Source organism: Micromonospora sp. NPDC048871 (assembly GCF_043198155.1).
GTDB lineage: Bacteria > Actinomycetota > Actinomycetes > Mycobacteriales > Micromonosporaceae > Micromonospora.
Genome location: NZ_JBICUM010000007.1, coordinates 167,114 through 224,784, shown reverse-complemented (window position 1 = coordinate 224,784; position 57,671 = coordinate 167,114). Strand labels below are relative to the sequence as shown.

The 57,671-nt window shown below is 70.1% G+C and carries 48 protein-coding genes, 1 tRNA gene and 2 pseudogenes (2 of these 51 running past the window's edge); 28 read left to right on the top strand and 23 right to left on the bottom strand.

The window, feature by feature from the left end:
* The 4 genes in view from hisC to hppD are tightly spaced (at most 22 nt apart) and all read right to left on the bottom strand, a layout consistent with a single transcriptional unit that may run on beyond the window.
* Window positions 1-66, bottom strand: the beginning of a protein-coding gene (hisC, locus tag ACGFIK_RS18280; protein ID WP_327023806.1) for a histidinol-phosphate transaminase. 1,035 nt of this gene lie to the left of the window's left edge; the window shows 66 of its 1,101 coding nt (coding positions 1-66); it begins with the start codon at window positions 64-66; its stop codon lies off the left edge, out of view.
* On the bottom strand, window positions 63-980 hold the full coding sequence (locus ACGFIK_RS18275) for an RDD family protein (RefSeq protein WP_393340319.1): 918 nt from the start codon (window positions 978-980) through the stop codon (window positions 63-65). The genes hisC and ACGFIK_RS18275 overlap by 4 nt, the downstream gene beginning before the upstream one ends.
* A 22-nt stretch (window positions 981-1,002) precedes the next feature.
* Window positions 1,003-1,761, bottom strand: coding sequence for an RDD family protein (locus tag ACGFIK_RS18270; protein WP_327023808.1), 759 nt, complete (start codon window positions 1,759-1,761; stop codon window positions 1,003-1,005).
* An 11-nt stretch (window positions 1,762-1,772) separates the two neighbouring features.
* The gene (gene hppD / locus ACGFIK_RS18265; protein ID WP_393340316.1) at window positions 1,773-2,978 is read right to left on the bottom strand and encodes a 4-hydroxyphenylpyruvate dioxygenase; all 1,206 of its coding nucleotides are present in this window, start codon (window positions 2,976-2,978) and stop codon (window positions 1,773-1,775) included.
* Window positions 2,979-3,116: 138 nt separating this feature from the next.
* Here hppD and ACGFIK_RS18260 point away from each other — a divergent pair, with 138 nt between their 5' ends.
* A complete protein-coding gene (locus tag ACGFIK_RS18260; RefSeq protein WP_327023810.1) occupies window positions 3,117-3,623 on the top strand; it encodes an Lrp/AsnC family transcriptional regulator in 507 nt (168 codons plus the stop codon).
* A gap of 55 nt (window positions 3,624-3,678) precedes the next feature.
* Here the strand turns inward: ACGFIK_RS18260 and ACGFIK_RS18255 are convergent, their stop codons facing one another.
* Entirely contained in the window at window positions 3,679-4,665 is a 987-nt protein-coding gene (locus ACGFIK_RS18255) for a winged helix-turn-helix domain-containing protein (RefSeq protein ID WP_327023811.1), read from the bottom strand.
* 67 nt (window positions 4,666-4,732) lie between these two features.
* Between ACGFIK_RS18255 and ACGFIK_RS18250 the strand changes: the two genes are divergently transcribed.
* The 5 genes from ACGFIK_RS18250 to ACGFIK_RS18230 all read left to right on the top strand — a co-directional run bounded on the left by ACGFIK_RS18250 (window position 4,733) and on the right by ACGFIK_RS18230 (window position 14,038).
* Window positions 4,733-6,016 (top strand): MFS transporter, encoded by a 1,284-nt coding sequence (locus tag ACGFIK_RS18250; RefSeq protein ID WP_393340314.1) that lies wholly within the window; start codon window positions 4,733-4,735, stop codon window positions 6,014-6,016.
* Between the two features lie 103 nt (window positions 6,017-6,119).
* Window positions 6,120-7,574: a PQQ-binding-like beta-propeller repeat protein gene (locus ACGFIK_RS18245; RefSeq protein ID WP_327023813.1), complete on the top strand. Its 1,455-nt coding sequence runs from the start codon at window positions 6,120-6,122 to the stop codon at window positions 7,572-7,574.
* 166 nt (window positions 7,575-7,740) lie between these two features.
* Entirely contained in the window at window positions 7,741-9,402 is a 1,662-nt protein-coding gene (locus tag ACGFIK_RS18240) for a fumarate hydratase (protein WP_327023814.1), read from the top strand.
* 198 nt (window positions 9,403-9,600) lie between these two features.
* Window positions 9,601-12,582, top strand: a complete 2,982-nt coding sequence (locus tag ACGFIK_RS18235) for a BTAD domain-containing putative transcriptional regulator (protein ID WP_327023815.1) — start codon at window positions 9,601-9,603, stop codon at window positions 12,580-12,582.
* A 46-nt stretch (window positions 12,583-12,628) separates the two neighbouring features.
* Window positions 12,629-14,038: a class II fumarate hydratase gene (locus ACGFIK_RS18230; protein ID WP_327023816.1), complete on the top strand. Its 1,410-nt coding sequence runs from the start codon at window positions 12,629-12,631 to the stop codon at window positions 14,036-14,038.
* 222 nt (window positions 14,039-14,260) lie between these two features.
* On the opposite strand, the gene ACGFIK_RS18225 is transcribed toward ACGFIK_RS18230, so the two are convergent.
* Window positions 14,261-14,545 carry a hypothetical protein gene (locus ACGFIK_RS18225; protein WP_327023817.1) on the bottom strand — a complete coding sequence of 95 codons (285 nt, stop codon included), beginning with the start codon at window positions 14,543-14,545 and terminating at the stop codon, window positions 14,261-14,263.
* Window positions 14,546-14,800: 255 nt separating this feature from the next.
* Here ACGFIK_RS18225 and ACGFIK_RS18220 point away from each other — a divergent pair, with 255 nt between their 5' ends.
* The 3 genes from ACGFIK_RS18220 to ACGFIK_RS18210 are packed head-to-tail and all read left to right on the top strand — an operon-like array spanning window position 14,801 to window position 16,183.
* Window positions 14,801-15,613 carry a helix-turn-helix transcriptional regulator gene (locus ACGFIK_RS18220; RefSeq protein WP_327023818.1) on the top strand — a complete coding sequence of 271 codons (813 nt, stop codon included), beginning with the start codon at window positions 14,801-14,803 and terminating at the stop codon, window positions 15,611-15,613.
* Complete coding sequence (locus ACGFIK_RS18215) at window positions 15,604-15,786, top strand: DUF397 domain-containing protein (protein WP_126711351.1); 183 nt, start codon at window positions 15,604-15,606, stop codon at window positions 15,784-15,786. Before ACGFIK_RS18220 ends, ACGFIK_RS18215 begins: the two co-directional genes overlap by 10 nt.
* 1 nt (window position 15,787) lies before the next feature.
* Window positions 15,788-16,183, top strand: coding sequence for a TIGR03618 family F420-dependent PPOX class oxidoreductase (locus tag ACGFIK_RS18210; protein WP_327023820.1), 396 nt, complete (start codon window positions 15,788-15,790; stop codon window positions 16,181-16,183).
* A gap of 73 nt (window positions 16,184-16,256) precedes the next feature.
* Here the strand turns inward: ACGFIK_RS18210 and ACGFIK_RS18205 are convergent, their stop codons facing one another.
* On the bottom strand, window positions 16,257-16,802 hold the full coding sequence (locus tag ACGFIK_RS18205; protein WP_327023821.1) for a CGNR zinc finger domain-containing protein: 546 nt from the start codon (window positions 16,800-16,802) through the stop codon (window positions 16,257-16,259).
* 83 nt (window positions 16,803-16,885) lie between these two features.
* On the opposite strand from ACGFIK_RS18205, the gene ACGFIK_RS18200 reads away from it, so the two are divergent.
* Genes ACGFIK_RS18200 through ACGFIK_RS18190 form a run of 3 tightly spaced genes read left to right on the top strand, consistent with a single transcriptional unit; the run spans window position 16,886 to window position 20,053 of the window.
* A complete protein-coding gene (locus tag ACGFIK_RS18200; RefSeq protein ID WP_327023822.1) occupies window positions 16,886-17,845 on the top strand; it encodes an EamA family transporter in 960 nt (319 codons plus the stop codon).
* 13 nt (window positions 17,846-17,858) lie between these two features.
* Window positions 17,859-18,341 carry an HAD hydrolase-like protein gene (locus tag ACGFIK_RS18195; RefSeq protein ID WP_327023823.1) on the top strand — a complete coding sequence of 161 codons (483 nt, stop codon included), beginning with the start codon at window positions 17,859-17,861 and terminating at the stop codon, window positions 18,339-18,341.
* Window positions 18,342-18,376: 35 nt separating this feature from the next.
* Window positions 18,377-20,053 carry a S8 family serine peptidase gene (locus tag ACGFIK_RS18190; protein ID WP_327023824.1) on the top strand — a complete coding sequence of 559 codons (1,677 nt, stop codon included), beginning with the start codon at window positions 18,377-18,379 and terminating at the stop codon, window positions 20,051-20,053.
* 148 nt (window positions 20,054-20,201) lie between these two features.
* Here the strand turns inward: ACGFIK_RS18190 and ACGFIK_RS18185 are convergent, their stop codons facing one another.
* Both ACGFIK_RS18185 and ACGFIK_RS18180 read right to left on the bottom strand, forming a co-directional pair.
* On the bottom strand, window positions 20,202-21,230 hold the full coding sequence (locus tag ACGFIK_RS18185) for a hypothetical protein (RefSeq protein ID WP_393340307.1): 1,029 nt from the start codon (window positions 21,228-21,230) through the stop codon (window positions 20,202-20,204).
* Window positions 21,231-21,519: 289 nt separating this feature from the next.
* Window positions 21,520-22,155: a helix-turn-helix domain-containing protein gene (locus ACGFIK_RS18180; protein ID WP_327027389.1), complete on the bottom strand. Its 636-nt coding sequence runs from the start codon at window positions 22,153-22,155 to the stop codon at window positions 21,520-21,522.
* A gap of 135 nt (window positions 22,156-22,290) precedes the next feature.
* Here ACGFIK_RS18180 and cysS point away from each other — a divergent pair, with 135 nt between their 5' ends.
* On the top strand, window positions 22,291-23,706 hold the full coding sequence (gene cysS, locus ACGFIK_RS18175) for a cysteine--tRNA ligase (protein WP_327023826.1): 1,416 nt from the start codon (window positions 22,291-22,293) through the stop codon (window positions 23,704-23,706).
* Complete coding sequence (gene rlmB, locus ACGFIK_RS18170; RefSeq protein ID WP_327023827.1) at window positions 23,706-24,827, top strand: 23S rRNA (guanosine(2251)-2'-O)-methyltransferase RlmB; 1,122 nt, start codon at window positions 23,706-23,708, stop codon at window positions 24,825-24,827. Before cysS ends, rlmB begins: the two co-directional genes overlap by 1 nt.
* A gap of 60 nt (window positions 24,828-24,887) precedes the next feature.
* Here rlmB and ACGFIK_RS18165 read toward each other — a convergent pair whose 3' ends face one another.
* On the bottom strand, window positions 24,888-25,979 hold the full coding sequence (locus ACGFIK_RS18165) for a sn-glycerol-3-phosphate ABC transporter ATP-binding protein UgpC (protein ID WP_327023828.1): 1,092 nt from the start codon (window positions 25,977-25,979) through the stop codon (window positions 24,888-24,890).
* A 317-nt stretch (window positions 25,980-26,296) separates the two neighbouring features.
* On the opposite strand from ACGFIK_RS18165, the gene ACGFIK_RS18160 reads away from it, so the two are divergent.
* Window positions 26,297-26,373: transfer RNA gene (locus ACGFIK_RS18160), tRNA-Thr, on the top strand.
* A gap of 157 nt (window positions 26,374-26,530) precedes the next feature.
* Window positions 26,531-27,298: an enoyl-CoA hydratase/isomerase family protein gene (locus ACGFIK_RS18155; RefSeq protein ID WP_327023829.1), complete on the top strand. Its 768-nt coding sequence runs from the start codon at window positions 26,531-26,533 to the stop codon at window positions 27,296-27,298.
* Window positions 27,299-27,369: 71 nt separating this feature from the next.
* Here ACGFIK_RS18155 and ACGFIK_RS18150 read toward each other — a convergent pair whose 3' ends face one another.
* From ACGFIK_RS18150 to ACGFIK_RS18140, 3 genes are all read right to left on the bottom strand, one after another.
* On the bottom strand, window positions 27,370-27,813 hold the full coding sequence (locus ACGFIK_RS18150; RefSeq protein ID WP_327023830.1) for an HNH endonuclease: 444 nt from the start codon (window positions 27,811-27,813) through the stop codon (window positions 27,370-27,372).
* A 269-nt stretch (window positions 27,814-28,082) separates the two neighbouring features.
* On the bottom strand, window positions 28,083-29,609 hold the full coding sequence (locus ACGFIK_RS18145; protein WP_327023831.1) for an FAD-dependent oxidoreductase: 1,527 nt from the start codon (window positions 29,607-29,609) through the stop codon (window positions 28,083-28,085).
* Window positions 29,610-29,717: 108 nt separating this feature from the next.
* Window positions 29,718-30,197: an MSMEG_6728 family protein gene (locus ACGFIK_RS18140; RefSeq protein ID WP_327027390.1), complete on the bottom strand. Its 480-nt coding sequence runs from the start codon at window positions 30,195-30,197 to the stop codon at window positions 29,718-29,720.
* 94 nt (window positions 30,198-30,291) lie between these two features.
* On the opposite strand from ACGFIK_RS18140, the gene ACGFIK_RS18135 reads away from it, so the two are divergent.
* The 4 genes from ACGFIK_RS18135 to ACGFIK_RS18120 all read left to right on the top strand — a co-directional run bounded on the left by ACGFIK_RS18135 (window position 30,292) and on the right by ACGFIK_RS18120 (window position 44,195).
* On the top strand, window positions 30,292-32,094 hold the full coding sequence (locus ACGFIK_RS18135; protein ID WP_393340304.1) for a potassium channel family protein: 1,803 nt from the start codon (window positions 30,292-30,294) through the stop codon (window positions 32,092-32,094).
* A gap of 176 nt (window positions 32,095-32,270) precedes the next feature.
* A complete protein-coding gene (locus ACGFIK_RS18130) occupies window positions 32,271-32,741 on the top strand; it encodes a hypothetical protein (RefSeq protein WP_327023833.1) in 471 nt (156 codons plus the stop codon).
* Window positions 32,742-32,849: 108 nt separating this feature from the next.
* Entirely contained in the window at window positions 32,850-43,676 is a 10,827-nt protein-coding gene (locus ACGFIK_RS18125; protein ID WP_393340301.1) for a LamG-like jellyroll fold domain-containing protein, read from the top strand.
* A gap of 72 nt (window positions 43,677-43,748) precedes the next feature.
* A complete protein-coding gene (locus ACGFIK_RS18120) occupies window positions 43,749-44,195 on the top strand; it encodes a DUF4265 domain-containing protein (RefSeq protein ID WP_327023835.1) in 447 nt (148 codons plus the stop codon).
* 140 nt (window positions 44,196-44,335) lie between these two features.
* Here ACGFIK_RS18120 and ACGFIK_RS18115 read toward each other — a convergent pair.
* The 4 genes and pseudogenes from ACGFIK_RS18115 to ACGFIK_RS18100 form a co-directional block, all read right to left on the bottom strand.
* Window positions 44,336-44,593: pseudogene (locus tag ACGFIK_RS18115) on the bottom strand (helix-turn-helix transcriptional regulator); the annotation flags it as partial.
* 22 nt (window positions 44,594-44,615) lie between these two features.
* Window positions 44,616-44,774: pseudogene (locus tag ACGFIK_RS18110) on the bottom strand (type II toxin-antitoxin system RelE/ParE family toxin); the annotation flags it as partial.
* Between the two features lie 30 nt (window positions 44,775-44,804).
* Window positions 44,805-45,047 carry a type II toxin-antitoxin system RelE/ParE family toxin gene (locus ACGFIK_RS18105; RefSeq protein ID WP_357530373.1) on the bottom strand — a complete coding sequence of 81 codons (243 nt, stop codon included), beginning with the start codon at window positions 45,045-45,047 and terminating at the stop codon, window positions 44,805-44,807.
* Window positions 45,044-45,343 (bottom strand): type II toxin-antitoxin system Phd/YefM family antitoxin, encoded by a 300-nt coding sequence (locus ACGFIK_RS18100; protein WP_327023838.1) that lies wholly within the window; start codon window positions 45,341-45,343, stop codon window positions 45,044-45,046. Before ACGFIK_RS18100 ends, ACGFIK_RS18105 begins: the two co-directional genes overlap by 4 nt.
* Window positions 45,344-45,494: 151 nt before the next feature.
* On the opposite strand from ACGFIK_RS18100, the gene ACGFIK_RS18095 reads away from it, so the two are divergent.
* Both ACGFIK_RS18095 and ACGFIK_RS18090 read left to right on the top strand, forming a co-directional pair.
* Window positions 45,495-46,043: a transposase gene (locus ACGFIK_RS18095; RefSeq protein ID WP_327023839.1), complete on the top strand. Its 549-nt coding sequence runs from the start codon at window positions 45,495-45,497 to the stop codon at window positions 46,041-46,043.
* Between the two features lie 120 nt (window positions 46,044-46,163).
* On the top strand, window positions 46,164-46,424 hold the full coding sequence (locus tag ACGFIK_RS18090; protein ID WP_327023840.1) for a hypothetical protein: 261 nt from the start codon (window positions 46,164-46,166) through the stop codon (window positions 46,422-46,424).
* A 147-nt stretch (window positions 46,425-46,571) separates the two neighbouring features.
* On the opposite strand, the gene ACGFIK_RS18085 is transcribed toward ACGFIK_RS18090, so the two are convergent.
* Together ACGFIK_RS18085 and ACGFIK_RS18080 are read right to left on the bottom strand one after the other, a co-directional pair.
* The gene (locus ACGFIK_RS18085) at window positions 46,572-47,804 is read right to left on the bottom strand and encodes an APC family permease (protein ID WP_393340296.1); all 1,233 of its coding nucleotides are present in this window, start codon (window positions 47,802-47,804) and stop codon (window positions 46,572-46,574) included.
* 10 nt (window positions 47,805-47,814) lie between these two features.
* The gene (locus ACGFIK_RS18080) at window positions 47,815-48,552 is read right to left on the bottom strand and encodes a phosphatase PAP2 family protein (RefSeq protein WP_393340369.1); all 738 of its coding nucleotides are present in this window, start codon (window positions 48,550-48,552) and stop codon (window positions 47,815-47,817) included.
* Window positions 48,553-48,695: 143 nt separating this feature from the next.
* Between ACGFIK_RS18080 and ACGFIK_RS18075 the strand changes: the two genes are divergently transcribed.
* Window positions 48,696-49,907, top strand: coding sequence for a DUF4032 domain-containing protein (locus ACGFIK_RS18075; RefSeq protein ID WP_393340293.1), 1,212 nt, complete (start codon window positions 48,696-48,698; stop codon window positions 49,905-49,907).
* 7 nt (window positions 49,908-49,914) lie between these two features.
* Here ACGFIK_RS18075 and nagA read toward each other — a convergent pair whose 3' ends face one another.
* Genes nagA through ACGFIK_RS18060 form a run of 3 tightly spaced genes read right to left on the bottom strand, consistent with a single transcriptional unit; the run spans window position 49,915 to window position 52,885 of the window.
* Window positions 49,915-51,024, bottom strand: a complete 1,110-nt coding sequence (gene nagA / locus ACGFIK_RS18070; RefSeq protein ID WP_393340290.1) for an N-acetylglucosamine-6-phosphate deacetylase — start codon at window positions 51,022-51,024, stop codon at window positions 49,915-49,917.
* On the bottom strand, window positions 51,021-51,959 hold the full coding sequence (locus ACGFIK_RS18065) for an ROK family protein (protein WP_393340287.1): 939 nt from the start codon (window positions 51,957-51,959) through the stop codon (window positions 51,021-51,023). Before ACGFIK_RS18065 ends, nagA begins: the two co-directional genes overlap by 4 nt.
* Complete coding sequence (locus ACGFIK_RS18060) at window positions 51,956-52,885, bottom strand: sugar isomerase (RefSeq protein WP_327023845.1); 930 nt, start codon at window positions 52,883-52,885, stop codon at window positions 51,956-51,958. Before ACGFIK_RS18060 ends, ACGFIK_RS18065 begins: the two co-directional genes overlap by 4 nt.
* A 189-nt stretch (window positions 52,886-53,074) precedes the next feature.
* Between ACGFIK_RS18060 and ACGFIK_RS18055 the strand changes: the two genes are divergently transcribed.
* From ACGFIK_RS18055 to ACGFIK_RS18035, 5 genes are all read left to right on the top strand, one after another.
* Window positions 53,075-53,860: a DeoR/GlpR family DNA-binding transcription regulator gene (locus ACGFIK_RS18055; RefSeq protein ID WP_327023846.1), complete on the top strand. Its 786-nt coding sequence runs from the start codon at window positions 53,075-53,077 to the stop codon at window positions 53,858-53,860.
* 185 nt (window positions 53,861-54,045) lie between these two features.
* On the top strand, window positions 54,046-55,056 hold the full coding sequence (locus tag ACGFIK_RS18050) for an ATP-binding cassette domain-containing protein (RefSeq protein ID WP_327023847.1): 1,011 nt from the start codon (window positions 54,046-54,048) through the stop codon (window positions 55,054-55,056).
* Window positions 55,053-56,066 (top strand): ABC transporter permease subunit, encoded by a 1,014-nt coding sequence (locus tag ACGFIK_RS18045; RefSeq protein WP_327023848.1) that lies wholly within the window; start codon window positions 55,053-55,055, stop codon window positions 56,064-56,066. Before ACGFIK_RS18050 ends, ACGFIK_RS18045 begins: the two co-directional genes overlap by 4 nt.
* A 189-nt stretch (window positions 56,067-56,255) precedes the next feature.
* Window positions 56,256-56,672, top strand: coding sequence for a DUF3263 domain-containing protein (locus ACGFIK_RS18040; RefSeq protein WP_393340285.1), 417 nt, complete (start codon window positions 56,256-56,258; stop codon window positions 56,670-56,672).
* Window positions 56,673-56,764: 92 nt separating this feature from the next.
* On the top strand, window positions 56,765-57,274 hold the full coding sequence (locus ACGFIK_RS18035; protein ID WP_327023849.1) for a GNAT family N-acetyltransferase: 510 nt from the start codon (window positions 56,765-56,767) through the stop codon (window positions 57,272-57,274).
* Window positions 57,275-57,277: 3 nt separating this feature from the next.
* On the opposite strand, the gene ACGFIK_RS18030 is transcribed toward ACGFIK_RS18035, so the two are convergent.
* Window positions 57,278-57,671: the 3' end of an AAA family ATPase gene (locus tag ACGFIK_RS18030; protein WP_327023850.1), read on the bottom strand. It continues 1,892 nt past the right edge of the window; the window shows 394 of its 2,286 coding nt (coding positions 1,893-2,286); its start codon lies beyond the right edge, outside the window; the stop codon is at window positions 57,278-57,280.

The window sequence follows — 57,671 nt, the reverse complement described above, 5'->3', positions numbered from 1 at the left end:
GTTGGGCAGCGCGTCCAGGTCGGCGCGGGTCAGCCGCACTGTCGGCTGGCGTCCGGTGTCGGTCATGAGGCATCTCCGGGTGGGTTGGTGCGATCAGCGGGGGTACGGGGAACCTTGACCACCACGGTCTGCGCCCGCTTGTCGTGCAGCGCCTGCCGCAGTGGGTGGTCGAAGAGTGGGGAGAGGGCGTCGAACAACTGGAGCAGCAGACCGAGCCCGCAGCAGTACCAGAGCAGGGTGGGCAGACCCAGGGTGTTCCACCGCCGCAGCGCGCGGGCGAAGCCCAGCGGGGCGTCCGCCTCGACCGGTACCGCCCGGATGCCCACCAGCCGCTTGCCGAAGCTCTGCCCGCTGGCCGCCATCGACGGCACCTCGTACGCCAGCCAGAGCATCGTGGCGATCAACAGGATCACCACGATCAACGAGCCGGTCTGGTCGCCCGCCTGCGGCAGGGGTTCGGTGTTGCGTTCCGGGTCTTGCAGCCGTCGCCCGAACTCGTTGAGCGGTGCCGAGATCTCGTCCAGCAGACGTGCCACGAACCAGCCGTTGACCAGCACGTTGAGCAGGAACACGATGCCGAAGTCGATGAGCCGGGCACCCAGGCGGGCACCGAAGGAGGCCAGCGGCATACCGTGCGGCCGGGGCTCCGGGGGGCGTCCGGGCCAGGTCGGGTACGGCCAGCCGGGGGGTGGCCCGTGCCGAGGGTCACCGATCGGTGGCGCCTGCTGCCAGCCAGCGGGTGGGGGATATCCCGGAGGTGGGCCGCCGACCGGTGTGCCGGGCGGGGTGGCCGGTGTGCCGGGCGGGGTGGTCGACGTCACCGGCTCGGGTTCCGGTGTCGGTTCGGGCTCGGGCGGGGGCGGGCCCTCGGGTGGGGTGGCATCGACCGGGATGGGCGCGCCGATCCAGCCCTCGCCGTCCCAGTATCTGCGGGTTTGCGGGTCGGCGGGGTCGACGTACCAGCCGGGTGCCACGCTCACGGCGCGGCCTTGCTGTGCTCGGTCACCTGGCCACCTTAACGACGACGGTCCCGGCGAACTTGTCGTGGAGGCACTGCTGCCAGGGCTTGTCCCACAGTTGCCAGAGGCCGTCGACGTAGCTGCCGCCCGGCACCAACGACCCGCCCACGAACTCCACGAGGTACCGCTTCCCGGCCATCCGCCGATCAAGGGTTTGGGTCGGATCGAGCGGAACCACCCGTAGTTTCATCACCCTCTTGCCGAAGGTCTGCCCGGTCCGCTTCATGTACTCGACGTGGTACAGCCAGTAGAACCCGAACATCACCACGAACAGTGCGCCCTGGAGGAGCAGCATCGGCAGCATGATCTCCGTGATGAGGTCGCTGGGGTCCGCCAGGGTGCCGTCCGGGTTGGTCTCCGGAGTCGCGGAGAGGATCCGGAACATGATGGTCAGGAACAACGGCATAAACAACAGCAGCAGGGCGACGGTGGTCATCGCGGTGTCGATCAGGTATGCCAGCAGCCGGTCACCGAAGCTGGCCAGCGGCTGACCGCCCGGCCCCAACACCGGCGGCGGTGGCCCGGCCGCCCACTTCGGCGGAGGCTGACCCGGGGACCAGCCCTGCGGCGGGCCGCCGGGGACGCCCGGTGGGGGCGGCGAGCCTGCCCAACCTGCGGGAGGCGGGGCGTACTGCGGCGGGGGGCCGGTGGGCGGCGGGGTGCCACCGGCGGCGGGCGGCGGCCCACCGATCGGTGAGCCGCCACCGGCCGGCGACGTCGGGTGCGGCGAAGGCTGATTCACCCTTGAGATTGTTACAGGTTTCCGCGCTTCTCCTGCTCACGCTCGATTGCCTCAAAGAGGGCCTTGAAGTTGCCCTTGCCGAAGCCGAGGGAGCCGTGCCGCTCGATGAGCTCGAAGAAGACCGTCGGGCGGTCCTGCACCGGCTTGGTGAAGATCTGGAGCAGGTAACCGTCCTCGTCCCGGTCCACCAGGATCTTGCGGGCCTTCAGCTCCTCGATCGGCACCCGGACCTCGCCGATGCGGGCCCGCAGCTCCGGGTCGTCGTAGTACGAGTCCGGGGTGTCCAGGAAGTCGACACCGGCGGCCCGCATCGCGTCGACACTGGCCAGGATGTCGTTGGTGGCCACGGCGATGTGCTGGGCGCCGGGGCCCTGGTAGAACTCCAGGTACTCGTCGATCTGCGACTTCTTGCGGGCGATGGCCGGCTCGTTGAGCGGGAACTTCACCTTGCGGGTGCCGTTGGCGACGACCTTGCTCATCAGCGCCGAGTAGTCCGTGGCGATGTCGTCACCGATGAACTCGGCCATGTTGCTGAAGCCCATGACCCGCTTGTAGAACTCGACCCACTCGTCCATCCTGCCGAGTTCCACATTGCCGACGATGTGGTCGACGGCCTGGAAGAAGCGCTTCGGCTGGAGGCCGGCGTCGATCATCGGCTGCCGGTTGACGATCGGGCCCCGGGCCACGAACCCGGGCAGGAAGGGGCCGGTGTAGCGGGACCGGTCGACCAGGGTGTGCCGGGTGTCGCCGTACGCGGCGATGGCGGCCATCCGGACGGTGCCGTGCTCGTCGCTGACGTCGTGCGGCTCCAGCAGACCGGCCGCACCCTGCGCGGTGGCGTGCGCGTACGCGGCGTCCACGTCCGGCACCTCCAGCGCGATGTCGCTGACCCCGTCGCTGTGCTTCGCGACGTGGTCGGCGCCGTCGGCGTCCGGGCGTACCGCCCCGGTCAGCACGAACCGGGCCGAACCGCTGGTCAGCACGTACTGGGCGTGGTCGCGGTAGCCCTGCTCCGGACCCCGGTACGCGACACAGGTCATGCCGAAGGCGGTGGAGTAGTAGTGCGCGGCCTGCTTGGCGTTGCCGACCAGGAAGTGCACGTGGTCCAGACCCTTGACCGGGAAGGGGTCCTTGGTGATGTCGTGGTTGACGGCGCCGACTAGGGCATCGACGTCGACGTCCTCGGTCGACTGGGGTCGGTCGATCGCCTGGGTCATGGTGGCCTCCCTTGCGTACCGGCCGGCCGGATCGGCCGACGCTGTGCTCGTTCCCCGGACTATCACGGTGAGGCCGCTCACTGGGCAACTGTCAGTCACACGGCTGGTCAGGTTGCACAACAAGTAGGGTGGGAAGCCGTGAACCCTGGACAGGATGTACAGCTCGATGCCCTGGACGTGAGCCTGATCGAGTTGCTCGCCGCGGAACCCCGGATCGGGGTACTGGAGTGCTCCCGCCGGTTGGGGGTGGCCCGGGGCACCGTCCAGGCTCGACTGGACAAGCTGGTCGACCGGGGGGTGATCGGCGGCTTCGGACCGGAGGTGTCGCCGGCCGCGATCGGGTTCACGGTGACCAGCTTCGTCACCCTGGAGATCAGTCAACGGCACGGACACGACCCGGTGGCCAACCACCTGGCCGGGATTCCCGAGGTGCTGGAGGCGCACACCATCACCGGCTCCAGCGACCTGCTCTGCCGGATCGTGGCCCGCTCCAACACCGACCTGCAACGGGTGATCGACCAGATCGTCGCGTACGAGGGCATCCGCCGGGCCTCCACGATCATCGCCCTCGCCGAACAGATCCCCTACCGGGTCCTCCCCCTGGTCCGCTCCGCCCTCCGGGGGGAAGGAAGGGCCCCTTATTAACGCCTCCGGTAGAGCAGGGGCCCCTTGTTAACGCGGATCCTCGGCCGAACGCGGATCAGTCGGCGGCGAGAGCGTCGCCGAGTGGGGTACGCCGATAGCGCACCGCCCGACCGGCGCGGATCCGGCTGACCAGCCCGGCCTCCCGCAACACCGTGAGGTGGTCGCCGACGCCGCCGAGACTGAGCCCGAGCTGGGCGACGAGTTGGCTGGTGGTGGCGGGCAGGGCGAGCGCCCGCAGCACGGCCGCCCGGGACCGGCCCACCAGTCGATCCAACGCGTCGTCCGGCCGGGTCGGGTCGGGCGGACCCAGCAACTCGGCCACGCCGGTGGCCCGGTAGACGATCGCGTACGGCCAGGGCTGCTCGACGTAGGTGATCAGGGTGCCGAAGACGGTCGGCACGAACAGCAGCCCTCGCCCGGCCAGCGAGTGGGTCTCCGGGTCGTCGCCGCTGATCTCGATGACCCCGACCTCACCGGGGATCCAGCGCAGTCGGGGGTCCAGGTCCGCGATGGCCGCGCCCCAGCCGTAGGCGAGCAGGCGGCCCGCCCGCCGCACCAGATCACGTTCCAGGATGGCGCGCAGCCGCGGCCAGTCCGGCTCGACCAGCGCCTGCCAGGCCGCCTCGATGGCGTCCGCGATCAGGTCGACCACCTTCGGCGAGGCGTAGATCTGGCGGGCGTACGCCGGTGGGGTGGCCCGGGGGCCGGCCAGGTTGCGGGCCAACTCGTCGCGGGCCTGGGCCAGCGGGGTGGCCCGGACCGCGGCCAGTTCCCCGTGGAAGTCCCGGGCCGAGCCGTCCGGCGGAGGCTGGATGAAGTCGGCGTTGTAGCCACCCCGATGCAGCAAGGCCAGCAGGGCGCCGACCGCCGGTACCTCCCGGCGCAGCCGGTCGTAGGCGGGTCTGGTCCGGGTCACCCACGGCCCCAGACCGTCGGTGGACCGTTGACCGGCGTGCAGCCGCAGGGCGGACACCGTCTCGCCCAGCGGGGAGATGGCGTACCGACTCGCCGCCAGGTCGGCGGGGGTGACCTCGATCCGCACGGCTCCACCTTTCGCTGTCAAGCGAAAGGATAGAGCGGACCGGGGCTTTCGGACCAGGCTGGCGGCCGTGAGTGACACGAGTACCCCGACCCTGGACCGGCCGGCGACCTTCGGCGACGTCTTCGCCGTGGCCGAGTTCCGGGTGATCTTCGGCAGCTTCGGGATCTTCATGATCGGCGAGACCGTGAAGATGCTCGCGCTGTCCGTGCTGGTCTACGAGCGCACCGGCTCGGGGCTGCTGGCCGCCCTGGCGTACGTGACCGGGTTTCTGCCGCACGCCCTCGGTGGGGTGTTCCTGCTGGCGTGGGCGGACCGGATGCCGGCCCGTGCCCTGATCGTCGGGTACGACCTGCTGCGGCTGGTGATGGTCGCGGTGCTCGCCACCGGGATGCTCTCCCCGCCGGTGATGCTCACCCTGGTAGCCGTGGTGGCCCTGTTCGGCCCGGTGAGCAGTGCCGCCCGCACCGCCCTGCTGCCCGAGGTGCTGCACGGCGACGCGTACGTGCTCGGGCGGTCCCTGCTGTCGGTGGCCGCCGGGGGTACCCAGGTCGCCGGGTTCGCCGTCGGTGGGCTGCTGCTGGGGCTGGTAGGTCCCTACGGCGCGCTCTGGCTGACCGCGCTGACCTGTGGCCTCTCCGCCCTGCTGGTGCGCCTGGGCCTGGCCGCCCGCCCCGCCCGGATCCGCCGCACCCCCGAAGCTGATCGGGCGGCCGAGGGCGCTGATCGGGCGGCCGAGGGCAAGTGGCGGAGCAGGGGCGGTGCGGTCCGGGAGACCCTGCGGGTCAACCGGGAACTGCTGGCCGATCGCCGCATCCGGGGACTGTTGCTGGCCCAGTGGCTGCCCGGCTCGCTGCTGGTCGGGGCGGAAGGGGTGGCGGTGCCGTACGCGGCGGATCTGGGGCCGGGGGCCAGCGCCGGGGTACTGCTGATGGCCGGGGCGGGCGGGATGCTGGTCGGTGACCTGCTGGTGGGTCGGTTCGTGTCGCCGGCCGGCCGGGAACGGTTGACCCCCTGGCTTTCGCTGCTGCTCGGCGTACCGATGCTGGTGTTCGTGGCCCGACCGGGGCTGGTGCCGGCGGCGGCGCTGTTCGCGGTGGCCACCGCGGGCTTCGCCTACCAGTTGGGGCTGGCTCGGCGGTTCCTGGAGGCGGTGCCGGAGCTGCGTCGGGGGCAGGCCTTCGGGCTGGTCAGCACCGGGATGATGGCGATGCAGGGGCTGGCGGCGGCGGGCGCCGGCGGGCTGAGTGAGCTGCTGGCCCCGGGCATTGTGATGGCGGTGGCCGGGGCCGCCTCGATCGCCGCGACCCTGACCCTGTGGCCGGTGCTGAAGCCCGCCGCCAGGCAGTGTTAACAAGGGACCCTGCTACTACCGCAGGCGTTAATAAGGTGCCCTTCCTTTCCCGACACGCGGTGGGGTGCGGGCGGTGGGGGATGCGGGTGGCTACCGTGTTCCGGTGGCGAAGGGCAGTGGCCTCGGCGTGCGTGGCTGGCTGCTGCTTGCCCTGACCGCCGTCGTCGTGCTGGCCGCCACCGGAGTCTGGAACCCCTTCCCCGGCATGTGGGACTGGGTGAACCGACGGCAGCCGATCTCCGAGCCGGACGTGCTCTGGCAGCAGCGCATCGGGGGCACCCCGCGCAGCGTCACCATCGCCGGGCAGACCGTGGTGGTCGAGCAACGCACCCGGGTGGAGGCCCGCAGCCTGGCCAACGGCAGCCAACTCTGGGAGCGCAAGGCCGACTGGAGCGCGGTGGCCGGCAGCGGCGCCGAGGCCGTGGTGGCCGTCGGCCGCCTGCTGGTCAAGGGGTACGAGGTCCTCGACCCCGGCACCGGGGTCACCCGTCGGCGCGACAACGATGCCGTGGCCGTCTGGACCTACCGCAACCTGCTGCTGGACGCCCGCTGTGTGGAGGCCACCGACTGCACCCTCAGCGCCTGGGAACCCCGGGGGACCGCGCCGCTGTGGACGGCCTTCCTGCCCGGGGTCAGCAGCGGCCTGCTGGCCGACAATCCGAACCTGCTGGACAGCCGTCGACTCACCAGCGCCCGGATCCACGGGCAGGTGGCCGGCCCGGAGGCCGTACCGGCCCTGCTCGGGTTCCCGGTCGACGGGCGGGTGCACGTGGTGGACACCGCGACCGGCCGGGTGTTGCAGAACGTGGAGCCGGGACGCGACGAGCGGCTGGCGGTGATCGGTGGGCGGCTGCTGCGCATCGTGGCCCGTTCCCAGGACGGCAACTGCTACTTCACCATCTCCGGCCGGGACGCGGTCACCGGTCAGGAGATCTGGCAGCGCGCCGGGCTCAACCTGCGGACCGCGGACAGCGCCGGATGTGTGCAACGGGAGGACCCCTACGGCGCCCGTAACGTGCTGGTCGGGGTGGCCCCGGACGGTCGGGAGGCCGTCATCGACGGGTACGACGGGCGGCTGCTGCTGGCCACCGAGAACTCCGAACGGGTGCTCGCCGTGGACGACCGGTACGCGGTGGTGCGTACCGCCGGGCGGGACGGGCTCTCCGGCCGTGAACTCAGCTCCGGGCAGGTCCGGTGGAACCGCCCGGCCGGCGAGAAGGCCGGCGCGGCCCTGACCCCGTACGCGGCCGTGGTGACCGAGGAGAAACCGAACCGGCTGGTGGCCCTGGATCCGCGTACCGGCCGGGAACTTGTCGCGTTGCGGACCTCCGCCAACGCCCTGGCGGTCGGCCCGGCCGGCATGGTGATCGGGGAGGGCCGCGAGATCGGGTACATCCGATTCGGCACGACCACCGGTGACCCGGCAGGCGATGGGGGTCCGGCCCGCGACAGTGGTGGGAACGGACCCGGTCCGGCCGGCACCGGCGGGGTGCCCGGACCCCAGGGCAGCTGCGGGCCGAAGAACGAGTTGTGCACCGCCCCCGATTCCGGCAAGTGACCTGGCCGGTACGGAGAAAGGGCGAGCGTCACCATCACCGGCGGCGGGTAGGAGTGATCGAACCTTCTGCCCTAGGCTTTGCCGTCATGAGCGAGCGTCAGCGAGCGAGTCACGGGTGGGGTGCGGTGGTGTCCGACAGCGGCACGGAGCGCAGCGGAGTTCTGGCATGAGCACGGAGTTCTCGTACTCTCCGCTGCTGCCCACCGGGCCGGACCAGACGGAGTACCGCCTGATCACGGACGAGGGCGTCGACGTGGTCAACGGCCCGGGTGGCCGACGGTTCCTCACCGTGGACCCGGCCGCGTTGACGGCGCTGACCGCCGAGGCGATGCACGACATCGCCCACTTCCTGCGGCCGGCGCACCTGGCCCAGCTGCGGTCGATCATCGATGATCCGGCGGCCTCGCCGAACGACCGGTTCGTCGCCCTGGATCTGCTGCGCAACGCCAACATCGCCGCCGGCGGGGTGCTGCCGATGTGCCAGGACACCGGCACCGCGATCGTGATGGGCAAGCGGGGTCGGCATGTGCTCACCGACGGCAGCGACGCCGAGGCGATCTCGCGTGGGGTGTGGCAGGCGTACACCCGGCTGAACCTGCGCTACTCGCAGCTCGCCCCGCTGACCATGTGGGAGGAGCGCAACACCGGCAGCAACCTGCCCGCCCAGGTGGAGCTGTACGCCGAGGACCCGGACGGGTACCCGGACGCGTACAAGTTCCTGTTCATGGCGAAGGGGGGCGGCTCGGCCAACAAGTCGTACCTCTACCAGGAGACCAAGGCCCTGCTGAACCCGACCCGGATGATGCAGTTCCTGGAGGAGAAGCTGCGACTGATCGGCACCTCGGCCTGCCCGCCGTACCACCTGGCGGTGGTGATCGGCGGCACCAGCGCCGAGTACGCCCTGAAGACCGCCAAGTACGCCTCCGCCAAGTACCTGGACGCGCTGCCCACCTCCGGCTCGATGAGCGCGCACGGCTTCCGGGACCTGGAGCTGGAGGCGGAGGTGCTGGAGTTGACCCGCAACTTCGGCATCGGGGCGCAGTTCGGTGGGCGCTACTTCTGCCACGACGTACGGGTGGTGCGGCTGCCCCGACACGGTGCCTCCTGCCCGGTGGCGATCGCGGTGTCCTGCTCGGCGGACCGGCAGGCGGTTGCCAAGATCACCCCGTCGGGGGTGTGGCTGGAGCGACTCGAAACCGACCCGGCCCGCTACCTGCCGGAGGTCACCGAGGCGCAGTTGGACACCACCGAGGTGGTCCGGGTCGACCTGAACCGGCCGATGGACGAGATCCGCGCCGAGCTGTCGAAGTACCCGGTCAAGACCCGGCTGTCCCTGACCGGCCCGCTGGTGGTGGCCCGTGACATCGCTCACGCCAAGATCGCCGAGCGGTTGGACGCGGGCGAGTCGATGCCGCAGTACCTGCGCGACCACGCGGTCTACTACGCCGGCCCGGCCAAGACCCCGGAGGGCTACGCCTCCGGCTCCTTCGGCCCGACCACGGCCGGGCGGATGGACGCCTACGTGGAGAAGTTCCAGGCCGCCGGCGGGTCGATGGTGATGCTCGCCAAGGGCAACCGGTCCGCCCAGGTGACCCGCTCCTGCGAGCAGCACGGCGGCTTCTACCTGGGCTCCATCGGCGGCCCGGCGGCCCGGCTGGCCCAGGACTGCATCAAGCACGTCGAGGTCCTGGAGTACGCCGAGCTGGGCATGGAAGCGGTGTGGAAGATCGAGGTGGAGGACTTCCCGGCCTTCATCGTGGTCGACGACAAGGGCAACGACTTCTTCGCCGAGGTGACCAAGCCGGTGCTGACCATCGGCCGCCGCTGAGGGAGTGACATCGGTGCGCCCGCCTTTCCCAAGGCGGGCGCACCGCCCCCGTCGATCGCACCCCACGTGTGCGACCGGGAGTAAGTCTCCGACCAGCCGCTGTTGATCCACTCTCAGATCGCTATCAGGCCGATAGGAACTTCGGTGATCATCGGACTACCCTGCTGAGAGTTGCACCAGTCGCGAGCGGGGAAGTGGATGCGATTCCGGATCCTGGGTCCACTGTGTGTCGGTGAGGGCGATACCACCATCACCGCGCCTCGGGACCGGGTCGTACTCGCGGTCCTGCTGTTGCGCGCCAACCGGGTGGTCTCCGTGGACGATCTGGTCGATGCGATCTGGGAGGAGCACCCACCGGCCACCTCGCGGGCCCAGTTGCAGACCTGTGTGTCCCGGCTCCGTCAGCGGCTGGCCGACCTGGGTCTGTCGCCGGACACCATCGCCACCGATCCCGCCGGATACGCGATCCGGATCCGGCCCGGCGAACTGGACAGCGAGATCTTCGCCCGCCGGGTGGAGGCCGGTCGTGCCGCGCTGGCCTCGGGCTGGTTGATCGACGCGCGTCGGCAGTTCCGCTCCGCCCTGGAGCTGTGGCGTGGCCCGGCGCTGGCCGGCATTCCGCAGCGCAGCGTACGTCGGCGGGCCCAGGCGTTGGACGAGCAGCGCCTGGCGGTGCTGGAGGAGTGTGTGGAGGTCGAGCTGCGGCTGGGCCACGCGGGGGCGCTGCTCGACGAGCTGACCGAGCAGTTGGAGCAGCATCCGCTGCGGGAGCGCCTGCGGGGGCAGCTCATGCTGGCCCTGTCCACGGTCGGTCGGCAGGCCGACGCGCTGGCCCTGTACCGGGCGGGACGACGGTTGTACGCCGAGGAACTCGGCATCGAACCGGGGCCCGCCCTCCAGGAACTGCATCAGCGGGTGCTCGCCGGTGACCTGGCGGTGGCCGGTCCGGAACCGCGGTCCAACGTTCCGGTCCGGGCCCTGCCCCGGGCCATCACGGACTTCACCGGGCGGATGGAGACGGTCACCCGGTTGGTGAAGGAGATCGAGGAGGGGGAGGCCCGGATCCACCTCATCGACGGGATGGCCGGCAGCGGGAAGACCACCCTGGCCGTGCATGTCGCCACCCACCTGGCCGACCAGTACCCGGACGCCCAACTCTTCATCGACCTGCACGGGCACAGTGAACGGGCCCCCCTGACCCCCGGGGCGGCCCTGGCCACCCTGCTGCGGCAACTAGGGGTACCGACCGAGCGGATCCCGGTGGACCTGGACGACCGGCTGGCCATCTGGCGTACCGAACTGGCCGACCGACGGGCTCTGGTGCTGCTGGACAATGCGGCCAGCGCCGAGCAGGTTGCCCCCCTGCTGCCCAGCGGCGCCGGCTGTCTCACCCTGATCACCAGTCGGCGTCGGTTGGTCGGCCTGGACGAGGGGCGGCCCTCCTCGCTGCCGGTACTGGCCACCGACGAGGCGGTAGAGCTGCTCGGCCGGGTGGCCGGTGTGGAACGGGTGGCCGCCGAGCCGGAGGCGGCCGTCGAGGTGGTACGCCGCTGCGGTCACCTGCCCCTGGCGATCCGACTGGCCGGAGGCCGCCTGGTCCACCGTCCCCGGTGGCGCCTGGCCGACCTGGCCGACCGGCTGGCCGGCAGCCGGGACACCCTGGCCGAACTGGCCGTGGGTCAGCGTTCCGTCGCGGACGCCTTCGCCCTCTCCTATGTCCAGGCATCTCCCGCGGCGCAGCGCACCTTCCGGCTGCTCGGCCTGCATCCGGGGGTGCGGGTGGACACCGCCACGGCCGCCGCGATCGCCGGGGTGCCGCTGGCCGAGGTGCAGGACGCCCTGGACGAGCTGGTCGACGCCCACCTGATGGACGAGCCGGAGCCGGGCCGCTACCGGCTGCACGACCTGGTCCGGGAGTACGCCCGGACCCTGCTGTCCGATCCGGCCAACGCCAGTGAGCGCCATGCGGCGCTGGGGCGTCTGCTCGGGCACCACCTGCACGTCCTGGTGGCGATCGCCGCCCCGTACGAGATGCCCGGCAGCCGCCTCACCCTTCCTCGTGACCTGCCCGATCCGCCCTGTCCGGACGCGGTGGCCGTCTGCATCGACCGGGGCATGGCCTGGTTCGACGAGAACCGCTGCAACCTGGTGCCGCTGTCCACAATGGCGGCGGAGTCCTTTCCGCACCATGCCTGGCAACTGGCCCGGGCCAGTTGGCGGCTGCTCTACCTCGGCGGGCACCTCGACGAGTTGATCGAGATCCACAATGTCGGGCTGCGCGCGGCCGAGGCGCTCGGCAACGAGCAGGCCCAGGTCCTGATGCTTAACTACCTGGCCTCGGCGTACGTCCGGCGGGCACGCTTCGGCCAGGCCAACGCCTTGCTGCGCCGGGCGGTCGAGTTGTGTCGTCGGGCCGGTCCACCCCACCTGTTACGCAGACTGCTGGGCAACATCGCCATCGGCCTGTGCATCGTCGGTGAACCACGTCGAGGCATCGAGGCGTTCAACGAGGCAGCGGCGGCCATCGGGAACGAGCACCTGCCCGAACGAGGCGACCTGCTCAACAACCTCACCCACGCGACGTGCGCCCTGGGCCGCTACGACGAGGCGCTGCGGCTCTGCCGCCGGCACCTGCTCCTGGCGCGGGAGATCGCCGACCCTCGGCACCTGGCCACCGCCCTCGGGCATGTCGGCATCGTCCGGCACCGGATGGGCCATACCGGGCCGGCTACCCGGCTGCTACGGATGGCGTTGCTCCTGCACCGGCGGCTGCGTAACCGGTTCGACGAGGGGGAGGTGCTCAACGAGATCGGCATGATGGCCCGGGAGGCGGGTCGACCGGAGGAGGCCGCAGCCCTGCACCGGCAGGCGTACATCGCGATCAGCGACGGTGGGGACCTGATCGGTGAGTGCAGGTCACGCAACCTGCTGGCCCGGGCCCTGCTGGACCAGGGGGACGTGCGCAGCGCCCAGGACCTGTTCGGCCGGGTGCTGCTCGACGCCACGAAGATCAACCATCGGTACGAGCGGGCGCACGCGTTGGACGGCCTGGCGCGCTGCCTGCGGGACACCGACCCGGCCGGAGCCCGGTCCTACTGGTTCCGGGCGCTGTCCCTGCTGCGCGAGGTCGAGTCGCCCGACGCGGAGGAGATCGAGCGGCTGCTGGCCGAGCTGGCTTGAGTCCGGCTCCCGCGATCATCTGCACGTCCGCGGTCGGCGCGGCAGGATGGTACGCGTGACGACTCCAGAGACCACGGGCTACCGGATCGAACGCGACTCGATGGGCGAGGTGGAGGTGCCCACCGAGGCGCTGTGGCGGGCCCAGACCCAGCGCGCGGTGCAGAACTTCCCGATCTCGGGTCGGGGGATCGAGCCCGCCCAGATCCGGGCGCTGGCCCGGATCAAGGGAGCGGCCGCCGAGGTCAACGGCGAGCTGGGGGTGATCGACCCGACCGTGGCCGCCTCGATCGCGGCAGCCGCCGCGCACGTGGCCGACGGCGGGTACGACGACCAGTTCCCGATCGACGTGTTCCAGACCGGCTCCGGCACCTCCTCGAACATGAACACCAACGAGGTGATCGCCACCCTGGCCAGCCGGGAGCTGGGCCGGGACGTGCACCCCAACGACCACGTCAACGCCTCCCAGTCCAGCAACGACGTCTTCCCCTCCTCGATCCACCTGGCCGCCACCGAGGCGGTCGCCCGGGACCTGCTTCCGGCCCTGGACCACCTGGCCGGTGCCCTGGAGACCAAGGCCGGTGAGTTCGAGACCGTGGTCAAGGCCGGGCGTACCCACCTGATGGACGCCACCCCGGTGACCCTGGGCCAGGAGTTCGGCGGGTACGCCGCCCAGATCCGCTACGGCATCGAGCGGTTGGCGGGGGCCCTGCCCCGGCTGGCCGAACTGCCCTTGGGGGGCACGGCGGTCGGCACCGGCATCAACACCCCCCTGGGCTTCGCCGCCGCCGTGATCGAGAAGCTGCGCGACTCCACCGGGCTGCCGTTGACCGAGGCCCGCAACCACTTCGAGGCCCAGGGCGCCCGGGACGCCCTGGTGGAAGCCTCGGGTCAGCTGCGTACGGTCGCGGTCGGTCTTTACAAGATCGCCAACGACATCCGCTGGATGGGCTCGGGCCCTCGGGCGGGCCTGCGTGAGCTGCGCATCCCCGACCTCCAGCCCGGCTCGTCGATCATGCCCGGCAAGGTCAACCCGGTGGTCTGCGAGGCGGTCCGGCAGGTCTGCGCGCAGGTGATCGGCAACGACGCCACGGTCGCCTTCGCCGGCTCGCAGGGCGACTTCGAACTCAACGTCATGCTCCCGGTGATGGGCCGCAACCTGCTGGAATCCATCCGGTTGCTGGCCGCGTCGAGCCGCCTGCTGGCCGACCGCTGCGTGGTCGGCCTGGTCGCGGACGCCGAGGTCTGCCTGTCGTACGCCGAGGGCTCGCCGTCGATCGTCACCCCCCTCAACCGCTACCTGGGGTACGACGAGGCCGCCTCGATCGCCAAGGAGGCCCTGGCCAAGCAGACCTCCATCAAGGAGGTGGTGATCGCCCGGGGCCACCTCGAATCCGGCAAGCTCACCGAGGTCCAGTTGGAGGAGGCCCTGGACCTGCTCCGGATGACCCACCCCTGAGCGTCGGAAGCGCGGCACCGGGTGCGATGCCCTTGGCGGGTGTGGCCCGTCAGGCGTCGGTCACCGGCCTTGAGGTCCGGGTCCGGCCTGCTGTCGAGCTGAACCGTTGGTGCTATCACCCACCTGCCTGCTGATCGACGTCCGGCGAGCGGGTCGCCCTTGTCCCGTCAGCAACCAGCACTCCGGTCCTGACCGCCACCACCGGCTTCCATGGTCAGTGGGTCACGGTTCGCCTCGGGGGCGCGGTACCCAGGCGAGGAAGCGGGCGAAGAGCGCGGCCGGGGTCGGGCCGTCGTCCGGGTGGAGGCGATACAGGTCGGCGACGGCCTCGTGCAGGACTGCGCAGAGGTAGACGCTGAGTGCGATCCGGTCGTGGGCGTACTCGGCGATCAGCGTGAGTCGTGCCGTGGCGCAGGGCCAGGGTGCCGCGCAGACCCGGCACAGCCACAGTGGACGCAACGGCAGGTGAGGGCGCGTCACCGGTCCCTCGGCGGATGGGGTCGGCATGGCGCAGCCTTCCGGTAGAGCGGACTCGTCATGGCCCCCGGCGATGGGACCGCCCGGCCGGGGGAGCGGGGCGGTCCCACCTCGACGTCGCCTCTCGGGGGAATGAGCGGCGAGCGTCGCTGCGCACAGTCTGCTGAGCACACCGTTACGGTCGGAAGGGTTTGACCGTGCTGTCCGAGGCCCACTGTGACCGGGCCGGGTTGCCGGTGGCGGTGCGCTGTAGTCGATCAACCGGTTCCTGGAGGGCGGCTGGAGATGGCGAGTGGACAGCTGACAGCGGCGGCCTTCCTGGTCGCGGAGCTACGTCGGGCGCGGGCTCGGCAGGGCTGGAGTCAGGAGGATCTGGCCAAGGCCGTGAACTATTCGCCGTCGATGGTCAGCGCGGTGGAGTTGGGTCAACAGCCGCCCACCCCGAAGTACCTGGAACAGTTCGACAAGGCCCTGGACACCGGCGGCCTCTACGGCCGAATGCTCACCCATCTGGTAGCCCTCGACAAGGCCCAGGTCTGGCGACGGGGAGCGCAGGCGATCATCGAGCAGGCGGCGAAGCTTCGCTGGTATGAGCCGCTCTACGTGCCCGGTCTGCTCCAGACGCCAGCTTACGCCCGTGCCGTCTTCGAGGCCGGTGACCTGCTGGACGCCGCCGAGGTCGAGCGGCGGCTCGCGGAGCGGATGGACAGCCAAGCGGTGCTGTCCGGCGATTCCTCACCCCACCTGGTGGCGATCATCGACGAGGCGGCCATCCGCCGATGTGTCGGAGACCGGAAGATCATCTCCGAGCAGGTGTCACACCTCGTGCAGGTCGCCAGCGAACATCCCCGGGTGCGGCTACATGTCATCCCGCAAACGGCGGCGGAGCACCCCGGCCTGGGCGGCCCCTTCCTGCTGACCACGGCGAGGGACGGCACCGACAGCGCCTTCCTCGGCAGTCATATCGGCGGACAGGAAGTGGACCGGTCGGCGGATCTCGATCTCCTGAGGCAGGTGTGGGAGATTTGCCTCGGCGAGGCGTACACGCCTACCCAGTCGATCGAGTTGATGAGGGAAGTGGCCGAGTCATGGAACTGACCGGTGCCCGGTGGCGCAAGAGCAGTCGTAGTGCGCAGTCGAACGACTGTGTCGAGGTGGCTACGAATGTGCCGGGGGTGGTGGGGGTGCGGGACAGCAAGGATGCGGCCGGGGCGGTGCTGACCTTCGAGGCGTACGCCTGGCGGGTTTTCGTCGCCGCGCCGCCGCGCTGAGGTGATCACCTCTCCCGGCGCGGAGGTGTTGGAGCGGCTGGATCGGGAGCGCGTGGTCTGGCTCTGCACGTTGCGGCCGGACGGGTCGCCGCACCTGACGCCGGTCTGGTTCCTGTATCTCGACGACGAGTGGTGGATCGGCACGGCCGAGCGCAACCGCAAGGTCCGCAACATCGCCGCCGACCCCCGGGTCTCGCTGGCGCTACCGGACGGGGACGCGCCGGTCGTCGCGGAAGGCCAGGCGAGCATCGTGCGCCAGCCGTTCCCGTCCGCCGTCGTCGAGGGCCTGCGGCATCGGTACGACGGATGGGATGTCACTGTGGACGGCCCGGACGGACGGTACGTGCTGCTGCGGATCGCGGTGACCCGCTGGCTGATGGCCGGGCGCGCCCACTGACCGCCCCGCCGGGCGGATCTGGGTGCGTTTGTTGTTGCTCCGGCGACAAGAAACGTACCCAAAGTCGCCGGGGTCAGGGGCGGGCGGCGGCCTTGCGGGCGCGGTAGGCGTTGACTGCGGCCCGGTTGCCGCAGCCGGCCTCGCAGAATCGGCGGGACCGGTTCTTCGACAGGTCCACCAGCACGTTGTCGCAGTCCGGGTACTCGCAGGTGCGTAACCGGCGCAGTTCGCCGCCGCGCACCACATCGGCGATCGCCATGGCCGCCTCCACCGCCATTCTGGTGGCCAGCGGGGCGTCGCGGGGCACGGCGTGCAGGTGATACGGCTCGTCGTCGTGGGTGATGAGCTGGGGCAGGGCCCGGTGTTCGCGGAGCAGCCCGTTGACGATCGAGACGATCTCGTCGATGTCGGCGTACCAGATCCGGCGTAGCCGGGGGCGCAGGGCGCGTACCGCCCGCAGTTCGGTCTCGGTGTGTTCGTGTCTTCCGGTGTAGGCGTGGGCGGTGAAGAAGGCGCTCAGGGCCTCCACGTCGGGCAGCCCTTCACCGCCCTGGCCGGCGGTGTTGACCAGCGCGGCGGCGGCGATCAGGGAACACTCGGTGTCATGAGCGAAGAGCAACTTGACTCCTGTCGTGGCCCGACTCTAGCGTCATCGGTGTAACCCTAGTTTGCCGATGTCGCGGTGCCGTGCCAAGGAGAGTCATGCGTCAATCACCCGTTGCCGGTGCCGGCCTAGCGCTGGCCCTGCTCTCCGCGGTCACCTTCGCCACCTCGGGCACCTTCGCCCGGTCCCTGATCAACGCCGGTTGGTCCGCCGAGTCGGTCGTCATCGCCCGGGTCGGCCTGGCCGCCCTGGTGCTGGCCACCCCCGCGTTGCTGATCATGCGGGGCCGGTGGCCGGTGCTGCGCCGCAACCTGGCCTCGATCGGGGTCTTCGGGGTGCTGGGGGTGTCGGTCGCCCAGGTCTGCTTCTTCAACGCGGTGCGCTATCTGCCGGTCGGGGTGGCGCTGCTGCTGGAATATCTCGGCATCATCCTGGTCGTCGGGTGGACCTGGCTGGTGCAGGGGCAGCGCCCGCGTCGACTGACCGTGGCCGGTTCGGTGGCGGCGTTGGCCGGCCTGTTCTTCGTGCTCGACCTGACCGGTGCGGGCCGACTCGACCCGATCGGCGTGCTCTGGGGACTGGGCGCGGCGGTCGGCCTGGCCGGCTACTTCGTACTCGCCGGACGGGTCGACTCCGCCCTGCCCTCGGTGGTGATGGCCAGTGGCGGCATGGCGGTCGGTGCCGGGGTGCTGCTGCTGCTCGGCCTGGTCGGCGTCCTGCCGCTGCGGGCCGACTTCGGCACGGTGCAGTTCGGCGGGCAGGAGATGAGTTGGCTGGTGCCGATCGCCGGCTTGGTCCTGGTGGCCGCGGTGATCTCCTACCTGGCCGGGATCGCCGCCACCCGGGTCCTGGGCGCCCGGATGGCATCCTTCGTCGGGCTGACCGAGGTGATGTTCGCGGTGCTGATCGCCTGGCTGGTACTGGGTGAACTGCCCACGGTGGTGCAACTGTTCGGCGGGGCGTTGATCGTCGCCGGGGTGGCGCTGGTCCGCATCGACGAACTACGCGCGCCCGCCCTCCCCGAGCAGCCGAAGGCGGCGGAACCGGCCCTCACCTGACACCCTGGTCGACATGCTGAGCGCGGTGGTGTTCGACGCCGACGAGACCCTGCTCGACCTGCGCCCGGCCGTCACCGGCGGGTTGGTGGCCGTACTCGACGAGATGCGGCGCCGCACCCCGGCGGCGGCCGAGGTGTCGCTCGCCGACCTGGAATGCGACTGGGACGCCGTCTTCGGCGAATTGGCCTCGGCTCCGGTGCGGGAGATCCGTCGAACGGCACTGGCCCGTTCCTTGGCCCGGGCGGGCCTAGACGGCCACCTGGACGAGCTGGTCGGCGACAACCTTGCCTTCGACGTGGTCGCCGCCCAGCGGGCCGGGTTGCGGGCGGTCTGGCTGAACCGGCGGGGTGAGTCGCTTCCCCCTGAGGTGCTGCCGGATGCGGCAGTTTGCTCCCTTGCCGAGCTGCCCGCTGTCCTGGTCGGCCTTTCCGGCGAAGCAGACTTTTCAATTCCTAGCGGATACCGGTCTGGCGAAACGTCATGCGTTGATGTCTGATGACGCCACGTCCCTCAACGAGAGGATTCGATGTGGTGAGCAAGCGCTTCACCGTCGGTGTCGTCGCGACCGCGGCGGCACTGGCACTCACGGTGACCGGCCTGGGCGTGCCCGCTGGTGCCGAGCCGTCCGGCGTTGCCCGGACCTTCACCGTGGTGGCGGAGGACGGGGTCTCCGCCGACGCCGCCATCGCCGCGATCCGGTCGGCCGGCGGGACCGTGGTGTCCCGTACCGACGAGGTCGGTGTGTTCCAGGTGACCAGCGACCGGGCCGACTTCGCGACGAAGGCGACCGCTGCCGCCGCCCTGATCGGCGCCGCCGAGGAGAAGGCCATCGGCCGCAAGCCCAAGCTGGACCGGGTCGAGCAGGAGCACCTGCTGGCAGCCGCAGCCAAGGGGGCCGGCAAGCAGCGGGGTAAGAAGCTGGACCCGTTGGACGACAAGCTCTGGGGCCTGGAGATGATCCGGGCCGACAAGGCGCGCAAGATCGAGCCGGGTGATCGTCGGGTCACCGTCGGGGTCCTGGACACCGGCGTCGATGCCAGCCACCCGGACATCGCCCCGAACTTCAACTGGGCCCTGTCGCGCAACTTCGCCCCCGACATCCCCGAGATCGACGGGCCCTGCGAGGTGCCGAGTTGCCTGGACCCGGTCGGCACGGACGACGGCGGGCACGGTACGCATGTCGCCGGCACCATCGGCGCTGCCGCCAACGGCTTCGGCCTCTCCGGGGTGGCCCCGAAGGTCTCCCTGGTCAACCTCAAGGGCGGCCAGGACGCCGGCTACTTCTTCCTGAACCCGGTGGTCAACGCCCTGCTGCACGCCGGCCGGTCCGGCCTGGACGTGGTCAACATGTCCTTCTACGTGGACCCGTGGCTCTACAACTGCACGGCCAACCCGGCCGACTCGCCGGAGGCGCAGGCCGCCCAGCAGGCCACCATCCGGGCCATGAAGCGGGCCCTGACCTACGCCCACGACCGGGGCGTCACCCTGATCGGTGCCCTCGGCAACAACCACGAGGACCTGGGCGACCCGCGTACGGACATCTCCAGCCCGAACTACGGGGACGTGGCGCCGTACCCCCGCGAGATCGACAACAACAGCTGCTGGAACCTGCCCACCGAAGGGGCGCACGTCATCAGCGTCGCGTCGGTCGGGCCCTCCGGTAAGAAGGCGGACTACTCCAACTACGGCACCGAGCAGACCGCCATCGCCGCCCCGGGCGGATGGTTCCGGGACGGCTTCGGCACGGACACCTTCCGTACCGACGCCAACATGATCCTGTCCACGTACCCCTTGAGGGTCCTCCAGGAGGAGGGCACGGTCGACGAGGACGGCAACATCGTGCCGGGCGCGGAGACCTTCGTGTTCAAGGAGTGCAAGGCCAACCGGCAGTGCGCCTACTACACGTACCTCCAGGGCACCTCGATGGCCGCACCGCACGCCTCCGGGGTGGCCGCGCTCATCGTCAGCCGGTACGGCAAGCCGCAGGGCCGGGGTGGCTTCGGCCTCGCGCCCGACGTGGTCGAGCGGCACCTGTACCGCACGGCCGCCGAGCGGGCCTGCCCCGAGCCCAGGTTGCAGACCTACACCAACGAGGGCCGCTCGCCCGAGTTCGACGCCTACTGCGCCGGCTCACCCTCCTTCAACGGCTTCTACGGCCACGGCATCATCGACGCCTACGCCGCCGTGACCACCCCGCTGCGCCGCTAGCCTCGCGGGAAGGTCTGATTCACCGTTTCGCCGAAGTGGCGGTTACCCGGGTGCTGGGTGACCGCCACTTCGCCGTGACGGAGTGGATCACCCCCCTGCTGGAGGCCGAGGCGGCTGGGGTTGCGTCCACGGGTGGCGCCTGGGTTGGTCAGCGGCGCCAGCCGGCGGCGACGAGGGCGGTACGGACCTCCCGTACCAGTCCCGGGAAGTCGCGGTGCAGGCGTCGGCTGGTCACGTGCAGCACCTGCCAGCCGGCGGCCATCAACTGGTTGATCCGCTGGCGGTCGAGGTGCAGCTGCTCGGGATCGCTGTGCCGGTGCCCGTCGTACTCGACGGCCACCCGGTATTCCGGCCAGGACAGGTCCGGATGCAGAATCCGCCCGCTGATCGATCGCACCGGATGCTGAGTGACCGGTCGGGGCAGCCCGGCCAGGATCAGCCGGACCCGCAGCTGTGACTCCGGCGGCGACTGGGCACCCGCATCGGTCAGACCGAACACCCACTCGGCCCGCCGACCTCCGGGGCGGCCCGTGTTCGCCCTGGCCACAGCGGCAAGCCCGGCGGAGTCGACCAGTTCCTGCCGGAGCATGGCGTCGATGATGCCGATCGCCTGCACGGGTTCCAGCCACACCGCGCACTCCCAGGCGGCACAAACGGCATCCGACCGCAGCAAGGGCTGTGCTCTCCCCAGCCTGGTTCCTGCGGCCGGCTGATGGCTGTGCAGTTCGGTGGTGGTGCCCGGTCGACCGGAGAGCTGCGGTTGGCCTGGGCTTTGGCTCGGTGACGGACGCGAAACTGCTGCGTGGGCCGGGATGCCGCGCTGCGGGTGGCGTGGGCCGAGGGTGTGGACTCGGATGCCGTGTTGCGAGCCGAGTCGCAGGTGCATCGGGGCCAGGACGTGAACCTCGTCGGTGAAGGTCGCGGCGTGTTCGATACCGTGCAGGTAGGCCGCTGAGGGGCCCGCCATCAGCACCCCGGCTGGCAGGCGCAGCGAGGCCGCTCGGCAGAGCAACTCGTGATCGCGGTCGAGGCGTGCGTCGGCGTACACGTCGTGCATCAGGCGGACCCAGGCCCCACCGCGAAGCTGGTGCCGGGTCAGTAGGCGGTCGCGGATCGCCTCGGAACCGCGAAACACCTGCCACGCTAGGGTGGCTGGCCGGTACGGGGAAGGTGGCATGTCTCTACCGTGCGGCCTGCGATCGGCTCTACGGGACCCCTGTGGACAACCATGGCCTCCATGATCGACGGCCCCTGTGGACAACCCGCGCGCCACCGCCCCGCCGTGGTATAGGCCCCACGCGAACCCCTGCCACCGACCCCACCACGGCCTGACCGAGGGAGGCTCGCCGCCGTTTCGGCGGAATGGCTGTCTCCAGCACCCACCGATACCGCCATTCCGCCGTAACGCTGCCAGCCCGCCCGTCGCGCCCCGGCCCGCCCGGCCCGAGACCTGGGTGGGTGAGGGGTCAGCGGAGGGCGGTGGCGATTGCGGTGGCGGCGGCCAGGACCTGGGCGCCTACCGCCTCGGTGTCCAGGGGGGCGAGGGCTACCACTCCGACACTCGCCTCCAGGCCGGGTACTCCGAGCACCGGGGCTGCCACCCCGTACGCCCCGGGTTGCAACTCGCCGACGGTGCTCACCGGGCCGGCGGCGCCGGACCGGCCGGCGAGGATGGCCTGCCCGGCGGCACCGCGTTCCAGGGGGTGCCGGGCCCCGGTGCGGTATGCCACATGGAACGAGGTCCAGCTCGGCTCTACCACGGCCAGGGCCACTCCTTCGCCGCCCTCTACCACGGTCAGGTGGGCGGTCGCCCCGGCCTGCTCGGCCAGGCGTCGCAGGGCCGGCAGGGCGCCTTCGGCGAGCAGGGGTTGGGCCCGTCGCGCCAGGTGCAGCACCCCGGCTCCCAGACGGAGTCGACCGTCGGCGTCCCGGCGCAGCATTCCGTGCCGGGTCAACGGGACCACCAGTCGGTAGACCGCCGCCCGCCCGATACCCAGGCGGTTGGCCGCTTCGGTGACGGTGAGTCCGCCGGGGGCGTCCGCTACCAGGTGCAGCAGGCGCAGGCCCCGGTCCAGGGTCTGCGAGGTCTCTCCACCGGCGATCGTCGCCCCACCCTCGGCGCCGGGGGTGGCGGGAGTGGGCGGGTCGGTGCCGAAAGGCGCGGGGGAAGTCACGATCAGCAGCGTACGACCCGGCTCCGGCCGACCGGGAAAACGACGGACGGCTACCCTTGTATGGTGACGCTTCGCTTGTATGACACCGCCACCCGATCGGTGCGGGACTTCGTCCCGCGGGAAGCCGGCAAGGTGGGGGTCTACCTGTGTGGGCTCACCCTCCAGGCGCCGCCACACATCGGCCATCTTCGTTCCGGGGTCAACTACGACGTGCTGCGTCGCTGGTTGCTGGCCGCCGGGTTCGAGGTCACCTTCATCCGCAACGTGACCGACATCGACGACAAGATCCTGGTCAAGGCGCAGGAGCAGGGACGACCGTTCTGGTCCATCGCGTACGCCAACGAGTTGAAGCTGGCCGAGGCGTACCGGGCGTTGAACGTGTTGCCGCCGACCTACGAGCCTCGGGCCACCGGCCACATTCCGGAGATGCATCAACTGATCGCCGAGTTGATCGAGCGGGGGCACGCCTACCCGGCCGCCGACGACTCCGGGGACGTGTACTTCGACGTGGGTTCCTGGCCGGCGTACGGTGCCCTGTCCAACCAGTCGCCGGACGAGATGCAGTCCGACTGCGAGGCCCCCGAGCGCGGTAAGCGGGACCCCCGCGACTTCGCGCTCTGGAAGGGTGTCAAGCCGAACGAGCCGGCGGACGCCTACTGGCCCTCGCCGTGGGGGCGGGGCCGGCCGGGTTGGCACATCGAGTGCTCGGCGATGTGCCGGCGGTACCTGGGGGCGGAGTTCGACATCCACGGTGGCGGGCTGGATCTGATCTTCCCGCACCACGAGAACGAGTTGGCCCAGTCCCAGGCCGCCGACCTGCCCTTCGCCCGCTACTGGGTGCATCACGGGCTGCTCGGCATCGGTGGCACCAAGATGGGCAAGTCGCTGGGCAACGCCCTCGATCTGGCGTACGTCGCCGATCTTGGGGTGCGCCCGGTCGAGTTGCGCTACTACTACGTGGCCGCGCACTACCGCTCCCGGATCGACTACTCCGAGGAGGCGCTGCGCGAGGCGGCCGTCGCGTACCGGCGGATCGAGGGCTTCGTGCAGCGGGCCGTCGAACGGGTGGGCCCCGGTGAACTCGGGGAACTGCCGGCCGCCTTCGCCGCCGCGATGGACGACGACCTGAACACCTCGGCCGCGTTGGCCGTCCTGCACGACCTGCTGCGCGACGCCAACAGCGCGGTGGCCGACGGGGACGATGTGACCGTACGCACGGCGCTCGGCAGCATCCGCGCGATGCTGGATATCCTCGGGGTCGACCCCCTCGACCCGGCGTGGACCGGCGGCGCTCGGGCGAGCGACCTCCGTGGGGTGGTCGACTCCCTGGTCGCCCTGGCTCTGGAACAGCGTGCGCAGGCCCGGGTCCGTAAGGACTGGGCTGCCGCCGACGCGCTGCGGGACCAACTCAAGCGGGCCGGAGTGGCGGTCGAGGACACCCCACAGGGCCCGCGTTGGACAATTGGAGAGCATGACTGATGGCCGGCAATTCGCAACGCCGTGGCCGACGGGTGGCCTCGAAGTCGAGCGCACCCAAGGGCTCCGGCGGCAAGAACAAGGACGCCCTCGCCGGTCGGGGCCGTACCCTGCCCGCCGACGAGCGGCCATGGCACAAGGCCTACTCCGGTACGGAGAAGGTGCCCCAGCGCACCGCCTGGAAGCAGGAGAAGGAGCGCCGGGCGGCGGCCGAGGAGGGTCGGGCCCCGAAGATCGGCAAGCCGGGCACCAAGGACACCACCTGGGGCCGGGGCGGCGGTCGGGGTACCCCCACCCCGAAGCCGGTACGCGGTAAGCAGCCGGCCGGACGTGGTGGTCCCCGGGTCGCGCCGGGGCGCAAGTCGAACCCGTCCAAGGACACCCCGGAGCTGCTGGTCGGCCGTAACCCGGTGCTGGAGGCGCTGCGCGCCCAAGTGCCGGCCACCGCGCTCTACACCGCCCAGGGCATCGACACCGACGACCGGATCAACGAGATCATCCGTACGGCGGCCGACCGGGGCATCGCCATCCTCGAGGTCAGCCGCACCGAACTGGACCGGATGACCGGGGGGGTGCTGCACCAGGGGGTCGGCCTCCAGGTGCCGCCGTTCGCGTACGAGCCCTTCGAGGATCTGGTCGCCGCCGCGCTGGAGCAGCCGGCACCGCTGCTGGTGGCCCTGGACGGGGTGACCGATCCGCGCAATCTCGGCGCGGTGATCCGGTCGGCCGCCGCCTTCGGCGCCCAGGGTGTCTTCGTACCGGAGCGGCGGGCGGCCGGGATCACCGCGACCGCCTGGCGGACCAGCGCCGGTGCGGCGGCTCGGGTGCCGGTGGCCCAGGTCACCAACCTGACCCGGTCGTTGAAGGCGTGCCGGGACGCCGGCTTCATGGTGGTCGGCCTGGACGCCGACGGCGAAACCGACCTGTACGACCTGGAGGCTGCGGTCGGCCCGCTGGTCGTGGTGGTCGGCTCGGAGGGTCGGGGCCTGTCCCGGCTGGTCGGGCAGACCTGCGACCTGACCGTCAGCATCCCAATGATCTCCGAGGTGGAGTCGCTGAACGCGAGCGTGGCCGCCGCGGTCACTCTCGCCGAGGTCGCCCGCCGCCGAGCCGCCGAGAGCTGACGCCAAGCGCAGGATGACAAAGGGGCGGCCCGCCGGGCCGCCCCTTTGTCAGTTGCTACTTCAGATGCGCTTGCCGGTGGTGGCGTGGAAGGCGTGGTTCTGGCCGGCACGCGGCTTGACGAAGATCGTCTCGCCCATGCTCGGCATGGTCCGCCGGTCGGTCCGCACCACGAACCGCTCGGAGGCACCGTCCAGCGCGGCGTGGCCGTAGACGTTGGCGTCCGAACCGAGGTCCTCGACCAGCTCGACCACGACCGGCATGCCGCCCTCGGTCGGGCTGACGATGTCGCAGTCCTCCGGCCGGAAACCGACCGTCACCTTGCCGGCACCGCCCTCGGCATTGGCCGCCTCGACCTGCTCGCGGGTCAGCGGGATGAACATCTCGGCGAAGGCCGCACCCTGCTCGGTCAGCGGGACCGTCTTGATGTTCATGGCCGGGGAGCCGATGAAGCCGGCGACGAAGACGTTGGCCGGGGTGTCGTACAGGGCCCGCGGGGTGTCGACCTGCTGGAGCACACCGTCGAGCATGACCGCCACCCGGTGACCCATGGTCATGGCCTCGACCTGGTCGTGGGTCACGTAGACCGTGGTGATGCCGAGCTTGGCCTGCAACGAGGCGATCTGGGTACGGGTCTGCACCCGCAGCTTGGCGTCGAGGTTCGACAGCGGCTCGTCCATGAGGAAGACCTGGGGCTCCCGGACGATGGCCCGGCCCATCGCGACCCGCTGGCGCTGACCACCGGAGAGGGCCTTGGGCTTACGGCTGAGGTACTCCTCCAGCTGGAGCAGCGCCGCCGCCTCCTTGACCCGCCGGTCGATCTCCGCCTTGGAGGTCTTGCGCAGCTTGAGGGCGAACGCCATGTTCTCGTACACCGTCATGTGCGGGTAGAGGGCGTAGTTCTGGAAGACCATCGCGATGTCGCGGGCCTTCGGCGGCAGGTGGGTGACGTCCCGGTCGTCGATGTAGATCGCGCCGTCGTCGACGTCCTCCAGACCGGCCAGCATCCGCAGGCTGGTGGACTTACCACAGCCGGAGGGACCGACCAGGACGAGGAACTCGCCGTCGCCGATCTGGAGGTCGAGCTGGTTGACCGCGGGGCGTTCGGTGCCCGGGTAGATCCGGGACGCCTTCGCGTAGGTGACCGTAGCCATGAGGGGGTGCATCCTTTCACCGGCAGGAACGTGCCGGACGATCCGAGTGAAGGAGCGACCGGTGCTAGGGAGCACCGGCGCCACGGCCGCCATGAGATGAATCCCATGTCGTCCGTGTCACTGCACGGTAAACGGCTTTTGCCGCGCTGCCAAGGTGTCGAACCCTGGATGGGACGGACGGCATACGCATACCGGTCAGTCGGGCACGGTCGGACACGAATCGACGTTCGCAGGTCAAGATGTTGACGTTTCCCGTGCTCGGGACCCCTGCCGGGGAGGAAAACCGGACGTCGGTCGCTATGCTGACCACGGACACTGCCCCTGTAGCTCAGCTGGCCAGAGCACCCGCCTTGTAAGCGGGATGTCGCCGGTTCGATCCCGGCCGGGGGCTCCATCCGTACCACGTGCGCGGCCCACCGAGCTGACACCTCGGTGGCCCGGCCGTGACGCTCCCTGCCCGGCCGGGCGGCCGGGCGGCACCGCTATCGTCGCCGTACCCGGGCAGCAGCCCTTGTGGCAGGACCTGGACCCGGCCGGAGGGGTGGTGGGCAGTGGCGGACGCGGAGCTGACCGTGACGGTGTCGGATCAGGTGGCCACGGTGGTGATCCGCAATCCGGGCAGGCGCAACGCGATGACCCTGGCCATGTGGCGGCAACTGCCCGTACTGCTGGATCACCTGGAGGCGGACCCGGCCGTACGCGCTCTGGTGCTCACCGGGGCGGACGGCACCTTCTGCGCCGGTGCCGACCTGGCCGACCTGGATGAGCAGCTTTCCACCGGCGACGCCGCTGTGGCCGTCGCCGCCGAGGAGCGTCTGGCCGCCTTCGCCAAGCCCACCGTGGCGGCCGTCCGGGGTGCTTGCGTCGGGGGTGGGTGTCAGCTGGCGGTCGCCTGTGACCTGCGGATCGCCGCCGCCGACGCCCGATTCGGGGTGCCCCCGGCCCGACTGGGCCTGGTCTACCCGGCGCCCACCACCCGCCGGCTGGCCCGGTTGGTCGGCCCGGCGGCGGCCAAGCATCTGCTGTTCACCAGCGAGCTGATCGACACCGACCGGGCGCTGCGGATCGGCCTGGTCGACGAGGTGCTGCCCGGGGACCGCCTGGCCACCCGCATCGACCGGCTGACCGCCACGATCGTGGAACGCTCCCAGCTCAGCGTCGTGGCCGCCAAGGAGATCGTCGACGACCGGGCCGACGAGGCCCGGGTGGACTGGTGGTACGGGCAGGTGCGGGCCAGCGGTGAGGCCCGCGAGGGCATCACCGCCTTCCACGAACGCCGCCCGCCCCGGTTCACCTGGAGCCCTCCGCCCGCAGGCTGACCGATCGGGAGGGCCGGCGGGTGCCACGCCGGGAATCCGACGCCGCCCCCCGTTCCCGCCGGCCCGGTCCCTCACCCCCCGGCCAGGGCCGCCCAGGTCGGCACGACCGGCACCCGCCGCAGCGGCATCCCCGCCTCGGTCGGCGTACGGTCGCCCTTGCGCTGGTTGCAGGCGTAGCAGGCGGCCGTCGTGTTCTTCCAGGTGTTCCGGCCACCGCGTGAGCGGGGCAGGATGTGATCGATGGTGCTGGCCGGCCCGGCGCAGTAGGCGCAGCAGCGGGCGTCGCGGGCCAGCACCCCGGCCCGGGACCAGGCCGGGCCGGAGGTGAACCGCCAGCGGGTCACCACGTACCGCACCAGCCGGACCACCCTGGGCACCGGGAAAACCCCGATGACCTGGTCCGGTACGGCCTCGTGGATCTCGGCGACCCGACGGCAGAGCATCCGGATCGCATGGGGAACGGTGACCCGGTGCAGCGGGCCGAGATCGGCGTTGACAACGAGGACGGCGTACACCGGCTTCTCCCTCCACGGCGGTGACGGACGTACGGGCCGGACAGCGACGAGCCGCCCGGTCCCAGGGCGGGTGGGCGGCTCGACGGGTACGGGTACGCGTCAGCCGGGTCGGCCACCCCGGGGGTGTTCCGCCAGGCCAGCCGTACCGGGCAGCCACGACGGCACCAAATGCGGCATCGACATGAGTGCTCCCGTGAACGGCGGTTGACCTTGCGCGTTCACGGTAGGGGTGGCCCGAGGGCGACGGCAACGCATTTCGATACGGCCGGTCAGCGCCGGGCTAGCAGGCCCCGGGGGCGGACCGACCGCAGGGGTTCGGTGGCCGCGCCGGCCGCGCGCAGGATGTGGTTGGCCGCGAGGATGCCGGTCGCCGCGGCCCGTTCCATCAGGGCGCTGGGGAAGTCGGTGTGGATGCCGTCGCCGGCCAGGTAGAGCCCGGGAGCGTCGGTGCGTACCCCGGGCCGTCGGGCATGGCTGCCCGGCGCGAAGGCGGGCGCCTTGGCCTCCACCCGGGCGTGCAGCTCCCGTACCCGCAGCCGCCCCACCTCCGGCCAGAGGGTGGTCAACTCGGCCCACATCCGCCCGGCCAGCTCCGTCGCGGGCACGTCCGGTTCGCAGGCGTACGCGTGCAGTTCCAGCACCGAGCCGTCGGTCTCCTCGGCCCAGCGTCGGCTGCCCTGCTCCAGCCGGTGGTAGAGGGTCACCGAGTCCAGGGTGGACTGGCGGGTGACCCCGCTGAAGATCGCCCGTGCGGCGGCGACATCCCCCTGGCACCAGTACCGGGCCACCGCGTACGGCGGGCCGGGTTCGCCGTACCCGGGCATCGCCGCAACCAGCTGCGGCGCGGTGTCGGCCAGGCCGGGGGAGGCCGCGACCAGCGCGGCGAGGGCGGCCGGGTCGACGGCGAGCACCACCTGCCCGGCCTGGTACGCCCCCTCGGTGGTCGTCACCTGCCAGCCGGTGTCCGTGCGTTGCAGCCCGGTCGCCGCAACTCCGGTCACCACCTGACCCCCGTGGCGTTCGACATGTCGGGTCAGCGGGCCCCAGATGGTGGTGGCGTAGTCGTCCTCCGGGCAGTCGAAGGCCAGCCCTTCCGGGTTGCCGAGCAGGTAGAAGTGGAACTGGGCGATCATCTCGGCGGCCGACATCTGCGCCTCGTGGTTGAAGAACGAGTGCGAGAAGACCTCGAACAGCATCGCGCGGGCCCGGTCCGGCAGGCGCAACGAGGTGAGCAGATCGTCGGCGGTGCGCTCGTCGAACTCGGCGTAGGTGCGTACCGGGTCGTAGGTGAGCAGGGGCAGGGCGGCGTCCCGGTCCATCCCGCGCAGGTCCCGCAGCCGCAGGCTGGGGCTGCGTACCAGCAGGGTGAGCAGGTTCGCCGGTGGGGCGGGTGGTAGCCGGCCGAACTCCTCGGTCGGCCACTGGGCGCTGAGCACCGGATAGCTGGGTACCGGCCGCAGGAACCGCAGTTTCGGGTCGATCCGACGCAGGATGTTCCGCCAGTTGTAGTACTGCCGGAAGAAGGCGTGGAAGCCGTGCTCGTTGACCTGTCGGGTGCCGTCGGCCAGGGTCTGTGGCCAGGCCCCCAGCCGACCCCCCAGGGTCGGGGCGGCCTCCAGTACGGTCACCTCGACACCCCGCTCGGCGAGCACCACCGCAGCGGACACACCGGCGATTCCGCCACCGACGACCAGGGCGGTCACCGGCTGCGGCACCCGGGACGCACCACCCCCGCCGGGCTGGACCTGGTACGGACGTACGCCGAGAAGCCGACCCACCACCTGCGACAGCGCCACCGGACACCCCCTGACTCCACAGTGTGCCGGAGATGTCGGAAACAGTCGCGTGTTAACAAGGGGCCCTTTCACCTCGCCAGGCGTTAACAGGGGGCCCTTCCTTGCACCTCAAAGGCAGCGGCGGGGGCGGTCGGAGGGGGGCCAGACGTATTCGAGGTCCAGGGGTACCTGGTCGCCGAAGATCGGGCGGTAGTGGTCGGGGTCCTTGCGGATCAGCGAGGATCGGTGGCTCAGATGCAGATCGTCGCGGCCCAGCCAGGGTGGCAGTTCCCCGGCCACGGCCAACTCGTGCTGGGAGCGGACCTGCTCGATGCCGCAGGCGGTGGCCAGGTCGGCGGCCAGGGTGACGGCGCAGGTGTCGGCCCGGCCGGCGGCACACCAGACCTCGCAGACGTCCAGCCCGTAGCGGGTCAGGGCCTCCTCGTACCCGGCCCACATCTTCACCGCGGGGTGGTTGCGCCAGCCGTAACCGGGCCGGGTCAGCCCGCGCAGCACCTGGATCGCCTCGACCCGCTGCTTGCCCAGCCGACGCTGGTCCAAGGCCCGAGCGCTGGCCAGGAAGTCCGGATACGGCAGGAAGGTCTGCATGTCGCAGGGCCTACCCGCCACGGCCCGGCCCATGCCGACCGGTCGACGATCATGATCGTCGCGGGGCTGCGCGGATTGCGACCGGCTTACTACCATGCCGGTCATGGCGGAGCCGCTGCTCGATCGGGCCCTGCGGGCCAGCCGCCGGTTGCGGGTCAACGGGGAGCCCCGGGCCCACTACGTGATCTGCGGTCAGGATCCCCTCGCCTACTGGGTGGTGCTCGCCTTGCGGGGCAGTGAACCGCAGGCCGGGCGGCTGCGGATCACCCTGATCGTGCCGACCCGGCAGCGTTCCCCCGCTCCCGACGGCCGGGACCTGCCCGGCGTCGAGGTGATCCGGGCCGACCGGTTGGACGAGCACACCTTCCGCCGGGCCAACCTGGCCGGGGCGGCCGGGCTGGCTTTGCTGCACCAGGACGACGTGGGCAACATGCACGCCGCCCTCTGCGCCCAGGAAGTCGAGCCCGGGTTGCGCCTGGTGGTGCGGATGTTCAACACCGGCCTGGCCAACGGGGTGCGGCAGATCTTCCCCGACTCGGCGGTGCTGTCGGACGCCTCGATAGCCGCCCCGGCCTTCGTGGCCGCCGCCCTCGGTGAGGTCGCACCCACCCACTTCCGGCACGGCGGTCGCACCCTCTACCTGGCCCGCCGCCAGGACGTACGCCCCAGCGAGGTGGTCTGCCCGGTGGCCGACACCCGCGATCCGCAGCAGGACCTGGTGCTGCCCGCCGACGACCGGGCCGCCGATCTGGTGCTCGCCGAGGCCGCCGGTCGGCCGGTCGGCACGGAGTTGGCCGCCCGCCGGCTGGCCCGGGCGCGCCGACAACGTCGACGGCGTCGGCCGGTGACCACCGTGCTGCGGGCGATCCGCAGCTTCGCCACCCGCAAGATCGGCATCACGGTCATCCTGCTGCTCGCGGTGGTCGGGCTACTCGGCGGGTTGTACGCCAACGCGGCGCACGTCAGCCTGGCCGACGCGTTCTACCTGACCCTGGTCACCACCCTCACCGGGCAGGACCCGGACACCGCCAAAGGCGGCGCCGAACAGGTCGTGCAGGTGATCCTCAACCTGGCCGGGCTGGCCCTGATCCCGTTGATCACAGCGGTCGTGGTCGACGGGGTGGTCAACGCCCGGCTGGCCCTGCACACCGGGCGGATCCTGCCCGAGCGGTCCGGGCATGTCGTGGTGGTGGGCCTGGGCAACATCGGCACCCGGGTGATGGCCCAGCTCAACGACTTCGGCGTCGAGGTGGTGGCGATCGACAAGAACCGGGACGCCCGGGGCGCCGGGCTGGCCCGCCGGTTGGGGGTACCCCTGGTGGTGGGGGACGCCGCCGAGGAGGAGACCCTGCGGGCCGCCTCGGTGGCCACCTGCCAGGCCCTGGTGGTGGTCTCCACGGACGACGGGGCCAACCTGCGGGCCGCGCTCAACGGCCGCACTCTCAACGATCAACTCCGGGTGGTGCTGCGGCTGTTCGACGGCCACTTCGCCGAGCGGGTGCAGCGGGCCTTCGGCATCGGCACCTCCCGCAGCGTCTCCTACCTGGCCGCCCCCTCGTTCGCCGCCGCCCTGCTGGACCGGGCGGTGATCGCCACCATCCCGGTCGGCCGGCACGCCCTACTGGTAACCGAGGTCCCGGTGGCGGCCGGTTCGGCCCTCGACGGCCGCCCGCTGGCCGCCGTCGGCAAGGCCGGCAGCGTACGGCTGCTCGCGCACGCCCGCCCCGGCCAGCGCTACGACTGGTCGCCCGATCACCGTCTGGTGATCGTGGCCGGGGACCGGCTGACCGTGGTGGCCCGGCGCGCCGGCCTGAACGCCCTGCTCCGCGAGGCCGCCCCGCCCGAGGAGGAGATCGCGGTCGGGACACCGCCGCTGCCGAGAGAGACCGAGGAGTGAGCTTCCACCTGTCCCGGCGGGAGCGTGAGCCGGTGCGCTCGCCGCTGCCGGGCGCGGAGTAAGGTGCGGCCGTGCTTGGTGGTGGGGTCGGACGGCGAGCCCGGGTGCGGCAGGTGCCCCGCCGGGGCGGGCCGCCGTGGGGGTTCGTGCCACGTCGGGTGTTGCGTTGGGCCCTGGTGGCGGCCGGTCTCGTGGTGGTGCTGACCGCCGGTTGGCTGCTCTGGCCGGACGACGAACCGCCGCCGCGTCAGCGCGAGTACCGAGCCGAGACCGCCTGCCTGCTCACCGGCGCTCAGGGGGTTGCCTCCCCGGAAGCCAGTCCGGTGTGGAGTGGGATGCAGGAGGCATCTCTCGCAACGCAGGTGAAGGTGCAGTATCTCGAAGTGGACGGTCCGCAGACCGGGCCGCAGGCGGAAACCTTTCTGGCCGGTCTGGTGCAGAACCGCTGCGATGTGATCTTCGCGGTCGGCGCGGCACCGGTCGCCGGAGTGACAAAAATCGCTGCCCGCTATCCCCAGGCGCGTTTTGTTGCGTTCGGCACCATCGAGCCGGGTCGGAATGTGTCGGTTGTGGATGATAGCGACCCGGAAGTGGTGCGGAGACAAGCACATGACCTGGTTGTGGCGCTGACCCGAACGCGCTCCTGAGCTCTCAGGTTTTTTTCAGGATCTGTTCGTTCGGACAGCTTGTCCCATGATCAGCTAGCCACAAAAATTCCCTCGGAATCATCAATATTTACGGGGGAGTGAGCGGCCATGGGCCGATCCTTCAGCAGGGCCGGCCGCCGCTCGGCGCTGGTCGTCGCTGTGATCTTCGGGCTGACCGTCGCGGTACCGCCGGACGTGGTGCGGCCCGGTGGCGAGTTTCCGCTCACCTGGCTGAGTTGGTTCAGACAGCATCCGGCGTGGTCCGCCTCCGCAGCCTTCGTCGGGCTGCCGGTGCAGCAGACGGGTCGGCCGGTGCAGGTCGATCCGCAGGCACCCGCAGCGGCAACCGATGCGCGACGCGGTGCCGGGCGGGCACCGAAGCCTGCCGCCGGCACGCTCGACTCGTATCAGCCACATCAGATCGAGTCCACCCCGGAGCAGACCGGAGTCGCCGAGCCCGGGTTCGACGCCCGCACCAGCAAGCGGGACGCCCGCCGGTCCAGCGCCCGCTCCGACGTCTACGTCAACGCGGACGGGTCGTTCACCAAGCGCACCCACAACCGTCCGGTCAACTACCTGGCCGCCGACGGCACCTGGCAGAAGATCGACTCGGACCTGACCCGTCGGTCCGACGGACGCCTGCACGTCAAGGCGAACCGGCTGAAGCTCTCCGTGGCCGGGGCCCCGTCCGCCGGTGCCGATCGCAGCGCCGCCGCCGGCGCCAGGAGCGGGGCCACCGCCCAGGAAGCGGAACTGGCCCGGCTCACCCTGCCGACCGGCGAGTCCGTCGCCTACCGACTGGAAGGCAGCGCCATCGGCGCCCCCGAGGTCACCGGACCCACCGCCGTCTACCGCGATGTCCTGCCGCACACCGACCTGGAGCTGACCACCTTCGACGCCGGGATCAAGGAAACCCTGATCCTGCGGTCGCCGGAGGCGGCCTCGACCTGGGTGTTCCCCCTGGATCTGGACGGGCTGACGCCACGCCCGACCGCCGAGGGCTCGGTGGAACTGCTCAACAGCGACGGCAAGGCGGTCGCCTGGTTCCCGCACGGGTCGATGCAGGACTCCAAGGTCGACCCGCAGTCCGGGGCACCGGCAGAGTCCTCGGCGGTCAACTTCGAACTGGTGACCGTCGACGGTCAGGTGGCACTGAAGGTCGTCGCCGACTCGACCTGGCTCAACGACCCGGCGCGGGAGTACCCGGTCCGGGTGGACCCGACCACCACCACCGGTACGACCGGCGACGTCTACGTCGACAACGACTCCAGCACGACCAACCACAACGGTGACAACCTGCCGGTCGGCACCTACAACGGTGGCACGGTCAAGGCTCGCTCGTTCATCCACTTCGACGAGTTCGACGATGACGGCCTGATGGGCAAGCGGATCACTGGCGCGAAGCTGAAGCTCTACCACACCTGGTCGTACGACTGCACGTCGCACAAGCCGTTCAACGTCCACCGGGTCAACGAGGCGTGGACGGTGGCGAACCTGACCACCGGAAGCTACCCCGGCCCGGCGATCTCGTCGTCGATCGGATCGCTGACGATCACCGACAACTACCCGGCCTGTACGAACACCAACGCGGTCCGCAGCACCGGCAAGTGGGTCACCGTGCCGCTCGCCGTCGACACCTTCAACGACTGGTCGACGGGCGGGATGAACGAGGGCCTGGCGCTGACCGCCTCGGTGACCGACTCGACCGCCTGGAAGCGCTTCACCGCCGCCAACTACTCCGCCGGTGCGTACAAGCCGTACCTGGAGTTGACCTACTCCAACAACGTCGCGCCGCAGATCAACCTGCGCTACCCGGGCAACAACGCGGTGGTCAACACCCTCACCCCGCAACTGCTCTCGCGGGCGGTCGACTCGGACAAGTGGCCCAACAAGGGCTTCACCTACAACTACGTCATCACCGACGCCGCGACCAACGCGGCCGTGGTGAACTCGGGATGGGTGAGCAGCCCGACCTGGACGGTGCCCGCCGGCAAGCTGGCGTGGAACAAGACATATCTGTACACCGTCCGGGTGTACGACAAGGTCAGCTACAGCGCGGTCTATCCCGCGTACGCGTTCACCACCTCCGTACCGCAGCCGCTGCTCACCACGAACCTCGCGCAGAACGCCGGTAAGGGCTTCGACCCGAGCGTCGGCAACTACACCACCTCGGCCACCGACGCCAGCATCAGCACAGTCGGGCCTTCGCTTTCGGTGACCCGTAGCTACAACAGCCTGGACACCCGCCGCGACAACGCCTTCGGCGCCGGCTGGTCGAGCCTGGTCGACGTGCGGGCGACCCAGGTCAAGGACGTCGCCGGCAGCGTGCAGTCGGTGCTGGTCACCTATCCCACCGGCCAGGACGTCGCCTTCGGTCGCAACGCCAACGGCACCTTCAGCCCGCCGTCCGGCCGGTTCGCCACCTTCGTCGAGACCAAGGATTCCGGCGGCACGGTCACCGGCTACACCCTGACCGACAAGGACGCCACGGTCTACACGTTCGGCCGGGCGACCGGCACCGGGGTATTCAAGGTCACCCGGATCGCCGACGCCAACGGCCGGGCGATGACCTTCTCCTACGACAGCTCGGCGAATCTGATCACAGCGACATCGGCCTCCGGCCGCTCGTTGCACTTCACCTGGTCGACTCCGGCCGGGTCGACCAAGCCGCATGTCGCCACGGTCTACACCGACCCGGCCGTGCCCGGCGACCCGAACACGATCGCCACCTGGACGTACAGCTACGGCGCCAACGACCAGCTGACCAGGGTGTGCCCGCCGACGGACCACACCAACTGCACCACCTATCAGCAGGACACCACCTCCCAGTACGCCAACGCGGTGCTCAACGCGGGCCCGTACTCGTACTGGCGACTGGACGAGGGTGCCGGGGCGACCACCGCGGTCAGCGAGGTGCTGAGCAACGCGGGAGTCGACAACGCCCGGTACACCAACGTGACCCTCGGTCAGCCGGCCGCGCTGCCCGGCTCGACCGCGACCACCGCGACCTTCAACGGCACCAGCTCACACGTCCAACTGCCCGGGAAGCTGGTCGCCGACGGGCAGTACCAGTCGATCAGCATGTGGTTCAAGACGAGCACCCCGAACGGTGTGCTCTTCAGCTACCAGGCCGACGCGATCAGCAAGGGCACCACCGCCGGCAACTACACCCCGTCGCTCTACATCGGCAGTGACGGCAAGCTGCGCGGCGGATTCTGGACCGGCAGCGTCGCGACGATCACCACGGACGTCGCGGTCACCGACGGCGCCTGGCATCACGTGGTGCTGGCCGGTGCCGGTAACGTGCAGCGGCTCTATCTCGACGGCGCGCTCAAGGGCACCCTGAACGGGACGATCGCCCAGATCGCCGGCGGGTCGGCGAACGTGCTTGTCGGCGCGGGCTTCGTCGGCGGCTCCTGGCCGACGCACGTCAACTCCGGTGCCAACCCGGCCAAGGCGACCTACTTCAACGGCTCCATCGCCGAGGTCGCGTTCTTCAACCAGGCCCTGACCGCCACCACCGCCGCCGAACTCAACAGCGTCGGTCGGACCAGCCATCCGGTCCTCAGCAAGGTGGTCCGCCCGTCGGGCGGGGTCACGGCCGAGATCGGCTACGACAAGGTCAGCGGCCGAGTCGCCACGGTCACCGACGAGAACGGCGGGGTGTGGCAGCTGGGCAGCCCGACCGTCTCCGGCAGCAGCGACGTCTACGCGGCCTCGGTGCTCGGCGCCAAGCCGGCGGACTACTGGCGCCTCGGCGAGATCGAGGTGACGGACGCGGTCAACGAGGTGCAGGGTGGTACGGCCACCTACCACCAGGTCACCCTCGGGGTGGCCGGTCCGTTCAGCGACAGCAAGGCCGGATCGTTCAACGGCACCTCCTCGCATCTGGTGCTGCCGCCCGAGGACATGCCCACCACCGGCCCCAACTCCATCGAGATGTGGTTCAAGATGCCGTCCGGCAACAACAAGGGCGGCGTCCTCTACAGCTACCAGGCCAGCCCGATCAACGACCCGTCGGTGACCGGCAACTGGACCCCGTCGCTCTATGTCGGCACCGATGGGAAGCTGCGTGGCGGGTTCTGGACCGGCAGTCCCACCCGGGTGATCACCAGCCCGATAGCCGTCAACGACAACAAGTGGCATCACGTGGTGCTCTCCGCCGCCAGCAACACCCAGTCGCTCTACCTGGACGGCATCTCCATCGGCAAGCTTGACTACGAGCTCGTCACCACCGATGCCGTCAACGCGTACGTCGGAGCGGGCAAGTGGGCCGGCAACTGGCCCATGCACGGCACCGGGGACGTCGGCTACTTCCCCGGCTCGATCGCCGAGGTGGCGTTCTACCGTTCGCAGCTCTCCGCCGAGCAGGTGGCCACGCACTTCCTGGCGTCGAAGCAGACCGCCCCGGTCGCGGTGACCATGATCTCCGGGGTCGCCACCGCCTTCCCGATGCCGGTCTCCACGATCACCGTGACCGGGCCGACCGGTGAGACCACCTCCTACACCTACGACCTGGTCAACGGCCACCGGCTGGTGGCCCAGACCGACGGGTTGGGCAACACCACGAAGTTCGGCTACGACGTCGGCGGTTACGGAAACCTCACCTACGATCCGCGCGGCGTCTGGACCCAGGAACTGCAAGACGCCCGGGGTAACACCAAACAGGTCATCACCTGCCAGGACCAGTCCGCCGGCAAATGCTCGTCGGTCTACTACACCTATTTCCCGGACGCGACGACCACCACCCTCACCCCGGACGCCCGCAACGATCTGATGCTGACCCTGCGCGACGGCCGGTCGGCGTCGGAGACCGACAACACCTACCTGACCAGCTACGACTACGACACCAAGGGCAACCAGACCAGCATCACCGATCCGCTCGGCCGGGTCACCCGCATGACGTACACCGACGGCACCACGGTGGCGGCCAAGGACGGCGGTTTCGCGCCGCCCGGCCTGCCGGCCACGGTGACCACGCCGGGCGGGCAGATCCAGCAGATCATCTACTACGCCAGCGGTGACATCGCCGAGCTCATCGAACCCGGCGGCAAGATCACCCGATACACGTACGACGGCCTCGGGCAGCTGCTCACCGAGACCGAGGTGACCGACACCCATCCCAGCGGGCTCGTCACCAGTCGGACGTACGACCTGCTCGGTCGGGAGATCACCGAAACCGAGCCCGCCGTGACCAACCGGGTCACCGGCGCGGTGCACACCGCCCACACCAGCACCACCTACGACGTGGACGGCAACATCACCGAGGTCACGGTCAGCGACCTGACCGGCGGCGACGCACCGCGTACGACCAGGCACACCTTCAACGCGTACGGGCAGGAGGTGTCGGTCACCAACGCGGCGAACCAGACCACCCAGTTCGCGTACGACCTGTACGGCCGGATCGTCACCGAGACCGAACCGGACGGCGGGGTCACCACCAGCACCTACGACGTCGAGGGCAACCTGCTCACTTCGACGGTGGTCGGCTTCACCGGCGACCCGAACAACCCTTCCGCGCCCCGCGATCTGGTCACCACCCAGCGGTCCTACGACCCGGCGGGTCGACTGGCCCGCGAGGTCGACTCGATGAACTGGGAGACCCGCTACACCTACACCGACAACGGTCTTGAGGCGCGGGTGGTACGCGCCGACAACGCGGGCAACGAGTTCCTGATCGAGGAGAACTTCTACGACGCGGCCGGCAATGTGGTGCGGGAGGTGACGAACAACGGTCACACCACCACCACGACCACCTACGACGCGGCCGGCCGGACGATCTCCACGACGGTGGACCCGGACGGGCTGAAGCGAACCACCACCCTGACCTACGACGCCGACGACAACGTGGTCTCCACCGTCTCCACCGGCGCGGACGGCACGCCCACCAGCATCTCCGAGGCGATGTACGACAACGCCGGACGGGCGATCGCCGAGACCGAGTACACCTCCACCGCCCTGACGCCGGTGGCCCGGTGGAAGCTCGCCGAGACCGGGGGGACGACGGCGGCCGACTCCGTCGGCAACAGCCCCGCTACCGCGCTCGGTGGCGTCACCTGGTCCACCGACCGTGGTGGCTCGGCCGTGTTCGACGGCACCACCGGATACCTCAAGTCCGGCCCGGTCGTGGACACCACCCGGGCGTATTCGGTCACCGCCTGGGTGAAGCTCGCCTCGAAGAACGCCGCCCTGGGGGACGAACAACTCGTCTTCTCCGCGCCGGGCGCGATCGGCAACTCCGCACTCAAGGTCTTCTACTCGCCGGTCAGCGACCGGTGGTATGCCGCCATGTCGGTCCGCAAGGCCGACGGCACCACCACCTGGTTCGGCGGCGGCGGTCCGCACGGGTCCGCGGTGATGGGTACCTGGACGCACCTGACCCTCGCGGTGGATTCCGTCGGCAAGACGATGCGGCTCTACGCCGACGGTGTGCTGCAAACCACGGTGAACATCACCGAGAGCCTCAACAACGTGTCGACCGCCTTCACCATCGGTGGCGCCGACGGCTTCGGTTGGTTTCCCGGCTCGATCAGTGATGTGCAGGCGTACCAGAAGGCGCTCTCCGCCACCGAGATCGGGCAGGTCAGGACCGGCGCGGTGCCGGCGGCGGACGCGCAGGTCATCCGGACCTCGCAGACCCTGGACTTCGACGGCCTGCCCACCTCCGTCACCGACCCGAACGGCAACACCACCTACTACGGGTACGACGAGGAAGGCCGGGCGGTGAAGACCACCTCTCCGGCGGCCCTGGTCGAGCAGGCCGGGCAGCTTTCGACGATGGCCAACGCGGTCAGCTGGGTCGGCTACAACACGTTCGACGAGCCGACCGACACCCGCGACGCCAACGGCAACTGGTCGGTGGTGGAGTACGACGCGGTCGGCCGGGTGGTGGCCGAGCAGGCCCCGGCGTACACGCCGCCGGGTTCGTCGACCCCGATCGTCCCGCGAACCACCCAGGCGTACGACACGGCTGGGCAGCTCGTCTCCGTGACGGACCCGGCGGGCCGGGTGACCCGCTACGAGTACGACCAACTCGGCCGGGTCTCCAGGACGATCGCGCCGAACGATGGTGCGAGCACCTACACCTACGACGACCTGGGCAACATGCTGTCGTCCACCGACCCGACCGGAGCGGTCACCACCGCGACGTACGACTACCTCGGTCGGACGGTCACCACGACGGAGGTCGTGCGGCAGCAGGGCACGAACCACACCACCCACTACGCCTACAACGCGCAGGGCTGGCCGTCGGTGGTCACCAGCGCGACCGGCGTGACCAGCAGCACCGAGTACAACGTGCTCGGTGAGCCGACCTCGGTGCTCGACGGCGCCAACAACCGGACCCGCTACGAGTACGACGCGGAGGGCCGGACGACCAGGAGCATCCGGCCGGACGGCTCGTACTCCACCGTCGAGTACGACCTGGCCGGGCGGGCGATCCGTACGACCGAGCGCGCCGCAGGCGGGGCTCTGCTCTCCGAGCAGGTGGCCCGCTACGACCGGGCCGGCAACATGGTGTCCAGCACGGACGCGCGTGGCACCACCACCACCTTCGAGTACGACGCGACGGGCGTGCTGACCAAGCAGATCCAGCCGATCTCCGGATCGGATTCGATCGTCACCACGTTCGGCTACGACCTGGAAGGCAACCGCACCCGGTTCACCGACGGGCGGGGCAACGCCTTCTACACGACGTACAACTCGTGGGGGCTTCCCGAGTCGCAGATCGAACCGGCCACCAGCGCCCACCCGAACCCGGCCGACCGCACCTTCACCATCGAGTACGACCGCAGCGGCCTGCCGGTGCAGCAGATCCTGCCCGGCGGGGTCACGGTGACCAACTCGTACGACGACTCGGGCCAGCTGATCCGGCAGTCCGGCGCCGGTGCCGAGGTGCAAACCGAGGACCGGGAGTTCGGCTACGACCTGGCCGGCCGGATGACCTCGCTGTCCGGTCCCGGCGGCACCAACACGATCAGCTACGACGACCGCGATCTGCCGGTGTCGGTGACCGGTCCCTCCGGGAACTCGGCGTTCGGTTACGACGCCGACGGGCGCCTCGCCTCCCGGCAGGACGCGGCCGGCACCACCTCCTACGGGTACGACGTCGCGGGACGGCTCTCGACGCTGGCCAACCCGACGGCCGGCGTGCAGATGGCCTACACCTACAACACGCTGTCCCAGGTCACGAAGATCACGTACGGCTCGAACGGCAACACGCGCAACTTCACCTTCGACCCGCTGCGCCGGCTCACCGGCGACGAACTGAAGTCGCCGTCCGGGGCCTCGCTGGCGAAGATCTCGTACGACTGGGACCTCAACGGCAACATCATCGCCAAGACCACGACCGGCTTCGCCGGTTCGGCGGCGAACACCTACACCTACGACCTCGCTGACCGGCTGACCTCGTGGAACAACGGCAGCGCGATCACGGTGTACGCGTACGACAAGTCTGGTAACCGGGTGCAGAACGGCAGCAAGCTGTTCACCTACGACCAGCGCAACCGGCTGATCAACGCCGACGGTGCCGGATACACCTACACCGCTCGCGGCACCCTGGCCCAGGCCGGCGGCAACATCACCCGTACCGACGCGTTCGGGCAGGTGATCGAGCAGCAGTCCGCGGGCGGCACGCAGACCTACACGTACGACGGTCTCGGTCGGGCGATGCGGCCCGGCCACTCGTACACCGGTCTCGGCAACGACCTGGCCGCCGACGCCTCCGCGAGTTACGTGCGTGGGCCGTCCGGTGAGGTGGTCGGTGCCGCCTCCGGCGGTGACAAGCGGCTGGTCTGGACCGACCTGCACAGCGACGTGGTCGGCCAGTTCAGCCCGACCGGTACGGCACTGACCGGCTCGGTCACCTACGACCCGCTCGGCAAGGTGCTGACCACGGTCGGTCTGCTGGGGCAGCTCGGCTACCAGTCGGAGTGGACCGACGCGCTGACCAACCGGGTGAACATGCACGCCCGCTGGTACAACACCGACACCGGGCAGTTCGACACCCGGGACACGGCCAACAACAGCCCGGTCCCGGACTCGATCAACGCCAACCGCTACCAGTACGGCGACGCGAACCCGCTGATCGTCACCGACCCCACCGGGCACTGGGGCCTGGGAAGCCTCAAGAAGTCCTTCTCCCGGGCGGTCAGCTCGGTCTCCTCGACGGTGCGTTCGGCGTACTCGTACACCTCGTCGTACGCCTCCAGCGCCTACTCGTACGCCTCGTCGGCGTATCGGTCGGCCAAGTCGACGGTGACCAAGACGGTGACGAAGGCGAAGACCACCGTCAAGAAGAAGGTCCAACAGGCAAAACGCAAATACACCCAGGTCAAACAGCAGGTCAAGAAGAAGTACAACCAGGTCAAACGCACCGTCAAGAAGAAGTACGAGGCGGCCAAGAAACACGTCACCAAGAAGGTCGCCCAGGTCAAGAAGAAGGCCAAGCAGGCGGTCGCGAAGGCGAAACAGGCTGGCAAGAAGGTCGCGGCCAAGGCGCAGCGAACCGTCAAGAAGGCCGTCAGCCAGGTACGTGACGCCACGAACGCGGCCAAGAAGTGGGTCAAGGACCACAAGGACGTCCTGCTGGAGGTCGCCGCGATCAGTGGTGCGATCCTCGCCGGTATCGCCTGCACGGCAGTGACTGCGGGTGCGGGTGCGGTGGCCTGCATGGTGGGTGCCGGGGCGTTGATCAACCTGGCGAAGGATGCGGCGCAGGGCGATATCCACAGTATTGGTGACGCGTTGGGTTCGCTGGGCACCGGTGCGGTCACCGGTTTGGTCGGTGGTGCTGGTGGTGCGATCGCGGCCAAGGTCGGTGCGGCGGTGGCGAAGAAGGCTGGCACGGGTCTGTTGGGTCGGTTGGCGACGGAGTCGGCTGAGGCTGGTGTCGAGGACGCGATGTCGCAGCTGGCGATGACGGGGAGTTACAACCCGCGTGCGACGGCGGAGAACATGGTGCCGGGTCTGGGTGCGTTGAACCGTAAGAGCGGTGGTGGCGCGCGTAGTGGTGGTGCGGTCGCCGGCGGCTCCGGTGGTGGCGGGTTTGGTATTTCGGTCGGTGGTGTTGGTGCGTCGTGTTCGACGTCGGGTCGTCGGCACAGTTTTGATCCGAAGACGCCGGTGTTGATGGCTGATGGCAGTAGTCGGCCGATCGAGGATGTCAACGTCGGTGACAAGGTCATGGCCACCGATCCGGTGGCGGGTGGGTCGGTGCCGAAGCAGGTCACCCAGTTGCATCGCAACCTCGACGAGGATCTGACCGATCTGACGGTGAAGGATCAGGACGGGAAGGTGACGAAGGTCGAGACGACCTGGCATCACCCGTTCTGGAACGCCTCGGAGCGGAAGTGGACCGACGCCAAGGACCTGAAGCCGGGTACGAAGCTGCTGGTCAAGGGCCAGGGCGCGGTCACCGTCGTGGCGGTGCTCAACAAGCTCGGCCTCGAAGAGATGCGCGACCTCACCGTCGCCGACATCCACACGTACTACATCGTCATCGACGACCAACCCGTCCTCGTCCACAACATCAATAAGCCGCGGTCGGATATATGTGGGCCCCGAAGTGAGCCTATCTATGACATCCCAGGAGGATCGAGTGGTGGCCTAGGGGCTCGTGAGGAAATTCCGAAACCAATGCTTAAGGCTTACAACATCGGCGTCCAGGCTGATGCCACTAAGCCGACTCCCTTGTGTTCCTACTGCAGGCAAAACCCGGCGCAGGCTGTCGATCATGTCGAGCCGAGAATTCATGGCGGCGATCTGACTGATCAAAATACGACACCGATTTGCACGAAGTGCAATAGCTCAAAGCGTGATGGGATGGTGCCGTATAATCCTCCAGCGGGATTCACGGGCACGTGGCCACCGGCACACTGGCCGGCTAGGATGACTCAGGAGTGGTTCCTGCTACATGCAGGCCGGGGCAAGAAATGAGGGTGTGTGACAGACGCGATATATGTGAATCATGTCGAACCATTCGGCCGAGATGCTCCGTATCACATTGCCATGGTCGATCTGACTTACTCCGGTCTTCCTGGTCAACTCGAACAGGTCTGGCTGAACCCCTTGGGTGACCATTTTCGGGTCGCGTGTATACCGTTCTGTGCCTACGGTCTGGCATACCTGGATGAGGTTGTCCTCGATCCAGATGGTGTCTTTGTCCGTGAAGTTGTAGGCCTGTCCGGCAACCGCGTCCTTCGCGCACTAGTACACGAGCGGCGCGAAGGTTGTGACGTCAATCCGGATAGTGTTTGCGAGTCTCTCACGGCAATTGCTTCCAATCTGGGGATAGGCATGGAAATGCATGGCGATCGTTTCCTTGCTTTTGACGTGCCGCGTGGCGCGGATGTTCGAAGTCTTGTTGATGCGATGGCCTCCTGGGCAAACCGAAAGGCTCTCCATTACGAGTGGAGTGATGTTCGGAGTTTCGCCTATTCGCGCAGCTCCGGTTGACGGATATGCTGGTTCATCTGCCTGTCTGAGTTCTGCGCTCGGTGACATTGGGTGTTTGCGAAGAACCAGGACGGGAAGGTGACGAAGGTCGAGACGACCTGGCATCGGTCCGGCGAAGATTGGGCTATCTCGGTAAGCAGGAATGCCGGCCGATGAGGGCGGGCGTGTGCTCGTGCGACGTAGCGGGCGACGACGTCTTGGCCCGAGAACTCGCCTTGTTCGATCTGGAAGACTCGGCCTCTGGTGACGCCCATGCGGTCGGCGGTCTGCTGTTGAGTTAGGCCGCGGGCGCGGCGTACCTCGGCGAGGTGGTGTCCGACCACGGTGGCGAGTAGTTCCCGCTTGCCGTCTTCGACGGACTGCTCGCCGCCGGCGCGCTCGACGTGAGCGGCGCGGATGTCGCTCCAGCGTGCGTAGCGCTCATGGCTGTCGGCTCTCCTCCTTGGCGCGTTCCTTCAGGTAGATCTCGTAGCGTTGCTCGGCCAGGGGGATCGCTTCGGTGTACCACTGCTGCCAGCGTCCGGCCTTGTCTCCGGCGACGAGCAGGATGCTGGAGCGCCAGGGGTCGAAGGCGAACAGGGCCAGACAAGGCCACGGGAACCGTGTGGCTTAGGTGTAGACGTCCTTGCGGTGCCCGACGGCGTGGATGGTCAACTCGTCGCGGTCGAGGCGGTAGAGGATCCGGTAGTCACCGACGCGCAGCCGACGCCCGGATCCGTCGCGCATCTCGGTCGAGTTCTGTGGCACAGGGTCGGAGACCAAGCCGAGGATTGCGCTCAGGACGGTCAGGAACACGTTGCGTGGCTGCTTGTGCAGCCAGACCAGCACGTCCCGGTCGATTTGAACCTTCACGCCGCCTCACCATTGGCCCGGTCAGCCAGCAGCGCCTCCACCTCACGAGGATCAACCCCGAGCGACTCCAAAGCCGCCGACAGCGGCACGAACTGTCCCTCGGCACGGGAACGAGCGATCACCGCAGCGTCCCTATGGTCCCGGAACGCCTCGATCTCCTCCCACTCGTCGATGCCGACCAGCACGGCGACAGGCCGTTCGTACTTCGTGATGATGACCGGCTCACCGGTGCGCTCAACCCCGTCCAACACACGACCCGCGCCATCACGGAACTCCCGCAGCGTAATCCTCATCATGTACCGCACTGTACCACGCGGTACCGCTTCGCCTCCGTCACGGAAAGCAGCACAGCTCCCCAGACGTAACCCAGCAGCCCGCCACCGACAGGGATCCCGGGCCTGTCTCGCCAACTGGAAGGCCAGCACCGATCCCGACTTCACGACCAAGATGCGCCGGATCCTGGACCTCTACGACCACCCACCCGTCGGCGGCAGGGTGATTTGCGTCGACGAATTCGGGCCGCTGAACCTGCAACCACGCCCCGGCCGGGCCTGGCGATTCCAGGGACAGCCGGCACGGCTGCGCGCCACCTACACCCGCGACCAGGGCGTTCGGCACATGATCGCCGCCCTCGACCTGGCCACCGGCCGCCTGCACTACCGCATCCGCGATCGCAAACGCTGGCGCGAGTTCCTCCGTTTCCTCAAGACCCTGCGCCGCCGCTGGCCCGACCAGAAGCTCTCTCTGATCTGCGACAACTTCTCCCCGCACTGGATCGAAGCCGAGTTCGCCGCAGTGCGCTACTTCGCTCTCAACGCAATCGACCACCGCAGCCACACGGAGCAGGACGCCGCCATCGGCGGCTACATCCGCTGGCGCAACCAGCGAGCCCGACCGAAATCCGGATTTGCCGCCGGCTCCAAGATCCGCCACCCGGATTACCCGTATTGGCCGGATGGTCAGGATGGCATAAGAAGCTGGAGTTCGGATGACTAGTTAATTCTCATCGCGTGTGCTTCACGTTGAACCTCACGACCGCCAAATTCCTGAGAGGATGCTGAAATGTCTCCGGATACAACCGCCAGTCTACCTGCATGTGGCATTTGTGGTCAGCCGATGGCTGACGACCATGGCGAGCATGTGGATAGAAGTGGGGTTGGAGGGAGGGTCGAGTATGTCGTGGTTGGTAAACGTGGCGGGATCGCGGAATTCCGTGAGGTGGGCGACTCCAGAATCCGGAAGACGGACGCCGAAGTTCTGGCGTATCAATTGGGGGTAGAGCAGTCGAGCCTGCTCGGATGCCGCTTCAGTTGCTGGGTGGAACCTGCGGAATATGGCGTCATTCGGAGTGATTTTCAGTTGGTTGAAGATGCCTGAGGCGAATAGGTAGCGGGACTTGGGAACAGCAGTACGAGGTGACCGGCGGAGGTCGGATCTGGTGCCTCGTCGACGACGAGCGCCGTACGGTCTGGCTCACGTATGTCGGCACCGGCCATCCGCGTGAGACGGAGTGACCGGGCTGGTTCAGCGGCGTGCTGCGCGTAGGGCGTACCAGGCTGAGCCGAGGGCGAGGACGCCGAAACCGGCGAGCACGCTGCCCAGCGGCAGGTTGACCGCGAGCAGGATGCAGCCGACCAGACCGGCCCCGGCCAGGGCCTGCACCGACAGCGTCCGGGCCGGGTCCCGGCCGAGGGTCAATGCCGCTGCGTTGGTGATTGCGTAGTAGACGAGCACGGTGACGCTGGAGAAGCCGATCGCGCCCCGTACGTCGGCCAGCGCCACCACCAGGATCACCACGGCTGCCACGGCCAGTTCGGCGCGGTGCGGCACCCGGCGTACGGGGTGCACGGCAGCCAGGGCGGCGGGTAGGTCGCGGCGGCGGGCCATCGCCAGGGTGGTACGCCCGACCCCGGCCACCAGGGACAGCAGCACCCCGGTCACCGCGACCGTGGCCCCGGCGCGGACCACCCAGTCCAGGCCGGGCAGCCCGGCGGCGGTCACCACCTCGGCCAGCGGTGCGGCCGAGGCGGCGAGCCGATCCGGACCGAGCACCCCGAGGGCGATCACGGCCAGTACCAGGTAGATGACCAGCACCAGGCCGAGGGCCAGCGGCACCGCGCGGGGGATGGTGCGTTCGGGGTCGCGTACCTCCTCGCCGAGGGTGGCGATGCGCGCGTACCCGGCGAAGGCGAAGAAGAGCAGGCCGGCGGCGGCTAGGACGCCCCGGGCGGAGCCGCCGGGGGCGTCGATCCGGGCGATGGAGACCTCGGTCGCCCCGGCCACCGCGACCAGGGCGAGCACTCCCAGCACGACCAGCACCAGGATGCGGGTGGCGGTGGCGGTCTTGGCGATGCCGCGCAGGTTCACCCCGGTCACCGCGAGGACGGCGGCGACGGCGACGAGCCGGGCCTGCCCCGGCCAGAGGTACGCCCCGATGGTCAGTGCCATCGCCGCGCAGCTGGCCGTCTTGCCGACCACGAACCCCCAGCCCGCTAGGAAGCCGGCGAACGGGCCGAGCCGTTCCCGGCCGTACACATAGGTGCCGCCGGATTCGGGGTAGCGGGCCGCCAGCCGGGCCGAACTTGTCGCGTTGCAGAAGGCGACGAATCCGGCCAGGGCCAGTGCCACCAGCAGGCCTAGGCCACCGGCCGTCGCCGCTGCCGGGGCGAAGACCACGAAGACCCCCGCGCCGAGCATCGACCCCAGACCGATGATCACGGCATCGGGTACGCCCAACCGGCGCGCCAACTGGTCCACCTGCCGCAGCCTAGACAGGCTTGGTGAACGGCTGGTCCCAACGCCGGAACCGGGCGGGTAGCGGCAGGTCGTCCCAGGGCACCCGGTGCAGGATGCGGTCCAGCAGCAGCCCCAGCATCAGCCCGGCCACCGAGTCGCTCAGCCAGTGCCAGCCCAGGTAGGTGGTCGTGCACAGCACCACGGTCGGCGGAACGATCCGGATCGCCAGCACCACCCGGTGCGGCAGCCTCCGGCCCAGGTCAGCCAGCAGGAGGGCTAGCAGCAGCGCGATGACGCCGTACCAGACGATCGCGTTGGCCACATGTCCGGAGGGGTACGACTGGGCGAACCGGACCGGCAGGTCCTCCTGGAACAGCGGGAGGGTCTGCTCCGGTGGCAGGAAGGGTTCCTTGATGCTGGCGCTCGGTGCCGGTCGGGCCGTCCACACCTTCAACGGTCCGATGGTGAGGTAGGTCAGCGCGAAGGCCACCACCGGAACCAGCAGTGGGCGTACCGAGCGCAGTCGGCGGGCCAGTAGCACCGACAGGCCGACCGCGATCAGGGTCAGCGGGGTGCCCTGGCCCAGGTAGTTGAGGATGACCGCGGTCCACCAGGCGGCGGTCGGCCGATTCGCCTCGGCCCAGTCGGCGACCCACCGGTCGATGCCGAAGAACCAGCCGGCGGCCAGGGCCCCGGTCAGCCCGACGAGGGCGACCAGCAGCAGCGCGTCGAACCACCAGCCGGCCGGTCGGACCGGCATCAGCCGCACCTTGCGCCGTACCGTCGGGGTTTCTCGCACCCGATCACGCTACCGGCCCGGGGCGGCGGCCGGGTTCAGGCGGTGATCGGGGTGACTGTGTGCCCAGCCACGCCGGGAAGCGTTCCGGCGGCCCAGCCGTCAGACTTGACGCCGTGCGGATCACTTCGGCCCTCGTGGACCCGGCCCTGCTCGACCTGCCCTGGTCGACACCGCTGGAGCAGTGGCCGGCCGAGCATCTGGTCGCCCTGCCGCAGGGCATCTCCCGGCATGTGGTGCGGTTCGTACGACTGGGCGGGTACGTCTACGCGGTCAAGGAGACCGGGGAACGGGTCGCCGAGCGGGAGTACGACCTGCTGCGGGCCCTGGAGCGGATCGACTTCCCCTCCGTGCAGGCGGTGGCGATCGTCGCCGACCGGGAGTCCGAGGCCGGTGAACCCCTCGACCCGGTGCTGATCACCCGGCATCTCCAGTTCTCCCTGCCGTACCGGGCGCTGTTCTCGCACACCCTGCGACCGGGAACCATGGGGCGGCTGCTGGACGCCCTGGCCGCCCTGCTGGTCCGGATGCACCTGACCGGCTTCTTCTGGGGTGACTGCTCACTGTCGAACACCCTGTTCCGGCGGGACGCGGGCGCCTTCGCCGCGTACCTGGTGGACGCCGAGACCGGGGCCCTGCGCAGCGCCCTCTCCAACGGTCAACGTGGTGAGGACCTGGAGATCGCCCGGGTGAACATCTTCGGCGAGGCCCTGGACCTTCAGGCCGCCGGCCTGCTGCACGACTCGATCGACCCGGAGGTGGTCTGCGAGGAGGTGGTGCAGCGGTACGAGCGGCTCTGGCACGAGATCACCTACGAGCAGCAGGTCGAACGGGAGGCCCGGCACGACATCGAGGGGCGGATCCGGCGCCTCAACGAGCTGGGCTTCGACGTGGCCGAGGTAGCCATGTCGACAATCGGCAACGGGCGCTACCTGATCCGACCCAAGGTGGTCGACGCCGGCTACCACCACCGGCGACTACTCCGGTTGACCGGCCTGGACGCCGAGGAGAACCAGGCCCGCAAGCTGCTCAACGACCTGGACGCCTACCGGGCGGAGAGCGACCTGACCGACGAGCAGCAGGCCGCCCACCGCTGGCTGACCGAGGTGTTCGAGCCGGTGGTCCGGGCCGTCCCTGCGCACCTGCGACGCAAGCTGGAGCCGCAGGAGCTGTTCGCCCAGATCATCGAGCACAAGTGGCTGCTCTCCGAGCGGGCCGGCCGGGATGTCGGGATGCGCCACGCGGTGCAGTCCTTCCTGACCGAGGAGTTGGTGCACCGCCCCGACGAGCAGGCCGTCCTGGGGGTGGAGATCCCGGCGCCGCGCTGAGGCGGGGTCACTGCACCCAGGCACCCGCCCGCATCACCCGGACGACATTCAGGTCCTCGTCGAGTTCCACCAGGTCGGCGCGGAGACCGGCCTGCAGGGTGCCCACCTCGTTGCCGAGGCCGATGGCGAGCGCCGGGGTGGTGGAGACCATGCGTACCGCCTCGGGCACCGAAAGCCCGGCGGCCACCGCGTGCCGCAGCGCCGCGTCCATGGTCAGGGTGCTGCCGGCGATCGCGCCGTCGCCTGACAGCCGGGCCACCCCCTCGGTGACGGTCACCGCCTGACCACCGAGTTCGTACTCGCCGTCCGGCATACCGGCGGCGGCCATCGCGTCGGTGATCAGGGCGCAGCGTTCCGGCCCGGCCGTGGAGATGGCGAAGGTCAGGGTGCCGTCGTGCAGGTGCACCCCGTCGGCGATCAGCTCACAGAACACGTTCGGGGAGCTCAACAACGCCACGGCCGGCCCCGGCTCGCGGTGGTGCACCGGACCCATGCCGTTGAACACGTGGGTGCCGACGCTGGCGCCCGCCGCGATGGCGGCGCGGGTCTGCTCGTACGTCGCGTCGGTGTGCCCGACCGCGGCCACCACCCCGCGCCCGGTGAGCATCTCGATGGCGGCCAGGGCCCCGTCCCGTTCCGGGGCCAGGGTGACCATCCGTACCGTCCCCTCGCCCAGCTCGACCAACTCGGTCAGTTCGTCGAGTGAGGGGTCGCGGAGAAACTGCGGGTTCTGGGCCCCGCAGCGGGCGGCGGACAGGTACGGCCCCTCGAAGTGGATGCCGGCAAGCACCCCCTGCTTGACCAGCGGGGCGAAGGCGGTGGTGGCCGACCGCATCAGCTCGATGGGGGCGCTGACCAGGCCGGCCAGCAGGCTGGTGGTGCCGTGGTTCAGGTGGAAGGCGGCGGCGGCCCGGGCGGAGTCCGCGTCGCCGGTGGTGAAGGTGTGCCCGCCCCCGCCGTGGTTGTGGATGTCCACGAAGCCGGGGACGATCCAGTGCCCGTCCCGCACCGACGGGTACTCGGCCACCGCGCTGATCCGGTCGCCCTTGACCTCGACACAGCCCTGTCGGACCACCCCGCTCGGGGTCACCACCCGGCCGTTCACCCGTACGGTCATGACATCTCCAACTGGTCGAGGGCGAGCAGGGCGGCGCCGAGGCAGCCGGCCTGGTCACCGAGAGCGGCCGGGACCAGTCGCGGTTCCCGGTGGAAGGTCAGTCGATCACGCAGTTCGCTACGCAGGGGGTCGAACAGCCCCGGACCGGCCTGGGCCAGGCCCCCGCCCAGCACGACCGTCTCCACATCGAACAGGGCCTGTCCGGTGGCCAGTCCGTCGGCCAGGGCCTCGACGGCCTCCCGCCAGACCCGGGTGGCCAGTTCCTCACCGGCGGCTGCCCGCTGGGCCACCTCGGCGGCGGTGATCACGGCCGGTCCGGCGGCGGCCAGGTCGGTGTAGCGGCGGGCCACCGCCGAGGCGGAGGCGATGGCCTCCAGGCAGCCGGATCGGCCGCAGCCACAGGGCGGGCCCCCGGGACGGATCAGGATGTGGCCGAACTCCCCGGCGGCGCCGTGTGCCCCGGTGGCCGCCGTACCGGCGACCACGTGCGCGGCGGCGATGCCGGTGCCGATCGCCACGAACAGCAGGTGCTCGGTGTCCTGGCCGGCACCCAGCCTCGCCTCCGCCAGGCCCCCGGCGCGTACGTCGTGGCCCAGCGCGGTGGGCAGGCCGAGCCGGTCGGCGGCCAGCTTCCGCAGCGGTACGTCCCGGAAGCCGACGTTCGCCCCCCAGAGGACCATCCCCCGGGCCTGGTCCACGATTCCGGGCACCACGATGCCGAGCGCGGCCGGGGTCAGCCCGGCGGACCGTGCGGTGGCGGCCAGTCCCTCGGCGACGGTCAGGATGGTGTCGACCACGGCCTCGGCCCCACGGTGTGCGCCGGTGGGATGCCGTTCGCTGTGCACGACGGCCCCGTCCGGACGGATCAGGGCGCATTTGATCCCGGTGCCGCCGACGTCCAGCGCGACGACGACAGTGCCGTCGCGCAGCCTCACGCGAGCACCACGGACCGGCTCAGGTGCCGGGGCGCGTCCGGGTCCAGCCCGCGACTCGTCGCCAGGGCCACGGCGAACCGTTGCGCCAGGATCAGGTCGGCCATCGGGTCCACCGGGGTACGTCCGGCGGCCCAGCGGCCCAGCACGGTACGCACCCCGTGGGTGCGGCTGTGGGCGAAGGCCGCGCCGGTGGCGGCGACATCCTCGGGGAGGCCCTCGGGCAGGTCACCGAAGGCCCAGACCAGCCGGCCGGGGGCGGCCACCGAGATCGGGCCGTGCCGGTAGTCCATGGCCGGGTACGCCTCGGCCCAGAAGGTGGCCGCCTCCCGGCACTTCAGGGCGGCCTCCAGGGCCAGGCCGATGGTCCAGCCCCGGCCCAGGAAGGTGACCTGCTCGATCAGGTTCGGGTCGATCGGCAGCGGGGCACGTACGGCCACCTCCGCGTCCGCGACCAGAGCGTCGATGTTGTCGCCGAGCTGGGTACGCAACAGGGCGAGCGCGGTGGTGGCGAAGCGGGTCTGCACTACCGCCCGTTCGTCCGCGAAGGGCATGGTGACGGCGGCGTCGGCCAGGCTCACCGCCGGGGAGGTGGGGTCACCGACCAGCACGGTGGTCGGCATCCGCCCGCGCAGGGCGGCCAGCAGGTCGAGGACCTCGGTGGTGGTGCCGGAGCGGGTGATCGCCAGCAGCCGGTCGTAGCGGCGGCCGGTGGGGAACTCGCTGGCCTGGAAGGCGTCCGTCTCGCCGTGCCCGGCGGCCTCCCGGCGGGCCGCGTACGACATCCCCATGAACCACGAGGTGCCGCAGCCGACGACGGCGACCCGTTCACCGCGGCGGGGTAGCCGGTCGAGGACCCGGGGGGCCAGGTCGGCGGCCTGACGCCAACAGTCCGGCTGGCTTGCGATCTCCGCGGGAACGAACGCCATGAGAACTCCTCGCAGCGGCTGCGCATTACGGCTCGTTTGGCCCGTCTTTCGAGCGTTATTCTGCGCGAAATCCGATGGAAATAGCAACCGCTGGGATGATCGAGCAATGCAGGGTTTTGCCTCATCGTAGTTTCGCGCACTAGTGTGCACGCAACCAATCACCGTTCGTGCAGACACGGAGGTCCCGGGGTGGACCGTTACGCGAGATGGAACGCCCTGCTCGAAATGCTGACCGACACCGGTCGGGTCACCGTGGAGGAGGCCGCCGACCGGCTGGAGGTTTCGCAGGCGACCATCCGGCGGGACTTCGATCAGCTGGCCCAGCAGCAGATGATCACCCGTACCCGGGGTGGTGCGGTCGCCAACGGGGTCTCCTACGACCTGCCGCTGCGCTACAAGACCGCCAAGCACTCCGCGGAGAAGCAGCGCATCGGCGCGGCCGCCGCGGCGCTGGTCACTCCGGGCACGGTGGTCGGCCTCAACGGCGGCACCACCAGCACCGAGGTGGCGCGGGCCCTGGCCGTACGTCCGGATCTCAACACCAGTGCCGAGGGCGCCCAGTTGACCGTGGTCACCAACGCCCTCAACATCGCCAACGAGCTGCTGGTCCGCTCCCGGATGAAGGTGGTGGTCGCCGGCGGGGTGGTGCGACCCAAGTCCTTCGAGCTGGTGGGCCCTTTGGGTGGGGCCCTGCTGCGCGAGGTGACCCTGGACGTGGCCCTGCTGGGGGTGGACGCCATCGACCCCCACCTGGGTGCCGCCGCCCATCACGAGGGGGAGGCGGCGATGAACAACCTGATGGTGGCCCGGGCCAAACGAGTGGTGATAATCGCTGACTCCTCCAAACTGGGGGGTCACGCCTTCGCCCGGATCTGTCCGATCGACCGGGTGGAAACCCTGGTCACCGACTCGGGTGCCGCATCCGAGGTGGTCGAGGCCTTCCGCGCCGCCGGGGTCCACGTCATCTGCGCCTGAGGGCGCGACACCACCCGCGCCGTCGATGCCGGCGCCCTGCGTACCTGCGTACGGCGGGTGAGGGGTGCCGCCGGGAGGGTAGGGCTGACTGCCGTCCGAAACGCTGATGCATACCGGGTATTGCCATCGGCTGCATACCGCGTATGGTGTCGTGGACACCCACACACCAACGGGGGAGGTGCAGCTTGCCAGCTGTCCTGGAAATCGAAGGTCTACGAAAGACGTACCGGAGCCGACGACGTGGCACCCGCAACGCCCTGGACGGCTTTGACATGCGGGTCGAAGCCGGCGAGGTGCACGGCTTCCTGGGCCCCAACGGGTCCGGAAAGACCACCACTCTGCGTACCCTGCTCGGGCTCATCCGCTCCGACGGTGGCCGGATGTCCATCCTCGGCCAGGAGGTGCCGGCGGCGCTGCCCCAGGTAGCCCGGCAGGTCGGCGCGATCGTGGAGAGCCCGCAGTTCTTCCCGAACTTCACCGCCCGCGACACCCTGTCCCTGCTGGCCGGCGCCGGCGAGGTGCCCGCCCAGCGGGTCGACGAGGTGCTGGAACTGGTCGGCCTGCGCGATCGGGCCGGCGAGCGGGTCAAGACGTACTCGCTCGGCATGAAGCAGCGCCTGGCGGTCGCCTCCGCCCTGCTGAAGAACCCCCGGCTGCTGATCCTGGACGAGCCGGCCAACGGCCTGGACCCGGGCGGCATCCGGGAGATGCGTACCTTGGTGCGCAACCTGACCGAGTCGGGGATGACCGTGCTGCTCTCCAGCCACATCCTCGGTGAGATCCAGCTGATCTGTGACTCGGTCACCATCATCTCGCTGGGCCGCCGGGTGGCCTTCGGCCCGGTCGACGAGGTGCTGGCCCAGCACTCCTCCGGCGGAATCCGGGTCCGGCTGGAAGCCGTGATGGACCTGCCGCTGGCCGCCAACGCCCTGCACGGCAACGGTTACCGGGTGACCGCGAACCCGGACCATCTGATGGTCTCCGGGGTGGACAAGCCGGCCACGATCACCCGGCTGCTGGCCGAACACGGCCTCTACGTCAGCGAACTCGCCCCGGTCACGGTGGACCTGGAGAGCGTCTTCCTCGAGCTGACCAACACCGCGCCGGTCCCCGGCCAGCACCGGCAGGTCGACCAGTCCGTACAAGTCGATGGGGCGGCACCGTCCGCACCCACCGGGGGAGGTTGGGGCGCGTGAGTCTCTTCCGTACCGAGCTGCGCCGGCTGGCCAAGCGGCGCTTCGCCCGCTGGACGACCGTGGGTGGCCTGCTGGTGCTGGGCCTGATCGTGGTGGGCCTGCTCCTGACCAACGAGAAGATCGGTCCCGAACAGTGGGCCGAAGCCCGTCGGGCCGCCGACCAGCAGTACCAGGAGCAGGTGCGGTGGGCCGATCAGGAGCGCGCCAACTGTGAGCGCGCGAAGGCGGCCGGCGAGAACGTCGACGACTACCCGGCCGACTGCGCGACGATCGCCCCGCCGGAACGGGAGAGCTACCAGGAGGAGTGGTACCTCCCGTCGACCTTCATCTTCAAGACCAACGTTCCGGACATGCTGGTCACCCTCGCGGCGATCCTGGGCATGGTCGGTTACGTGGTGGGGGCCTCCTTCATCGGCGCCGAGTGGAACAGCGGCGGAATGATGAACCTGCTGCTGTGGCGACCGAAACGGCTGACCGTCCTGTTGACCAAGCTGGGCGCGTTGCTCACCGGCATGCTGGCCCTGGCGGTGCCGGCCACCGCGGTGTGGTTCGGCCTGCTCTGGCTGATCGCCAACTGGCGCGGGACCACCGAGGGGGTGACCTCCGGGGTCTGGCAGTCCTTCCTGCTCACCGGGTTGCGCGGGATCGTGTTGGTGCTGGTCGCGGCGACCGTGGGCTTCGCCCTGGCCTCACTGGGCCGGCACACCGCGATGGCACTGGGCGGGGCGGTGGCGGTCATGGTGGTCGGCCAGACCGGGCTGACCATCATGCTGGAACTGGCCCAGGTCCGGTTCGCCGACGCCTGGCTATGGCCCACCTACCTGTACGCCTGGATGGCCAAGAGCACGACTCTCACCGACTGGCGATCCTGTGACGCCTCCTACACCGGTGAGTGCCAGCCGGCCACCATGGACATCACCATGCAGCACTCGTCGATCCTGTTCACGGTCGCGGTGGTGGTGTTCCTCGGCGGGGCCCTCTGGACGCTGCGTCGGCGCGACATCACCTGAGGACCGGCACCCTGGCCGCCCGTGGGCACGATCTCTCCCCGGATCGCGCCCACGGGCGGCACCTCTTTCGGCACCTGTTCCGGTGTGGCAACGGCCTCGGCGCGCTCCTGGTGCGTCGGCCGTGACCTGTGGTTAGGCTGGGAACCCGGCTGGCGTCGCCCGTGTCGGCCGCCCCCGTGAGGAGCCCCATTGCCGCCCGCCGACGCCACCCCGACAGCCCAGAGCCCCGAGGCCCGGGTGCCGACCGGCCCGGACTCCGGGGCGGTGCCGCTGCCGCGTTCCGCACCCGAAGCCGAGTCCGCACCGACCGCCGCTGCCGAAGCCTCGACCACGGAAGCCGGAGCACCGACCGTCGCTGCGGGCCCGGAGTCGGTTGGTGCCCTCGGCGAGCGGGAGCAGGAGATCCTCGCCTTCGAACGGCAGTGGTGGCGGCACGCCGGCGCCAAGGAACAGGCGATCCGGGATCGTTTCGGGCTCTCCGCCACCCGCTACTACCAGTTGCTCAACGCCCTGCTGGACAATCCGGCGGCGCTGGCCGCCGACCCGGTGCTGGTCGGCCGACTGCGCCGGCTGCGCGCCTCCCGGGCCCGGAGCCGCCGCCGCTGAACCGACCCGACTGGTCGATTCCTGCGGACCGGAGGGGCACCTCCTCGGCAACCCGGTGGACTTCCCCGGCTGAGCGCGGAAGACTCCGGCAGGTGACGGGTGCGGTCCGGTTGGAGCCGGTGGACGAGCAGAATCTTGAACCGTTGCTGTCCGTGGCAGCCGCTGAGGCGGAGCCGGACGACGTGATGCCGCCGGTGGATGCCCCGGCCGGCTGGTCCCACGCCCGCAGGGAGGCCTTCCGGGAGTTCCACCGGGCCAACTTCGGTGGTCTGCACTCGGCCACCCGCACCGCCATGTACGCGATCATGGCCGGGGGTGAGGTGGTCGGGATGATCCGGATGACCCGCCGGGACGCCCCGGACACCGTCGAGGCGGGCATGTGGCTGGGTCGCTCCGCCCGGGGTCAGGGCCTCGGCGCGGCGGCGTTGCGCGAGTTGTTGAACCTGGCCGCCGCGGCCGGGATGCGGGTGGTGGTCGCCGACACCACACCGGAGAATCGCGGGGCGCTGTCCGTGCTGGAGAAGTGCGGCGCGAAGCTACGCGAGGACGGCGAGAAGGTGTACGCCGAGATTCACCTCGACTCGACCCCACCGGCGCTCTAGGGCTCAGCTCCGCTGCTCGGCGTACGCGGCCAGCCAGGCCACCTGGGCCGGATCCAGGGAGGGGCGGACCCGACTGCGGGCGGTCTGCACGTGTGCGGCCGTGACCGTGGCGGCGGTCAGCGACTCGCGCATCGCCGCCAGGGCCGCCTCCCGGACCAGCGCGGCGCAGTCGGCGGCCGAGAAGCCGTCCAGGTCTCCGCCGAGTTCGTCGAGATCGACGTCCTCGGCCAGCGGCACGTTGCGGGCGGCGGCGCGCAGGATCGCCGCGCGTGCCTCGGCGTCCGGTGGCGGCACGTAGACCAGCCGTTCCAGCCGACCCGGGCGCAGCAGCGCCGGGTCGATCAGGTCGGGCCGGTTGGTAGCGCCGACCACGACGACATTGCGCAGGGCCTCCACC

What these genes read in the sequence shown, in the direction of transcription:
- ACGFIK_RS18090 (WP_327023840.1), top strand. Translation starts at nt 46,164, where the DNA reads ATGGCTGACGACCATGGCGAGCATGTGGATAGAAGTGGGGTTGGAGGG.
- ACGFIK_RS18240 (WP_327023814.1), top strand. Translation starts at nt 7,741, where the DNA reads ATGAGCACGGAGTTCTCGTACTCTCCGCTGCTGCCCACCGGGCCGGAC.
- ACGFIK_RS18140 (WP_327027390.1), bottom strand. Translation starts at nt 30,197, where the DNA reads ATGCAGACCTTCCTGCCGTATCCGGACTTCCTGGCCAGCGCTCGGGCC.
- ACGFIK_RS18215 (WP_126711351.1), top strand. Translation starts at nt 15,604, where the DNA reads ATGGAACTGACCGGTGCCCGGTGGCGCAAGAGCAGTCGTAGTGCGCAG.
- ACGFIK_RS18200 (WP_327023822.1), top strand. Translation starts at nt 16,886, where the DNA reads ATGCGTCAATCACCCGTTGCCGGTGCCGGCCTAGCGCTGGCCCTGCTC.
- rlmB (WP_327023827.1), top strand. Translation starts at nt 23,706, where the DNA reads ATGGCCGGCAATTCGCAACGCCGTGGCCGACGGGTGGCCTCGAAGTCG.
- ACGFIK_RS18225 (WP_327023817.1), bottom strand. Translation starts at nt 14,545, where the DNA reads ATGCCGACCCCATCCGCCGAGGGACCGGTGACGCGCCCTCACCTGCCG.
- ACGFIK_RS18100 (WP_327023838.1), bottom strand. Translation starts at nt 45,343, where the DNA reads ATGATGAGGATTACGCTGCGGGAGTTCCGTGATGGCGCGGGTCGTGTG.
- ACGFIK_RS18135 (WP_393340304.1), top strand. Translation starts at nt 30,292, where the DNA reads ATGCCGGTCATGGCGGAGCCGCTGCTCGATCGGGCCCTGCGGGCCAGC.
- ACGFIK_RS18120 (WP_327023835.1), top strand. Translation starts at nt 43,749, where the DNA reads ATGGTCGATCTGACTTACTCCGGTCTTCCTGGTCAACTCGAACAGGTC.
- ACGFIK_RS18220 (WP_327023818.1), top strand. Translation starts at nt 14,801, where the DNA reads ATGGCGAGTGGACAGCTGACAGCGGCGGCCTTCCTGGTCGCGGAGCTA.
- ACGFIK_RS18165 (WP_327023828.1), bottom strand. Translation starts at nt 25,979, where the DNA reads ATGGCTACGGTCACCTACGCGAAGGCGTCCCGGATCTACCCGGGCACC.
- ACGFIK_RS18125 (WP_393340301.1), top strand. Translation starts at nt 32,850, where the DNA reads ATGGGCCGATCCTTCAGCAGGGCCGGCCGCCGCTCGGCGCTGGTCGTC.
- ACGFIK_RS18195 (WP_327023823.1), top strand. Translation starts at nt 17,859, where the DNA reads ATGCTGAGCGCGGTGGTGTTCGACGCCGACGAGACCCTGCTCGACCTG.
- hppD (WP_393340316.1), bottom strand. Translation starts at nt 2,978, where the DNA reads ATGACCCAGGCGATCGACCGACCCCAGTCGACCGAGGACGTCGACGTC.
- ACGFIK_RS18060 (WP_327023845.1), bottom strand. Translation starts at nt 52,885, where the DNA reads ATGGCGTTCGTTCCCGCGGAGATCGCAAGCCAGCCGGACTGTTGGCGT.
- ACGFIK_RS18095 (WP_327023839.1), top strand. Translation starts at nt 45,495, where the DNA reads ATGCGCCGGATCCTGGACCTCTACGACCACCCACCCGTCGGCGGCAGG.
- ACGFIK_RS18235 (WP_327023815.1), top strand. Translation starts at nt 9,601, where the DNA reads ATGCGATTCCGGATCCTGGGTCCACTGTGTGTCGGTGAGGGCGATACC.
- ACGFIK_RS18230 (WP_327023816.1), top strand. Translation starts at nt 12,629, where the DNA reads ATGGTACGCGTGACGACTCCAGAGACCACGGGCTACCGGATCGAACGC.
- nagA (WP_393340290.1), bottom strand. Translation starts at nt 51,024, where the DNA reads ATGACCGTACGGGTGAACGGCCGGGTGGTGACCCCGAGCGGGGTGGTC.
- ACGFIK_RS18185 (WP_393340307.1), bottom strand. Translation starts at nt 21,230, where the DNA reads ATGCCACCTTCCCCGTACCGGCCAGCCACCCTAGCGTGGCAGGTGTTT.